Here is a 57,671-nt window from a genome sequence, read left to right on the forward strand (position 1 = left end):
CCGATCGATCCGGTCCGTGACCCCGACCTCATCGTCGTCTCGCGCTCCTTTGCCGAGCCCATCGGAGCCGCCGAGACCATCGACAAATATGTCGGTCGTCTGGTGGTGGCGCTCGTGGAGAAGCTGCAGGAGAGGGGGCTTGGCATCCGGCGTGCCGATCTCCTTGTGGAGAAAGTGGACGGCACGGCGACCGCACCGAGAAGATCGAGCCGGGCTTCGGTATCGAGAAGCTGTCGCTGGCCGCCGTCATGGCGGAGCCGCTGGAGGAGACGCAGAGTGTATCAACCCTTGTCGATGACACCGATCGCGACATCACGCCGTTGATCGACATTTTCGGCAATCGCGGTCACAGGGTCTACCGCTATGCGGCTGTTGCCAGCGACGTGCCGGAACGTAGCGTGCGCCGGATTGCGGCGGCCGCCGCCGATGTGCTGGAGACATGGACGCTGCACTGGCCGCGCCCGACGCGACTTTTGGCCCACCCCGACCCGATCGACGTCATCGCGCTGCTTCCCGACCAGCCGCCGGTGTCGTTTACCTGGCGGGGCAAGCGGAGACGCGTCAGGCGGGCGGACGGGCCGGAACGTGTGTTTGGCGAGTGGTGGAAGCGCGGTAGCGAGAGTGCGGCGGTGCGCGACTACTTCACGCTGGAGGACGAGGCCGGCGAGCGCTTCTGGGTGTTCCGCAGCGGCGACGGCGAGAACCTTGAGACCGGCTCGCACCGCTGGTTCCTGCACGGGATCTTCGCGTGAGGTACGCCGTATGAGATATGCCGAGCTCCAGGTCACCACCCACTTCTCCTTCCTGCGTGGTGCGTCTTCGGCAGAAGAGCTGTTTGCGACCGCCCATGCGCTTGGCATCGAGGCGTTGGGCATCGTTGATCGCAATTCGCTTGCTGGCATCGTGCGGGCGCTCGAGGCGTCGCGCACGACCGGCATTCGCCTCGTGGTCGGCTGCCGCCTCGATCTTACCGACGGCATGTCCGTCCTCGTTTACCCGACCGACCGCGCCGCCTATTCCCGCCTGACCCGTCTTCTGACGCGCGGCAAGGGCCGTGGCGGCAAGGGCAACTGCATCCTGTCGTTTGAGGATCTCGAACTCTATGCCGAGGGCCTCATCGCCGTGCTCGTGCCCGATCTGCCTGACGAGACCTGCGCGGTGCAGCTCCGCAAGCTGTCAGGGGTCTTCGACGACCGCGCCTATCTCGCTCTGTCGCTGCGCCGCCGGCCGAACGATCAGATGCGGCTGCATGAGCTGGAGATCCTCGCCCACCGCTACCGGGTACGCACCGTCGTCACCAATGACGTGCTGTTCCACGAGCCGCGCCGTCGGCAGCTCCAGGACATCGTCACCTGCATCCGCAACAACACCACCATCGACGAGGTCGGCTTCGAACGCGAGCGCCATGCCGACCGGTACCTCAAGCCGCCCGAGGAGATGGAGCGTCTGTTCCCGCGCCACCGAGAGGCACTCGCCCGCACGATGGAGATCGTGTCCCGCTGCACCTTCAGTCTGGAGGAATTGACCTACCAGTACCCGGAAGAGGCGATCATTCTCGGCAAGACACCGCAGGCTTCGCTCGAGCACTATGTCTGGGAGTGCATCCCCGATCGCTATCCCGAAGGTCTGCCCCCGAGCGTGCTGAAGACCGTGCGCCATGAGCTCGATCTCATCCGCACCATGCGCTACGCGCCCTACTTCCTCACCGTCTTCTCGATCGTGCGCTTTGCCCGCTCGCAAGGCATCCTCTGCCAGGGGCGGGGATCGGCCGCCAATTCCGCCGTCTGCTACATCCTCGGCATCACCTCGATCGATCCGGAGACCAACGATCTGCTGTTCGAGCGCTTCGTCAGCCAGGAGCGGGACGAGCCTCCGGATATCGACGTTGACTTCGAACATGAGCGGCGCGAAGAGGTCATCCAGTGGATCTACAGGACCTATACGCATCAGAAGGCAGCGCTCTGTTCCACCGTCACCCGCTATAGGGCCAAGGGCGCGATCCGCGATGTCGGCAAGGCGCTGGGCTTGCCGGAGGATCTGATCAAGGCGCTTTCGTCCGGCATGTGGTCGTGGTCGGAGGCGGTCAGCGAGAGGAACGTCAAGGAGCTGAACCTCAACCCGGACGATCGGCGGCTGGTGCTGACGCTGTCGCTTGCCCAACAGCTCATGGGCGCCCCGCGCCATCTCGGCCAGCATCCGGGTGGCTTCGTGCTGACGCATGATCGCCTGGATGATCTCGTGCCGATCGAGCCAGCGAGCATGGTTGACCGGCAGATCATCGAGTGGGACAAGGACGATGTCGAGGCTTTGCGGATGATGAAGGTCGACGTGCTTGCGCTCGGCATGCTCACCTGCATGTCCAAGGCCTTCGACCTCATCCGCGAGCACAAGCACGAAGATCTCGACCTCGGCAGCCTCCCTCATGAAGATGCTGCCACCTATGCGATGATCCGCAAGGCCGACACGCTCGGCACCTTCCAGATCGAAAGCCGGGCGCAGATGGCCATGCTGCCGCGGCTCAAGCCCCGGACCTTCTATGATCTCGTGGTGCAGGTGGCGATCGTGCGGCCCGGCCCCATTCAGGGCGACATGGTTCATCCCTATCTCCGTCGCCGGGAAGGCAAGGCGAAGGTGGAATATCCGACCCCTGAACTCGAATCCGTGCTCGGCAAGACACTCGGCGTGCCGCTCTTCCAGGAAAGCGCCATGCGGGTGGCGATGGTTTGCGCGGGCTTTACCGGCGGCGAGGCCGATCAGTTGCGCAAGAGCATGGCCACCTTCAAGTTCACAGGCGGTGTGAGCCGGTTCAAGGACAAGCTGGTCTCGGGCATGGTGAAGAACGGCTACTCACCGGAGTTCGCCGAGAAGACCTTCAGCCAGCTCGAAGGCTTCGGCTCCTATGGCTTCCCCGAAAGCCATGCTGCGTCCTTCGCGCTGATCGCCTATGCCTCAAACTTCGTGAAGTGCCATCATCCCGACGCCTTTTGTGCTGCCCTCCTCAACTCGCAGCCAATGGGCTTCTACGCACCGGCTCAAATCGTCGGAGACGCGCGCGCCCATGGGGTCGAGATCCGCCCGGTCTGCGTCAACCGCTCCCGCTGGGACTGCACGCTGGAGAAGATATCCGGCACCAAGATGCGAGCTGTGCGTCTCGGCATGCGCATGGTGCGGGGGCTGGCCGCAGCCGATGCCGCCCGGATCGTCGCCGCCCGGATGGACGATCCCTTCGAGAGCGTCGACGACATGTGGCGGCGATCCGATGTGCCGGCGGCCTCTCTGGTCGAGTTGGCGGAGGCCGATGCCTTCCAGCCGAGCCTGCAGCTCGAGCGCCGGGACGCGCTCTGGGCAATCAAGGCGTTGCGCGACGAGCCGCTACCGCTGTTTGCCGCCGCGACGGAGCGCGAGATGCGAGCGATTGCCGAACAGCAGGAGCCGGAGGTGGCGCTGCGCCAAATGACGGAGGGGCACAATGTGGTCCAGGACTATGGTCATGTCAGCCTGACATTGCGGGAGCATCCGGTCGCGTTCCTAAGGAACGAACTCACAAAGCGCAGCATGGTCACCTGCGAGGAAGCGATGACGGGCAGGGACGGACGCTGGGTTTACACCGCCGGTCTCGTGCTCGTCCGCCAAAAGCCGGGATCAGCCAAGGGCGTCATGTTCATCACGATCGAGGACGAGACGGGTGCTGCCAACATCGTGGTCTGGCCGAGCCTGTTCGAGAAGCGCCGGCGCGTGGTACTGGGGGCGTCCATGATGGCGATCAACGGGCGCATCCAACGGGAAGGCGAAGTCGTTCACCTCGTGGCACAGCAGCTCTTTGATCTCTCAGGCGACCTGTCAGCATTGGCGGACATGGATGCTGCGTTCAGGGTCACGTCAGGGCGTGGCGATGAGTTCGCGCATGGCTCGGTGGGTGGCGGCGATGCGCGGGACCGGCCGAAGCGAGTGCCGCAGCCGCGGGACATCTTCGTGCGCGACCTGCATATTGATACGCTGAAGGTGAAGGCGCGGAACTTCCAGTAGAGATGTCTGTTTGATCAATCGAAATGGTCCCGGTACAGATTGCTTATCCGTCGGGTCGCTGGCCGCGCGGACCTGGATATGCAACTTGGGTACGAATAACGGGTCGCCCTTTCTCCCAGGCGAGGCAAGATGCGACCACGCCACAAGGGCGGCTCTGCTATTTGATCCGAGACATTCACATTTCCACGGACCAAGCTTGCTGACCTTTGCTGTTCCCGGTAGCAGATGAATATCACTGCGCGATATAATCCGATCTTTGGAGAATGCCATGATGAACGACGATGAACAGCAACCCGAAGCGTCTCAGGTATCTGAGGATACCGCGGCCACGGAAGCTCAGCAGCCGGATGATGCAGGGCGGAAGTCCCGAAAAAGGGCCTCAAAGAAGGCTCGTACTGAGGAGCCCAAAACGCGCCAGAGCAAGCGCCACACAGCTTCGGAACGTACCGAAAAACTGCGCCGCATCGAAGAGGCCCTTGAGAAGGGTGGTGTTTCGCTGAAGGCCGCTGTTGAAGCCGTTGGGATTTCGGATCAAACCTATTACCAGTGGAAGCGGGCGGAAAAACCCGAAGGCGCCGCCTCAAACGCAACCGCTCCATTCGCCGCACCACCGTCCCTTAGCAATGAATTGGCCGACCTCATTAAGCTTGAGGAAGAAAACCAGAGACTGCGGCAAAGCCTTGGTGAAAAACTCCGTGCAGAAAACGCGGAGCTACGTCGGCGCCTTGAGTTGTACTGAGAACCGTCATGCGAAAATCCCAACCAGTATTCGTGGTGGAATATAAAGGTGGCCGTCGTCAGAAGCAGGTTCCGAAAAAATCGATTTGGGGTGACGTAGACTTCGCATTGCTTATCAGCGAGATCGAACAGGATCGTCCTCCTGCCACGAGCGCAAATGTCCTCTGTGCGGCCGCCGATGACCACAAGGCAGTCAAACAGGAGGTGTCAGAGAAGCACCTTGTTCAGCCAGAGGCCGAGGCCGAACGCCGTCCCACCTTGGTGGGAGCCAAGTCTTTGTTAGCGAGAAACAAGGCGGATAACCCTGGCGGTCGCGTTCTCGAACCAGAATGCAGACCGAGCAAGGAAATTGCCGCATCACCGGCACCACACTCGTTTTACGAGCTTGAATCAAATGCGGCTGCGTGCGCTGGGGACACTTACCCAGGTCGCGTCTCCGTGTTTGAAGATGTTGAAGGACCAGCCTTCCCGATAGAATCGATTTCGCGAAAACAACTGGCTAAGCTTGATGCTGAAAACGCAGAGCTTAAAAGGCTTTTCAAGCAAAGGCTCCTGGACCAGAATAAACGTCTCAAGGAGATGCTCGAGCGGTTTCCCAAATAGTGCCGTCAGCCGATCTCGTCTTGTGCCAGCACCGCCATTGCTGCGAAGCGATACGCGTCACCAATCGCGGCGAAGGCTATAACCAACTTTGCTTATGATGCTCGACTGGGATACCAAAAACTCACAATGCGACCGATGTCCTCGTTGGCTCGCGTATGCAACGAACGAACCTCGAACGCGGTTCAGGTCACGAGCTTTAATGCCGGCCTCCGTCGGTTCGATTTGGTTCTAGGCAATCATGGATAAATTCAGCCCTAGAAATTAAGGCACATCATCGCGACAGGAACCGTGAGACCGATGCGCGTTCGACGAGATGGCAGGCGAGTTCGATCCTGCGGGCGGGCATGGGAGAGCCCGTAATACTGTCGCGCAGGAGGTCGAGTGCGACGGAGCCGAGTTCGCGCATGGGGATATGCATGGTCGTCAACGGAGGATGGGCGAATGCTGCCTGGGGTAGATCGTCTATGCCCATGACGGAGACATCTGCCGGTACCAAGTAGCCTTGTTCCTGAAGGCCCGTCATTGCGCCGACGGCAAGACTGTCACCGGCCGCGAGAATCGCAGAGAAGTCCAGGCCATTCTCTCTAATGCGCGCGGTAATAGCTTGGGCTGCGAGATTGGGGAGCCAGTCGTCCACGAGCACCACGAGATCATCCGGACAGGCAAGGTTTCTGTGCAGAAACGCATCACGCCAACCTTCGCGGCGGCGCTCGATCGTATGGCGGCCGGGACGCATCAGGAAGAGAATGCGTTCGTGGCCAAGACCAATCAGGTGCTCGGCAGCAAGTCGCGCTGCGGACCGGTTGCAGGGGGTTACGCTTGACAGACGCATCAGCGGATCGTCCCCGTTGATCATCACGACAGGCTTGGCAAATGCGCGGGTGGCGGCGAGCATGGCTTCGTCATCGACGGTGAGGAAGAGCAGGCCCAGCACATCCGGATCGGCTCCGGCCTCGTCCAGCATCGTCTTTTCTTCAGCATGGCCGGCTACTGACCGCGTGACGATTTCCAGACCAAGCGCCTGCGCCCGGTCGCGCAGTCCTTCCAGAACGTACAGCGTAAACTGGTTGCGGACATAGTCGATCATCGCCGCACTCGACGCCGCGAGAATGACCTTCTTGCCGGCAATCGGCGTTGGGACCACGTAATTCGCCGTTCTCGCCGCCTCTAGAATGCGCTCGCGGATGTCGGCGCGCACGCCTTTCTCGCCGGATAGCGCGCGCGAGACGGTGCTGAGCGAAACACCGACCGTTTTGGCGATGTCCTCAAGCCGCACGCGGCGGCTCTTGGTTCCGCGTTTACCGGGCAGGGGCGAAATAGCCATGAGGAAGTTCTCCTTGAGACCGCATACTGCAAAAAATTTTCAGATTGCGCAAACTTTATGAGAGTGATTTCATCAGCTCACCGCTCGGGAGAAGCGGGAAGGTCGGTCGGTTTCAAACCGTCCGTGGGAGAGGAGACAACACCGTGCTGCTATCCGCAGGAGAGATCCGTTCGAAGCTCGACCTGATCGTTGCGGGCATGACCGGCCTGCGTCACGACGGTCGCTTCGATGAGCCGAATCTGGACGGCACGGCTGGTGATTACATCTCGTTCGACAGCTGGGAATGGCCGCAGGGCGTGGGGCTTTACGGTCTCGTCCGTCTCTGGCAAATCACGGGCCGCGACGATCTCAAGCTTCTCATCGAAGGATGGTATGAAAAGCGGCTTGCTGCCGGTCTGCCCCTTCTCAACGTCAATACCACCGCGCCGATGTTGGCGCTTTCCGTGCTCTGGAACGAGACTCGTGATCCGCGCTGGGAAAAGCCGCTGGACGAATGGGCAAGCCGCGTGCTTGCCGAAATGGGCCGGACGTCAGAAGGCGCCTTCGAGCATCACGTTTCCGACAAGGTCAACGACAACGAACTCTGGGACGACACGCTCTACATGGTCGCATTGTTCCTCGCCTCCTACGGGCAGGCAAGCGGCCGCAAGGAGCTGACCGATGAGGCGGCCCTTCAGTTTCTCGTCCACACCCGCTACCTTGCCGACACCAAAACCGGGCTCTGGTTCCACGGATGGACGTTTGACGGACGGCATAACTTCGCGGAGGCACGCTGGGCGCGGGGCAATGCGTGGATCACGGCCGGGATGCTGGATCTTTTCGATCTCGCCGAGATGCCGCAGCCGGTGAAGGCCTATCTGCTTGGTGTGCTCGTTTCGCAGGTGAATGCCCTTCTGCCGTTGCAGGCGCGGTCGGGCGCCTGGCGCACGCTGCTCGACGATGAAGGCTCCTACGAGGAGATCTCCGCCACGGCCGGCATCGGCTACGGCCTTCTCAAGGGCTTTCGACTGGGACTGGGTACGCCGGGCTGGAAGGAGGCCGGCCTACGTGCGGTGCAGGCGGTCCTCGACAATATCGACGAGAGCGGCACCGTGCTCAACGTGTCCTACGGAACCCGCATGGGTCACGACCTCCAATTTTACCGGGATATTCCCATCCAGCCGACAGGATACGGGCAGGCGCTCGCCATTCTCTGCCTGTCCGAGGCACTTCGGCACGTTGAAACGGGAGACCAGACGTTATGACGATGAACATTCTCTACGGAGCCGGTCCAACCGACGCGAAGAGCTACGATACTGCGCGGCTGCGGGCGGAGTTCCTGATGGAAGACTTGTTCCAGCCGGGAAAGATGCAGTTGACGTACACGCATGTCGATCGCCTGATCGTCGGCGGTGCGGTTCCCACGGGCGAGCAGATCGCGTTTGGTGCCGGCGATGAGATCGGCACGCCGTTTCTCCTGTCGGCGCGGGAAATGGGCGTTGCCAATCTTGGCGGCTCCGGCACGATCTCCGTCGACGGCGAGACCTTCGCGCTCGATAATCGCGACGTGCTCTATATCGGGCGCGGTGCGCGCGAGATCGTCGTTTCAAGTCGAGATCCGGATGCTCCGGCCCGCTTCTATATGAATTCGGTTCCGGCAGGTGCGGATCTGCCGCACCGGCTGATCAGGGCCGCGGACTCCAAGCTGCTTGCACTTGGCGATGCGAAGCGCTCCAATGTGCGACAGCTCAGGATGTACATCCATCCGGAAGTATCGCCATCCTGCCTACTGCTCATGGGCATAACGGATCTTGCCGAAGGCAGCGTCTGGAACACCATGCCGCCGCATCTTCACGAGCGGCGGATGGAGGCCTACTGCTATTTCGACCTCGCACCTGAAGACCGCGTCATTCACCTGATGGGCCGCCCGGAAGAAACCCGCCATCTCGTGGTGGCCGATCTTCAGGCGCTCATCTCGCCTGCTTGGTCCATTCATATGGGTGCGGGCACTGGTCCCTATGCTTTCGTCTGGGGCATGACCGGTGAAAATCAGGAATATAACGACGTCTCCCCCGTAGCACTGGCGGATCTGAAATGAGCGCGCAAACCCACTGGATTGAAAAGCCTCTTCAGCCGGGTGCTGCCATTTGCTATTGGCAAGTCGGCAGGACGGAAGAGGCGCGCTTCGACGTTCCCGACATGCCCATGAAGGGCGAGATGGATCCGTTCTTCTTCCTGACGAAGGTCAAGAACTTCATTCCTCATGAATATCCCTGCCGCACCATCTTCGCTGACACATATCGCGGTAACCGCCCCGATGTGCGCGGTACGTTCGTGGGTACGCGCTGGTGGCTGCCCTTTGGCTCGCCGCGCCTCGATCTCTCCGGCTTCTGGTTTCGCCCCACCCGGCTTGCCACATGGGCCAGAACGACCGTTGACGCAGACGTTGCAGGCATGGCGAACATCCGGCTGGGCACCTGCGGCGGTGCCGTTCTCTGGCTGAACGGCGAGGAAATCGGCTGGATCGCGCCCTACAGCCGCAATCTCGAGGTCAAACAGGATTTCGCCTTGCCGCTTGTCGAGGGCCGTAACGAAATCACGCTGTTCTTCGACGATCTGGCAGAGCGCGATGCCCGCTATTTCTATCAGATGGATTATCTCTCCGGTCCGGCGGCCCGTGTCTGCGTTCCTGTTCCGGTGCCCGGCTCGGTTGCCGAAAGTCTGGAGGCCGCTCTCGACGGCATGCATCTCGACCGCCCGCACTATTTCGGAGGTGACATCACCTTGTGTCTGGCAGAACCGCTCGCGCTGGATGTGGATGTGAACGTCGCCATCGAGGGCGATTTCATGTCACGCGAACGCTTCGACTTCGATTTCAAGCTGAAGGCTGGCGAAACCACGCTGCTGATCGGCCAGGCTGAAAGCGCGCCGGCCGATTTCCGGCACTTCCGCATCACGCTCGATGCTGGCGGTTTCGTGGCGGCGCGTTCGCTCGGCGTCGAAATCTGCCACGCGGAACGGCAGGGCGACGCACCGGAGGCTCTGAAAGACCGTATCACGGAAACACTGGACGCGATTTCGCAGGACTCCGAACGCGACACTGTGCGCGCTTTTGCCCGTCTCGCCAGCGGTCGGGGTGGGGTGGAGACCGACGCCATGATCGCCGAAATCCTGCCCTTGATCGAGGATTGCCACGACTGCGCCGATTTCTCGCTCGTGCCGCTGATCTGGTCGCGAACCGTCTGGGGCGCCGACATCGACGCCGGCCTCCGCGACCGCATCGACGCCGCCGTCCTCAACTATCGCTTCTGGATGGATGAGCCGGGCAATGACGTGCAGTGGTACTTCTCCGAGAACCACGCTCTGCTCTTTCACACCTGTGCCTATCTGAGTGGCGCCCTGCTGCCGGATGCGACCTTCGTGCGCTCCGGCCGCACAGGGGCGGAACAGAGTGCCGTCGGCGCTGCCCGTGTCCGCACATGGCTCGATCATTTCGAACACTGGGAAATGGCTGAGTTCAATTCAGCCCCGTATTTCCCGATCGATCTCAAAGGGCTGACGGCGCTGGCCGCGCTTTCACCGCACGACGACATTGCCAAGCGCGCCAAGGCCGGCATCGTCCGCCTCTGCGAGATCATCGCCCGCTCGGCCCATCACGGCATGGTTACTGCGGCTCAGGGGCGATCCTATGAGCACACGCTGTGCGCCGGACGCTCGCTGGAGCTTTCGGGCGTTGCCCGTCTCCTTTGGGGCCGCGGCTGGTATGGGCGACGGGTGCATGCTCTGCCGCAACTCGCCGTCTGCCTGCGCGACCACGGCTTAATCATACCGCTAGAACTGGCCGACATTGCGAACCACCACAGCGACGAGCATCAGGAGTGGCGCTTTGCGCAAGGTGAGAACGCTTTCGCCGCGCTCTACCACTACAAGAGCGCCGATTTCGCCATGGGTTCCGCAGCGCATTACCGCTGGAACGAGTGGGGCTATCAGGAGACGATCCTGCATCTGCGCATCGGAGAGACGCCCGAGGCCTCGATCTGGATCAACCATCCCGGCGAAACGATCCAGTTCGGCTACGGTCGCCCGTCCTACTGGGGCGGCTGCGGAACGATTGCCCGCACCCAGCAGTATCGCGGTCTCGCCATTCTGGAGTTCACGGTCAATGAGGAGCAACCGGGCTTCACGCACGCCTGGTTTCCCGTCGCAGAATTCGACGAATCCGCCATCTCCGGCCACATCGCTCTGGCGCGATCCGGCTTCGGCGCGGTGATGCTGAAAGCGGCATCGCCCCTCTTTCCCGTGACCGAGGGTCCCTCGGCCGGGCTCGAGCTTCGGCAGTACGGTATGAAAACTCGATGGATCGTACGCGTCTGCAGTGCCGCAGATCTCAGGACCGTAGAGACGAGATTTGCAGCGCTCGAAGCCAGCGAAGAGGGCGAGGGCACCATTGTGATCGAAGATCCCGATTACGGCACCGTGCATTTTCATGCAGACGGCAGCGTCGAAGCGGAAGGCCGCCGCCTTGCCCGATCGGACTATACCGTCAAGGGAGAGGCGACGATGCTTTCGGTATCCGAAACCGCATCCTAGACGGCGTCATCACGGACGGGTGGAGGCCCGTCTTTACAAGGAGGAGGATATGCGCATGACAATGAGATCGCTTCTGGCGGGCGCCACGCTCGCCCTTTTAACCTCGACCGCAGCTCACGCCGGCGACGTGCGGATCATGTGGTATTCGGACGGGATCGAAGGCGAGGTTCTCGCCGATCTGATCAGCCGTTTCAGGACTGAGAACCCTGACATCAACGTAATCATCGACAACGTCGCCTATGGTGTGGTCAAGGAGCAGCTGCCCATTCAGCTCGAAGCCGGCAACGGGCCAGACATCGCCCGCGTGACCGCGCTGAAGGACCTCAGTCGCCACTGGCTGGACTTGCGCCCTCTCGTTGCCGACGCGGCGTATTGGGACACGAACTTCGGCGCGCAGGCGGACTGGATGCGCCCCGACGGCTCGAACCAGATCTCCGGCTTCATGACGCAGATTACGCTGACGGGCGGTTTTGCCAACAAGACCTTGTTCGAGCAGGCAGGTGTCGACCTTCCCGGTAAGGACGCGACCTGGGACGACTGGGCTGAGGCGTCGCGGAAAGTCGCCGAAAGCCAGAAGATTCCCTTTGCCATGGCGCTCGACCGCTCCGGCCACCGCATTTCCGCGCCGAACATTGCCTATGGCGCCAACTATATCGGCGAGGACGGCAAGCCAGCGCCACTCGACAAGGGCGCCAAGGACTTCATCGGCAAGTTCGTCGGATGGGCGGAAGACGGCACCATCAGCAAGGATGTCTGGGTCTCTGCTGCCGGGCAGACCTATCGCGCCGCGGCGGACGACTTCATCAACGCTCAACTTGCCTTCTATTATTCCGGATCCTGGCAGGTTCCGAACTTCTCAACCAAGATCGGTAACGGCTTCGACTGGGTTGCGAAGGGCAGCCCTTGCGGCCCGGCCTCCTGCACCGGCATGCCGGGCGGCGCAGGGCTGGTGGCGATCAAGTACACCAAGAACCCGAAAGACGTCGCCAAGGTGATGGACTACCTCGCGAGCGAAGCGGTCGTGAAGGACTTCTCCGAGCGCACGCTGTTCATTCCCGCCCACAAAGGCGTGATCGACAAGGGCGATCTGGCTTTCAAGACGCAGGATCCTCAGGTCAAGGCGGCCCTCGACATCTTCGTGAACGCGACGAAGACGACGTCCGAACAAGCCTTGAAGATGCCGGGGTGGCGCTGGTCCGATACGGTCTATGGCGCGCTGGTCGCCCGTATCGGACAGGCGATTGCCGGCGAATTGCCAGTCGGTGATGCGTTCGCCCGCATCGACGCCGACGTGGCGACCAAGGTCAAGGACGCCGCGCTCTGACGCTTGTGATCGAGAAACGCGAAGGGCCGGAGCAGCATGCTCGGGCTCTCCGGCACAAAAAGGCGCACAGGAGAGACCCGTGACCGTATCCAACGCCAATAAGCCAACCCTGCCGGAGCGTCTGGGCACCATCGTCAAGACACCCGTCGGCGTTGTGATGGGGCTGATCGATGCACCCATGCGCGCCTTGCAGAGACTGACCGGCCTTAGTGGCATGGCGCTGTTCTTCCTTGCGCCAAACATGCTGATCTTCGGGATCTTCGTTCTCCTGCCGCTCGGCATCAACGTCGCCTATTCCATGACGGGCGGATCCGCACTCTTCCTACCGGAGCGCACCTATGTCGGCGGCGACCAGTATGCGCGCCTTTTCGACTGCAGCAACTATCTCGATGCCCTGACCTGCCAGGAAGATGCGTTCTGGACTGCCGTCGGTAACACCTTCTGGTTCGTGGTGTTGCAGGTCACGTTCATGATTTTGGCAGCCCTCGTCACCGCGCTGATCCTCAACCGCAACCTTGCCGCCCGGTCCTTCTGGCGAGCAGTCTTCTTCTTCCCGGTGCTGTTGTCGCCCGTCGTCGTCGGTCTCATCTGGCGCTGGATCCTACAGCGGCAGGGTCTGCTGAACTTCATTCTATACCCCTTCGGCATGGAGCCCTACAACTGGCTGACGGATCGCGACTGGTCGTTCATGGCTGCGGTCGGCGTTTCGCTCTGGGCGCATATGGGCTTCTACACCTTAATCCTGCTGGCAGGCCTTCAGGCCATCCCGAAGGACCTCTATGAAGCATCCGCCATGGACGGCACTCGGCCGGCACGCGTCTTCTGGCGCATAACCCTTCCATTGCTGGCGCCCAACCTCGTCGTCGTCATCGTCCTGGCGCTCATCCGCGCGGTGCAGGTTTTCGACGAGGTCTACATTCTCACAGGCGGTGGGCCCGGAACGAGCACGCTGTTCTTGACCCAGTACATCTACGAAACCGGCTTCGTTTCACAGCCGAGAAATCCGGGCCTCGCCGCTGCTGCTTCCATTCTAATGGGGCTCGTGCTGGTGGTGCTGACGCTGTTGCAGCTCGGGCTCGGCAAGCGTGGCGAGAACAAGGGGAAACGCAGATGAGCCGCGCCGCAAGCTTCATTTTCCGCCGCAGGGGTAGCCAGATGCACGGCCGGGGGTGGCACTGGACCGATATCGTCACATGGCTGTGGCTGATCGGCGGGCTGATCGTGATGTTCGGCCCCGCTCTCTGGCTGGTCTTTTCGTCCTTCAAGACCCCGGCCGCGCTTGCCGAGTTCCCACCTTCCATTCTTCCTTACGCCAGCCAGCAGGTGACGGTCGCCGGCCATGACCAGCCGCTGACGCTTTACGACGCGAAAATGCCGGACGGCACCACGAAACGCATGGCCGAGATCCGCCGTATCGGGCTTTTCAGCCAGATGATTGATCCCGCAGACCCCGGCGCGCCGCCCGTCCGAGTCAATATCGACGACCGCCAACCGGTGCGTGAACTGTCCTTCGCCACCGAAAACTACACCGAGCCGTTCGTCCACTTCGACTTCTTCCGTTACCTGTGGAATTCCGTCTTCGTCACGGTGATGGCAACGGTCATCACCCTCGTCGTCAATTCCATGGCAGCATTCGCGCTCTCGAAATACGAGTTCCGGGGCCGCAGCTTCGCCATGCTCATCATTCTCGCGACGCTGATGGTGCCGCTGTCGGTTATCATGGTGCCGCTCTACTCGATCATCTCGTCGCTCGGGCTGTTCAACAATCTCTGGGGCGTGATCCTGCCGACGGTGGCGACGCCCACGGGCGTGTTCATCCTGCGCCAGTACATGCTGACCATTCCGGACGAGCTTCTGGATGCCGCGCGCATGGACAAGGCCTCGGAGTGGCAGATCTATTGGCGCATCGTCCTGCCGCTGACGGCCCCGGCGCTGGCGGTTCTCGCCATCTTTTCGGTCGTCTGGCGCTGGAACGACTTTCTCTGGCCGCTGATCGTACTGTCGCGCAAGGAGCTTTATACGCTTCAGGTTGGCCTCAGCATCTATTCCGGCGAGCTAAACGTGCAGTGGCACTTCATCCTCGCCATGACGGTGGTCACCATGATCCCGGTCGTGCTCGTCTTCATCTTCCTGCAGCGCTTCATCACCACCGGCATAGCCGGCTCCGGGCTCAAGTAAGGAAACGCCAATGGGCCAGATCAAACTCTCCAACGTCAAGAAGTCGTTCGGCGCGATCGACGTGCTGCATGGCATCGACCTCGACATCGGGGACGGCGAGCTCGTCGTCTTCGTCGGACCGTCCGGCTGCGGAAAATCCACGCTCCTGCGAGCTATCGCCGGACTGGAAAAAATTACGAGCGGCGATATCGAGATCGATGGCCGCAACGTCAATAGCGTGACGGCAGCCGATCGCGGGCTCGCCATGGTCTTTCAATCCTACGCGCTCTACCCGCATATGAGCGTGCGGCAGAACCTTGCCTTCGGTCTGGAGAACGCGCGGATGCCCAAGGCGGAGATCGACAAACGGATCATTGAAGCAGCGCGCATGCTGGAGATCGAACCCTATCTCAAGCGTCGGCCCGGCCAGCTCTCCGGGGGGCAGCGCCAACGTGTCGCTATCGGCCGGGCGATCGTTCGCAGTCCGGTCGGGTTTCTGCTCGATGAACCTCTGTCCAACCTCGACGCTGAACTCCGCGTTTCGACCCGTGCAGAACTCGCCGCGCTTCATGCGCGGCTGAAAGCCACGATGATCTACGTGACCCATGATCAGGTGGAGGCGATGACGCTTGCCGATCGCATCGTCGTGCTCCGTTCCGGACGCATCGAGCAGGTCGGCACGCCTCTGGAGCTCTACAACACACCCGGAAATCGCTTCGTCGCCGGTTTCATCGGCGCCCCGCACATGAACTTTCTGCAAACCACAGTAGAGAATGCTCGCCCCGGACATGCCGTGCTGTCTCTACCCGACGGTTCTCGCCTGGAGGTCGAAGCAGGTCGGCAGGTTCTACAGCAGGGCGCAGACTTGACGCTCGGTGTTCGCCCGCAACATCTCACGCTCGGTGAGGGCGATCGGTCCCTGCGGGCGACTGTCCGCATGATCGAGGCGCTCGGTTCCGAGACTGTTTTGCACGCCGAGCATGCAGGGCAAAAGCTTCTTGTGGTCCTGCCCGGCCAGCACCGCTTCTCACCGGGCTCGGAGATCGACCTCTCGCTTGATGCCGCACCGCTTCACCTGTTCGACGAAAAGGGGCTTCGCCTTGAAACATCTGTTTGACCTCACCGGCAAGACCGCGCTCGTGACCGGCGCACGAACGGGCCTCGGCCAAGGTCTCGCCCTTGCGCTGGCGGAAGCCGGGGCCGACATCGCTACCATCGGCTCCTCGCCGATGCCGGATACGGAGCAGTTGATCAAGGCAACCGGCAGGCGGTTTCATGCACAGCACATCGATCTATCCAAGCCGTTCGACGCGCAGGCCGTTCTAGACGCCTCGATTTCGGCCATGGGCGGTATCGATATCCTCGTCAACAACGCCGGGATCATCCGCCGGGCCGATATCGTCGATGTTCTGGAGGAGGATTGGGACGCCGTGATCGACGTCAACCTCAAAGCCGTGTTCCTCCTCTCGCAGGCAGCGGCACGCCACATGATTGCGACCGGTCGCGCCGGCCGTATCGTGAACATTGCCTCCATGCTCAGTTTTCAGGGTGGCGTGCGCGTGCCGGCCTATGCCGCCTCCAAACACGGCGTCGCCGGGCTGACCAAAGCCATGGCCAACGAACTCGCGCCGAAGGGCATTACGGTGAACGCGATCGCGCCCGGCTATATGGAAACCGACAATACCGAAGCCTTGCGCAATGACCCTGACAGGCACTCTCAGATCTCGGCGCGCATTCCCGCCGGCAGATGGGGCACCACTGCCGACCTCGCTACCGCCATCCTCTTCTTCACTTCTTCTCACTCTTCCTATGTCACAGGGACAGTCTTACCGGTGGATGGCGGCTGGATGGTGCGATAGTGAAAGATACTAAGCTGAATTAGGCCGACATCATGAGATAGAACGTCCTGGTCCCCGACAGCTGTTTAACAGGCGGGCGAGCGCGTCCACGGACCCTAAGGTTAACTCCATCTCCGGAGCAGCAGTAAAAAAGATATCTTGCACTATAAAGCCCACTGCCGACATGTCCATCATGCCCCGGTCTCCGAGACCGACGTGCGCTTTGGAAGCCTCACAAGCGCAGTTGCGCTGCCGTACTCAGCCTTCCCTCCGCGCCGCTTGCTTCAGTGGCTATCGTCAAAGGACCTGCAAGATTCACGCACGCCTGCACACTTTTCAAGTGCTGAGCCCTTTCAGTTCCGGCATGTCTTTGTGCTGGTAGCTGCTGTTGTCTTCACTCTTACGCGCTGGTGACACGCCAAATAATATCCCCAACATCGTCGGCCATCAGCACCGCACCGTCTGCTGCCAACACCACCCCGACCGGGCGGCCATATGAGTGTTTTTCGTCGGCAGACAGGAAATCGGTGAGGATTTCGCGCGGCAAGCCTGTGGGGTTACCATTCTCAAAGGCAACGAAGGCCAGCTTGTACCCTGACAGTTTAGAGCGGTTCCAAGACCCGTGCTGGCCGATCGCCATGCCGGCAGGAAAGCCTGGGAGCGTTCCCTCAGGCAGCCAGCAAAGCCCGAGCGAGGCCGTGTGCCCGCCAAGCGCGTAGTCTGGCTGTAGCGCCGAGGCTACCTTGGCTGCGTCCTGCGGCACCCGATCGTCCACCACGCGATCCCAATAACAAAACGGCCAACCGTAAAATCCGCCGTCCCGCACCGACGTCAAATAGTCAGGTGGTGTCTCGTCCCCCAACCCGTCGCGCTCGTTAACGACCGTCCAAAGCATACCGCTGTCAGGCTCGAAGGCCATGCCCACCGGATTGCGCAGGCCACCGGCGAAGATGCGGGATTGACCGGACGCAAGATCGTATTCGTGAATGCAGGCGCGGTTTTCTTCGACTGCCATGCCCCCGTCTGCAATATTGGTCAGAGAGCCCACAGCAATATAGAGCTTGGTACCGTCCCTGCTGGCGATAAGATTTCGCGTCCAGTGCCCGCCCGGCACCAGATCCATCAATTTCGTGGCAGGCTCCGTTATGCTGGTCGCACCAGCCTTGTACTGATAGGCCAGAAGCGCGTCACTTGCTCCGACATAAACCATTTCTCCGACTACTACGATCCCAAAGGGCTGCCGGACACTCTCAATATAGGTATACCTTTCCTCAGCCACACCATCGCCATCCGCGTCTCGCAGAAGCGTTACACGATTGGCGCTATCCCCTGAAGCACCTGCCCGCTGCATCGTGGCCGACATGGCATGTTCGAACAGGCCGCGTGGTTTTTCCCGCTCTCCCATCGACTCGGCGACTAGAACATCACCATTGGGCAACACATGCATATTGCGTGGATGCACCAGTCCCCGCGCAAAAGCGTTGACCTTCAGCCCCGCTGCGGCTGACGGCTTGTGATCGCCTTGCCAGCCCTTCGCCGTCGGCATTTTCAAAGTAGGCACCTTACCCTGAGGCTTGCCTCCCGGAATCACTGGTGCTGTACCAAAAGCTGGCTCCCGCATGTCATCTCCCGAATGACGGATAGCGACCGCGACCTGCCCGACCAAGGCAACAATGCGGGCGAGGGGAGACGTTTTAGCCATGGGATACCTTTAACAATCGGGAGGTAATAGGGAACATCAACGGCACAGCTAAAGCTTTTGCTCGATGAGCACTAGTTGAAAACATAATGCCCGCTATCGACCTCGATATACGAACGCGGGCTGAGCAGCTAGACTTTCTGCCTCTGCCCGATCTACCAAATAGGATCGAAGCGGCGAGCGCACGCAAACTGGATCGGTGGCAGCTGCATCACCTAACAACGCCATCGCCTGACAGCGGCAGCCGCCAAAATCGATCTCCTTGCGCTCGCAGGTCCGACAGAGGTCCGGCATCCAGCTGTCGCCACGATACGCGTTGAAGGCACTGCCGCTGTACCAGATATCTGCAAGCGGCCGGTCGCGGGCATTGTCGAACTGCAGGGAAGGGATGGTCTCGGCAGCATGGCAGGGCAGAACGCGACCGGATGGGGTGACATTAAGGCCCGTGCGGCCCCAGCCGCCCATACAGGCTTTCGGGTAGGTCGCATGGTGGTCGGCACCGACATAGTCGATCACGATAATGCCTTCGAGACGTTTGCGGGCTTCCTCGACAAAGGCGTTGGTTTTCAGAAACTGCTCGCGTGTCGGCATGAGCGCTTCGCGGTTTTTGTCGGCCCACCCGTGGAACTGAACGGTTGCGATCTCGATGCGACGGGCATCAAGTCTAACTGCCAGATCCAACATGTCGCCGAGCTCGTCCATGTTTTGCTTATGGCAGACTGCGTTAACCGTTAGCGGAATACCGGCCGCATGCGTCCATTCAGCTACCGCGATCTTGCGCTGGTACCCGCCCTTGTAGCCCCCGACCCGATCAGCCAACACCGGCGTGGCGCCTTGGATCGACAGCTGCAAATGGTCAAGTCCGGCAGCAGCGAGGTCCGCGATGCGGGCTTCAGTGAGCCCGATGCCAGAGGTGATCAGGTTAGTATAAAGACCAGCATCGGCGGCACCAGCCGTCAGCTCGGTCAGGTCACGACGGGATGCGGGTTCGCCGCCGGACAGATGTAAATGCAGCACACCCATTGCTGAAGCTTGGCGAAAGATATCGATCCATTCGGCTGTTGAAAGCTCAGTTGTGGGGTTTTCCAACTCCAGCGGGTTTGAGCAATAAGGACAGGCCAGCGGACAGCGGTGCGTCAGTTCGGCGAGCATGGCAATCGGTGGCGGAACCTGCAAGTGTTGTGAGACCGCCGTGTCCAAAGGCCCGACGTTGACATGTTCGGTCAAGATTTCAGCTCCAGCATACGCCGCTTTGAAAACTCGTCTATAAACGCGATTACGTCGCCGATGATCTGTTCCTTTGGAGCCTCGAACTGCAACGCGAACTCTTCAGCAATCGCATCTAAATTGCGTTCGCCATCAAGAGCCTTGACGATCATCACAGCGATCTCGTCCAGCGCTAGCGCTCGTTCCGGCGCTAGCAGAACGGTCTGACCGCGCACCGGATCTTCGCGCAACCGGACGCCGCGGGCCAGCTTCGCGACCGTCTGGGCCGTGACGGTGACAGTAACCGGGTCGTTCATAAGGCTGTCCGCTCCAACATGGATTCCATCGAGTTAGTTTGCCCGAGATCGCCTGTCACTCCGTCCTTACCATTCCATCCGCCAGGGGGGATAAGGCATGGTGAGACATAGGCGTGATGCAGCGCATCGAGTTGTGACCAGAGTACGTCTGTCTTAAAAGTAAGTGCCGCGGCTGCCGCATCCTGCTTCTCCGCGGAGTCGGCATGATCAAGCACGTAGTTGAGGCCAAACGCGACATCCACTGGTGCTTCTTTGAGTCGCTTGCGAAAATAGGATAGTGCCTCATCATCCGCGAACGCATAATGTTCTAGCAGACCAGCAATGCGGTTCTTGTGGATGGCAGGTGCGAAAAGCTCGGTCAGTGAGGCTGCAATTGCGTCAAGCAAAGGCATGTCGCGGACAAATCGGACGTAGGCATCACAGGCAAAACGTGTCCCTGGCAGAACACCTCTGTTCGAGGCAACGAAGTCGGGATCGAGACCCACCGCTTCGGCAAGCTTTAGCCAGCGACGAATGCCCCCTCCATCCTCGGACCCGCCGTCGTGATCTTCAATGCGCTTTCGCCAAGCTCGGCGGATGGATAGGTCTTCGCAGCGCGACATGAAGGCCGCGTCTTTCAGGGGGATCCTGCTCTGATAGTAAAAGCGATTAATGACCCAAGCGCGAACCTGAGTTATGTTGCACTTGCCCGCGTGCAACATCGCATGAAAAGGATGATTATCGTGATAGCGAGCCGTGCCGATGGCCCGCAAGCGGGCCTCAAAGGCGGCTCTGTCTTGCGTTTTAGTCAAGTATAATCTCCATGCCGTCTCGACCTACCAAAAATCCGGCCGCCTCGACTAACCTTCTCTCCGGGCCTCGACGCCAGATTGGGTTGGTGTTGTTGATGTGCACGTAAACCAGTTGGCTTATTTCCAGAGCAGCTAAAGCTTCCAAGCTGCCCCCCTCACCGGAAATCGGCATATGGCCCATCCTCAGCGCGGTCTTAGTACCGGCGCCGACGCGGATCATCTCATCGTCAGTAAACATCGTGCCATCGAAAAATACCAGGTCTGCACCCCGCACGCGTTCGGCGAGCCACATCGGAAGGGTTGCGCATCCTGGTATATAGTACGCGCGCTTGTCGCGGATCGCGAACTCAATACCGACCGTCTGCTCTCCTTCTACACCCAGCTCCGGTTCTCCCTCTTCCATGTAGAGGGCAACTTTTCCCGGCACTGCAAATATTCTTGCTTCCAGGCCGTCCAGCGGCGAGAAGGCATCGTTGATGCGGATTACCTTTCGCGATACGAAGAGTGGGTTAAGGACCCGAAAGACCGGATTTTGTACCAAGACGGTCTCGATCGCGGAGGTCGTGAAAAGATCAAACCGTTGGCTTTCACGTATCGTTAGTAGGCCGCCGATGTGATCGACGTCGCCGTTGGTGATGACAACACTTTTGATTGGGCTGTCGCGAAGCTCTCGAGGATGAAGTTGCGGGGTCTGCTGGATCTGTTGCCTGATGTCCGGAGAGGCGTTGAAGATCGCCCAGTTTTGCCCGTCAACACTAACGGCAAGGGACGATTGGGTCTGAGGGCGAAGGCCGGACGAAGGGCGGCGGGCGGCGGAACAATTGGAACAATTACAATTCCATTGTGGCAGACCGCCGCCAGCAGCAGAGCCAAGCACGAGAAACCGAATGCCGGTCATCGAGCCGTGCTTTTGCAACTAGAACAGCACTGGCCCAGGACCATCTGCTTCTGCGTAGCGATTGATCTCCATTCCGCAGCTGACTTCAACGAATTTTGGTGCAGTCCATTTCATGAGAGTACTCCATATGCTTGCGAGATCTTTAAGACCTCGATTTGGAAATAGGAGCGGGGCCAGAGGTGTCAACGGCTCGCTCTCCTGTTGGAACGATAGGCAGAGGTCGTAGCCTCTGTGGTTGAACCCGAAAGCCCGAGATCTGCCCAATCTAAGCGCTGAAACAGCAACGTCACAAATGCGTGACTAAAGCATTCGACAGAACAACCTGCTGATCAAAGCTCCAGCTCGACAAACGAAGAATTCGGCGGAGAGGCAAAAATTTGCGAGAAAAGTTCTACTGCTCACAACGGGGCTGATTGGAGCAGCGGCGTTTAATGTCGTCAAGGCGATACTTGACTACTTAATTTTGATCGTCGTATCGGCAGCTCCGGCATAAGCCGGTTGGATTAAGCTATCGTTCACTGCCATCCACCATTCAAGTTATTTACCCCAAATTACCTTTTTTGAAGCGGAGATCTATTAATGATCTAACGATACGAGATAGTCATCTACGTGATTGAAAGAGACGAACGAGAGCAAAAACACGGCGTTAATCTTTCTGTCTTCCAGGATTGGCTTGGGTGAATCCAATGTTGTGAAGCTGAGCAAAACTTTTATTTGGCAATTCTCAGAGAATAATGGCTACCGTATCTTAATAGTTCATCGGTTAATCTGCCCGCCTTCCGACGAGCGCCAATGGGACTGCTATTAAAACGAATATCCCGCTCCACAGAAAAACAGTCCCGACCTCTCCACCAGTCGCGAGCAAACCGAGGGCGGGACTGGCGACGCCGATCGCGAGATCAGGAAATGCGGAATAGGCTGCCATTGCCAGCCCTTTGTTATGTTGGCCCGCACGCCGGACCGCCTCTGCTCCGAACGCCGGATAGACCATTGCCCATCCTGCACCCGTCATTGCCGCCCCGATGGCAGCAAGCCATGGCGCACCCGCCATCCAGAGCAGCAACTGACCCGCCGCACAGACGACGGTGAAAAGCGCACCGACCTTTATTCCGCCGATCTGGTCTACAAGCTGGCCCAGTGTCAGCCGCGCAGCGATCAGCGCCACTGCAAAGGCGGTGACGGGAAGCCACGCCATGCCCCAATCTCTTGCAGAAAAGAGAAGAACGGCAAAAGAGATCAGTGCCGAGAAGCCTACGCCATTAAATGCGGCACCCAGTCCAGGAAGCCAGATGAGCGAAAGCATCTTCGTCATCGATCCCTTGTTGCGAGATCCATCGACGCGGTTTGGAAACCTGCTGACGACAATCATGGAAGCGAAGGGCATCATGACTGTGGCAATCGCAATCCAGAAAAAGCCGGCTCGTTCGAAGATGAAGGTGCCGATCGGCGCGCCGAGCGCGAATGCCGCGAACATGGCTGTGCCCACCCAGGCAATCACGCGGCCGGTATCCTTGGGTCCGGACGAAGAAAGCCCCAGTGCCATGCCTCCCGTAATGATAAAGCTTTCAGCGCCGCCGATGATGGCACGGCCGACAAGAAGCAGCGAGATCGCGATCTTCGGATTGGCAATCGAGGCAAAGGCGCAAACATAAAACAGGCCACCCACGGCAACTGACGCCAGACCCAGCCAGATGGCCTGTCGGCCGCCTCTGGTATCGGCATAGGCTCCGGCATAAAAGCGTGAGAGCAGTGATGCCGCGAATTGCGTGCCTGTAACAAGGCCAACCGTGAAGGTGTCAAATCCCAATTGATCCTGCACGAAATGGGGAAGAACTGGTAGTGCGATGCCGATGATAAGGAATCCCGTAAGAATAACGGACATCAACGGAAAAATCATTCGAACGAAATTTACCGGATCTTCAACCGGCTCGTTGTCGGCGGTGCTCACGGTGGTGCCTTTTCTACAGTCGCCTCCCGTATGATCACGGTAGCAGGAGATACATCACAGATCGTTGAAGCTTGATTATAGCGAATGCAATCGCGCCGCATTATCCTGTATAATATGCATAAACATATGTTGGAGGCGCATGAATGCTGCGTGAAAACGTCAACGATCTTTTGGCTTTTATCGTCGTTGCACGGGAACGCAGCTTTACGAGAGCAGCTGCCCAGCTAGGCATGTCGCAGTCGGGCTTGAGTCACGCCATCCGCGGGCTCGAAGAGCGCCTTGGTCTAAGGCTGCTAACTCGCACGACACGAAGCGTAGCGCCGACCGCAGAGGGCGAGCAGCTCCTGGAAACGATCGTTCCCCGGTTCGAGGAGGTCGAGATGCAGCTGTCCTCGCTAACCGACCACCGCGATAGGCCAGCCGGGATCATTCGCATCACTGCAGAAGATTATGCCATCGATGCAATCATATGGCCGAAGATTCGAGATGCGTTGGCAGACTTTCCAGACGTAAAAGTCGAGTTCATGATCGACTATGGCCTAACGGATATCGTGGCTGAACGTTTCGATGCGGGCGTTCGACTGGGTGAGATTGTCTCACAGGGGATGATTTCGGTTCCTATTAGCGGCGACCAGCGCATGATCGTCATTGCGTCCCCCTCATACCTTGAAAAACGGGGCACACCCCGTGTTCCTCAGGACCTGACCGGTCATAACTGCATCAATCTGCGCCTTCCCACACACGGTGGTCTTTATTCCTGGGAATTCGAAAAGGCTGGGGAGGAACTCCGCGTCAGGGTCGACGGGCAGATGACATTCAATGGTATCGGCCAAATCTGCAGGGCTGCGGTCGACGGTTATGGTCTCGGCTTTGTTCCCGACGGACTTGCAATCCCGCATATTGAAAAGGGCCGACTGGTGCAGGTCCTAGGTGACTGGTGCCCGCCATATACCGGCTACCATCTTTTCTATCCTAATAAGCGACAGTCCTCTGCGGCGTTCAAGCTTGTCGTCGACGCCTTGCGTTACAGACGATGACAGATGGCGTAGGGATCGGCAGACATCGCATGCCTGCCGGAACAGAATTCACTCCGCCGCTTAGCTCTTTCGCTTGTCGAACACGTCCTTAACGATCGGTACGGCGGAGAAAACATTCGGCCAGCCGGCGTAGAATTCCAAATGCGTTAGCATCTCAGAGGTCTCCGCCTGGGTCAGCCCCGCGTCTATTGCTCGTCCAAGATGATAGGTGACTTGGGCAACCTGCCCGGAAGAAATGAGCGAGGTCACTGTGATGAGGCTTCGGTCGCGCGGCGTAAGGCCAGGGCGCAGCCACAAGTCCTTGAACAGCACGCCATTGGTGAATTCGACAACGCCGGGCGTAACCGGACCGACATTCTGCTCGACGCCGGCTGCGCGCTGGGCATCGGCCGCAGCCGCCGTTTTATCATAAACAATCGGAGCAGGCGTTGCTTCCGGCAGCTGATCTGCGCCAATGCTGCGTGCAGCAAATACATCGCCGGTGACTGCGACGGCGGCCATGGCATTGGCCCAGCCGGAATAAAACGCGAGATGCGTGATGATTTCGGAAATCTCCGCAGGCTTCACGCCATTATCGAGGGCGAGATTGACGTGAAATGGCATCTCGATCGGCTGGTTTCTGGCAATCAAAGCAGCCAGCGTGATGACGCTGCGATCACGCGGTGAAAGGCCAGGCCGTTTCCAAAGGTTACCGAGAACCGTTTCCGTGGTGTATTTTTACAGCGCCGGAGATACGGAACGAACCTGTTCGAGCGTCACTGAAGGAGCAGCGAGGGTATATCTCTTATCCTCAGCCAGGGCAGGGCCGGTTGCAAGCGACATGGTAAGAGCTGTAGCGGCCAATTTCTTCATTTTAGATCCTCTCCGTAATGGTGCATAGCGCGGGGATAACGAAGGGAAGGTAAGAAATGCGATAACAATTATAATGGTCCCCCTCACCATAGGACTTATGAATCCCGGACATCCGTTTAATTTGCGCCTCCTGGCATAGCATTGCTCCGCCAAGAGGTATGGTTTGAGCCTACTGTGGCAACGCGAATGCCACGACGTAATCACCCATCTTTTTGCTCGCCCCTGTCCCACCGGCGCTGATGAGAACGAACTGGCGACCGCTCTGCGGCGACACATAGGTCATAGGAGTGGTTTCCCCCCCGACCGGCAATCGTCCTTTCCACAGTTCCCGACCGGTGCGAACGTCGATCGCACGCAAATAATAGTCTTGGGTGCCTGCCATAAAGATGATGCCGCTGGAGGTCGTCACAGGTCCGCCGCGCGTCGGCATACCGATCGGAATAGGCAGATGTGTCGGGATGTTAAGCGGGCCGAGATCTTCAGCCGTGCCCATCGGCATCTGCCAGGCGATCTTGCGCGTGGCGAGATCGATGGCTGTCAAGGTACCAAATGGCGGTGCCTGGCATGGTGTTCCGAGAACCGATACGAACGTGGCCTGCTCAATACCCCACGGCGTGCCTGCTTGCCTGCCGCCTGCGCCCTCCGACCCCGGTCCACTGTGTGTAGCGTCGAACTCGGCCCGGGGAACAAGACGACTGGTGACGCCAGTGCGGATATCGTTGACGATGAGATAGCCGAGATTTTCCGCGATTGAAACAGAACCCCAGTTCATGCCACCGAACCAGCCGGGAAAGTGGAGAGTGGTTTTGTCACTTGGGGGTGTGAACGGGCCTTCATATCGAGCCTTTCTGAATGCGATGCGGCAGGCAAGCTGATCGAGCGGCGTCATTCCCCACATACGCGCCTCGGTCAGATGTTCCACGCCGATGGTAGGCATGCCCAATGAGAACGGCTGTGTCGGCGAGGTGCGATCATCGGCGACGCCGCCTTGAGGAACGGGCCGTTCTTGAACGTCGGCGATCGGAGTTCCGGTCCGTCGATCAAGCATGAAAATTTGGCCGGTCTTCGTTGTCTGAATCAAGGCTGGAATAGTCCCGCCATTTCCGTCCGGGACATCGTAAAGTGCTGGCTGCGACGGGACGTCGAAGTCCCAGATGTCGTGATGCACCGTCTGGAACCGCCACCGTTCGCGACCCGTTGCCAGATCCAGTGCTACGATGGATGAAGAGTATCGCTCGTCTGCCTCCGTGCGATGACCACCCCAGAAATCTGGTGTCGCATTGCCGGTCGGCAGATACACAAGTCCCAGCGCATCATCGTAGGCCGGTGTCGACCAGACATTGGGTGTCCCGCGTGAGTAATCCTCGCCCGCTGGGGGCAGTCCGGTTATGTTGGGGTTACCAAGATCCCAGGCCCATACGAGTGCTCCACTAAGCACGTCGAAGGCGCGCACGACGCCCGATGGTTCGCCAACCTCTGCATTGTCCCATACAAGTCCTCCCACGATAATTAGATTTCGGGCAATTGTGGGTGCAGCAGTGGGGAAGTAGAAGCCTGGCTTTATGTTGCCCATGCGGGCGCCAAGATTGACAACGCCGTTATCGCCGAAGTCGGCGCATGGCGCGCCTGTCGATGCGTCGAGTGCCACGATGCGCGCATCCACTGTAGTGGAAATTATCCGCCGAGTGCAAAGTGCCGCGTTGCTCGATGCTTCGGCGGAAACGAGTGTTCCGGCTGATGATGAATCGTGGTATCCGACGCCGCGGCAGCGTGGGCGGTTGTTTCCTGTTGCCTTGGCGTTGAACCGCCAGCGTTCCTGCCCACTTTCCGGGTCTAGCGCAAAAATGGCGTTTGATTGGGTGCAGCCATAGAGCAGGCCGTTCACAAACAGTGGCGTGGTGACAAAACCTTCGCCCTTGCTCGGGTCCGGGACTTCACCCGTTCGGTAGGTCCAGGCGACTTGCAGGCCGGATACATTGTCCGGAGTAATTTGATCAATTGGCGCATAGCGCGTGCCGGAAGGGGTTCGGCCCCAATGGGGCCAATCGGCGCCCGCGATCGGACCGACGGCGGCGCCAGGAACGGGCTGCGGGGCATTGTCCGTGGTGACGATTGGATGAGGCTGGAAAGCCGAATATGTGCACGCAGCCAGTGCAACCAGGATAACAGCTGCCAACCCGTAAGAGGACGCTTTGAGACTTCGAGCCCTATTGCGAGGCAAGGCGGGTGTCACCAGAAGGACAGGCAGCGCGATGACTGCCGGCGCAACCAGCCTTGACACGAGCGGCCAAAAGTCGAGACCGACTTCCCATATCGCCCAAGCGATCGTGGCGGCAAATGCAAGAAGGAAAACCGCAGCGCCTGACGGGCGGCGTCGGGCAATGAGGTAGCCGGAGACAACGAGTGCTGCACCGGCGGGAGCGAAATACCACGATCCTCCAAGAGTGATCAGGTACAGGCCGCCAATCGCCATGAACAGGCCGATTGCGATGATGAGAGCGCCGAGGCCGGCAAGCACTAGCGTTCCTGCCCGCGTTGAAGCTGAGTGCGAAATTGGTTCTCTCCCTGTCTTGAAAGGCGTCTGAGTGCGTTTGAGAGACGCGGTGGCCACACGAGATCAAGCTAGCACGGGATTTGCAGTCCGACTATTTCCTCATTCATGAATAGACATATAAGTGGCATGCATGAATTGACGCTATCAGCTTCGAGATCGGGGCGGGGCTTGTTCGTTAACAAACGTGGTCTGTAAGCGCTCCCGGAACGGAGAGAGGCAGGCGAGATCAATTTGGGGTGCGCCGGTTGGAGAATGTTGAACTCAGGAGGCGAGCTTAGTTCTAACAAGGCCTGTGCTCCAGCGGCTGACAGGCTAAAGATTGCTCGGTTTGAGGATTGCACGGATAAGTTGTTAGTTACTCAATAGGAGGGCAAGCGTCTCTCTTGACCTCCTATCCACTCGATACATTCTCAAAATCGAACACTGTCTGCGTTGCGAGGGCCGCCGCTCCGCGTGCCCAGGCGCTCGGGAGCCAATCAGGGACCAGTGTTGGCTTTGAGAAGAACGTCAGAGCTTCCATCTGCCTGCGGATAGGTCCAAGTAGGGCTTCGCCGAATGAAACAGCCTCGCCCCCAACGACGATGACGTCTGGGTCGAATAGATTGACAACATCTGCGAGATGGCGGCCGATCCGAGTGCCCGCATCATCGAGAATTGTCAAAGCGGTTCCATTGCAGATTTCCACCGCTTTAACGAAGCCCTGCCATGTAATCGACTGTCCCGTAAGCCGGGTCCACTCATCCAGCATGAACGATTCTGCGGCATGCGCCATAAGGCAGCCATGCCGACCGCATTCGCAGAGGCGCCCGTTCGGCACGGAAATGGTATGTCCAAGTTTGCCAGCAGCGCTTCGGCTTCCATGGTAGATCTTGCCGTCGATAACGAGCGAGCAGCCGATCCCGGCGCCAATGGCGAGAGCTGCGAAATTGCGATGCTGACGCCCCACTCCGAACAGACGTTGTGCGACGGCGAAGGCATTCACGTCGTCATCAATCCACACCGGCGCATGGACCCGTTCAGCGAGCATCTCTGCGAAAGGAAGATTGCGCCAGCCAAAGCGGGGGCTCTGCAAACATGTCCCGGTAGCAGGGTCGATCTCGCCAGGAATTGATACACCGATTCCAATAAGTGCATTGTTCTCGCGGCCGGCCCGCTTCAGAAGAAGCGGGATAGTCGAGGCTATCGTTTCAATGATCGCCTCAGGAGCAGGGTCTGAGATGTCGACATCAAAGGCAATTAGCGGAGTGGTCGCAAGGTCGGTCAATACGCATTCGATGTGATGCCGGTGCAGTTTGAAGCCGACAGTGAGGTGTGCTTCGTAGTTGATATCGAGCGGCGTCGGTCGGCGCCCTGTGGTACCCGCAACAGAATCACGCTCGATAACAAGTGTTTCCTCGATCAAGTCTGCAATGACGAAGGTCACGGCCGCAGCACTCAATCCCGTCAGGCTGGCCAACTCCACACGCGACAACGGCCCCTGTCGGCGAAGCAGGCTGAGGATGAGACGCCTGTTAATGGCTCTGGACGTAGTGGGGCCGCCGCGCATAGATCACCTTATTTAATTTTGTAAATTAACTATTGATCGATTCTGGAGGATAAGCTAGCTTTTCATTGTTGGCAATCGTGGGAGGGAGGCTTGACCAAATGTCTAAGCCTCGTTTCGGTTGGCAATTTGGGAGAAACAAAGTCCCTAAACGCGACCGCAGCTGATGATCGCGCTGTTGGACTTAGCTCTGGGAGGAGATACCATGCCTGATAACAAGACTGCACTTAGTTTCGCTACATCTCGGCGAACCCTGATGCTCGGGGCTGGCGGCCTAATGGCGAGCGCCGCCCTGCTTGGCAGCCCTGCCTTGGCGCAATCGAAACAACTGACCATTATTTCAAATATTGCTAACGCTCCACAGCGTGAGGTCCTTCAGCGGCTCGCGGGCGAGTTCGAAAAAGCGAGTGGGACCAAGGTCGTCATCAACAATATGGACCACGAGGCGCACAAGACCGCCATTCGAAGCTATCTGGTCGTCGGTGCGCCCGACATCTGCTTCTGGTTTTCGGGCAACCGCATGAAGTCCTTCGTCAAGCGGGACCTTTTTGACGATATCTCCGACCTCTTCGAGCGTGAGAAGTACAAGGATGTGCTGGGCGCGTCGGCCGGCGCGGTCACGGTAGACGGCAAGCAATACGGTCTGCCACTCGGCGGTCTCTTGTGGGGCCTGTTCTACCGCAAGGATGTGTTTGCGCAGAAGGGCTGGACCCCGCCAGTGACCTTCGAGGATCTTCTGTCACTCGGCGAAAAGTCGAAGTCCGCAGGCATGATCCCGGTCAGCATTGGGACCAAGGAGATGTGGCCGGCGGCCGGCTGGTTCGATCACATGAACTTGCGCATCAACGGCCTCGAAAAGCACATGGCCCTGATGGATGGCACGATGGCCTATACGGATCCCGCTCTGACACCTGTCTTCGACAAGTGGGAGGCCCTGATCAAGGCGGGACTGTTCACGCCGAACCACACCTCTTCGGGATGGGAGCAGGCTGCGGCCGCACTGGCACAGAAAAAGGCGGCAATGATGGATCTCGCAGGCTTCGTCAAATACGGTTTTCCCGCCGAGGAGCAGGCACAGATCGCGTTTGCGCCTTTTCCGGAAATCACGCCCGGTCTGCCGCGCTACGAGGACTTCGCGTTGAATTCCATTCACATTCCGAAGAACGGCAAGAACAAAGAGGGTGCGCGAGAGTTCCTGGCCTACCTGTACAAGCCCGAGAACCTCGCAGCCTATCTTGCGCCGGAAGGCGCCGTGCCGCCGCGCAGCGATTGCCCGCCGAGCACCGATCCTCTGGTGAACGCTGCGATGGAAAGCCTGAAATCGGTCAAGGGCTCTTCCCAGTATTACGACCGCGACACGGATCCGGACATGGCTCAGGAAGGCCTGAAGGGTTTCCAGGAGTTCATGGTGAAGCCTGAGAGGCGCGAGCAGATCCTTGTTCGTCTCGAAGCAACGCGCAAGCGCGTCTTCAAGGCCTAGCCGAACCGCGGTCGTCATCCTTCCTGGCGCCGCACTTCGGGCGAAGGGGCAAACCTCTTCGCCCTATCCGTCCTGCGTGCTTGAGGATCCTCAAGCCGTTGTTGTTCTCGTAGTGAGGCAGATGTGATGTCCCGACTCTGGCGACGCCATAGCAACTGGCTGGCACCAACCCTCTTCATTCTTCCAGGTATCGTCCTTTTCGCAGTCGTTATCATATTCGCGTCGCTCCAGACGATCTGGGTCTCCTTCCACGAATGGGATGGTGTTGGGGCCATGGTCTGGGTGGGGCTCGACAATTATCGGCAATTGATCGACGATCCGCAGTTCATCGTCTCGCTGAAGAACAATGTCATTTGGCTCGTGATGTTCATGGCCGCGCCGCCGCTCGGGCTTGCGCTGGCGCTGATGCTCAATCAGCCGATCGCCGGCATGCGGATTGTGAAGTCTCTATTCTTTATACCCCTGGTGCTCGCCTCCGTCACGGTTGGCGTCGTTTTTACCTGGGTCTATGATCCCTCGTTTGGCCTTCTGGCGCTCATCTTCACGGCCTTCGGTGCAACGGCGCCGGCCCTGCTGTCGGACGAAAACTTCGTCACTGTTGCGGTCGTCATCGCCGCCCTCTGGCCGCAGATCGCCTTTTGCCTCGTCCTGTTCCTGGCGGGTCTCAACAACCTGAACGAGGAGTTGATCGGGGCAGGGCGGGTGGATGGGGCCCGCGGCTTTGCCATGCTCTGGAACGTCATCCTGCCGCAGCTGCGGGAGGTGAGCTTCATCGCGCTTGCCGTCACCGTCATCGGAGCGCTGCGCTCGTTCGACATGGTTGCGGTGATGACATCCGGCGGCCCGTTCGGTTCCTCCACCGTGCTGGCCTACCAGATGTACGAACAGTCGATCTTCTCCTACCGCTTCGGCTACGGCGCGGCGATCGCAACCGTCCTGTTCGTGATCATGGCCGGTTTCATCGTTTGGTATCTGCACACTTTGCTCAAGGTGGAAGAAGGAAACGCCTGATGTATCCTCGCCCCATCCCGGCCACAGCACCTGCGCGCCGCGGCCTCTATATCGGCCTTGTCTCACTCGTCCTCCTCCTCTGGCTACTGCCGCTCTTCACCGTCATGATAACGTCGCTGCGCTCCTTCGAAGAGGTCATGGCCGGCAATTACTGGGGCTGGCCGGAGAGCTTCAACCTTATCGAGAACTACACGGCGGTCTTCACCCAGACCGCCATGGCCCGCTATTTTGTCAACAGCCTCGTCATCACGCTGCCATCGGTGGTGGGCGTACTCGTTCTGTCCACGCTCACTGGCTACGTATTGTCGCGTCACCGGTTTCCAGGCGCGAACCTCATCTTCGCGCTCTTCGTCGGCGGCAATTTCCTGCCGGCGCAGATCATGATGATCCCGGTACGCGATCTCATGGTGGCGCTCGGCCTCTACGATACCTATGCTGCGCTGATCGTCTTTCATGTCGCCTTTCAGACGGGGTTCGCGACGCTGTTCATGCGCAACTTTATCGCCGCGCTGCCGGACGAGCTTTTCCAGGCGGCGCGATCGGAAGGCGCGTCACCCGGTCAGACCCTTGTCCACGTCGTTCTGCCGCTGGTGCGCCCCGCGCTTGCGGCACTTGCGATCCTCACCTTCACCTTCGTCTGGAACGACTATTTCTGGGCGATCGTGCTGACCCAGAGCGATGCGGTGAAGCCGGTGACGGCGGGTCTGAGCAACCTGCGCGGCGAATATGTCTCAGCCTGGAACCTCGTCTCCGCAGCGACCGTCATTGTCGCGGTACCCCCAGTCCTCATGTTTTTTCTCATGCAACGCCACTTCATCGCCGGACTGACCGTCGGCGCGGTGAAGGGGTGAGCAGACAACCCAAAGGATGGCTCTGCGATGGCGAGCGTTGAACTCCAGAACATTGAAAAGCACTACGCCGGCTATCACGCTTTGCGCGACATCAATCTGACCATTGAGGACGGCGAGTTCGCCGTCATGGTCGGCCCGTCCGGCTGCGGAAAGTCGACACTCCTGAAGACGATCGCGGGTCTAGAGAGCATCTCCTCCGGGCGCCTCCTTATCAAGAACCGCGACGTCACGGCGGAGGAGCCGGGCGACCGCGGCATTGCCATGGTGTTTCAATCCTACGCTCTTTATCCGCATATGACCGTAGCGGAGAACATGGGCTTCGGGCTTCGCATGGCTAAGCGGCCAAAGACAGAGATCGATGCCGCTGTTGCCCGCGCCGCTGCTATCCTACGCTTGGAGGAGCAGCTCGACAAGCGGCCGCGACAGCTCTCCGGAGGCCAGCGCCAGCGCGTGGCGATCGGCCGGGCGATAACGCGCTCGCCAGACGTGTTCCTCTTCGACGAGCCGCTCTCCAATCTCGATGCGGCGCTGCGCACACAGATGCGGGTCGAGCTCTCGACGCTGCATGCCCGATTGGGTGCGACTATGATCTATGTGACGCACGACCAGGTCGAGGCGATGACCATGGCCAGCCGCATCGTGGTGCTGAACAAGGGTCAAATCGAGCAGGTCGGGGCGCCGCTGGCGCTTTACAACAATCCGGTCAATCTGTTCGTCGCCGGTTTCCTCGGTGCGCCGCGAATGAACTTCGTGGAAGGGATTGTTCGGACGGCCGACGGTCGCGGGGCCGTCATCGAATTTCAGTGTGGCATGTCGATCACATTCAGCGACCTCGCTAGTCCGGTTCGCAGCGGCGATCATGTCACCGTCGGTATCCGTCCGGAGAAGCTCAGGATCGATAACATCAGGTCCGGCACGACCTTCCCGGCCGAGGTTCGGCTCATTGAACATCTCGGTCGCGAGACCATTGTCTATGCCGATGCCGGAAGCCTGACCACAAGCAATTCGGATAGTGGAACCGGCGCTTTCACCATTCAGATCGGAGATATCGTGCCATTCCGGCCTGGTGCCCCGCTGGTTCTCGGCTTCGACGTGCACGATGCCTACCTGTTTTCTACCGATGGTCAAACGGTATCCGCGCTGAAACCGGTCACCGGTCTCTGACGCATCCTCACTCCGAGCTTTTACGAAGGATGATCTCCATGAAGCGCACTTCCGCTGCTCCGCTTTCCGTCTGGCGACCGCTCAACCTTGATCACTTCCTTTTGGGCGTCCCACATTATCCCGAGCATATCGATGAAGCGCTTTGGCAGAGCGACGCGGAGAGGATGGCGGCCGCCGGATTTAACGTCGTCCGTCTAGGCGAGTTCGCCTGGCATCTGTTCGAGCCATCGGAGGGCATCTTCGATTTCGACCTCTTCGACCGGGCGATCCAGGTGCTGGGTGCGGCCGGTATTCAGACGATCTTCTGCACCCCGACGGCGACACCGCCGCGCTGGTTGACGGTGGCTTATCCTGAAGTGCTGCGCGTCGATGAACACGATCGTGTTGCCACGCACGGGTCGCGCCAGCATGCCGACACAAACAGCGCGGTCTATCGCTCGCACAGCAAGCGCATCACGCAGGCGCTAGCCGATCATTACCGGGACAATCCGCATGTCATCGGCTGGCAGACTGACAACGAGCTGAACACCACGGTCTCGACCTCCTACTCGCACGAGACGCAGGTGGCGTTCCGTGCGTATCTTGAGCGCCGCTACGGCAGCATCGACGCGCTGAACTTTGCCTGGGGCGGGAATTTCTGGGCGACGGCCTATGACGGGTTCGACCAAATCACCGCGCCTCGCGCCGCCAATCCGGGTTTCCCAAGCCCCGGTCATGTCCAGGATTACCACCGCTTCCTGGCCGATGCGACCGCGGGGTTTCAGCATGATCAGGTCGAGATCCTGCGTGCGGTCAATCCCAATTGGTTCGTCTTTCACAATCTCGGTCGCCTGGAAGATATCGACTTCCGCGGCTCGTTCGGGCAAGATCTCGACTTTATCGGCTTCGATATCTATCCCATGCTGTATGACGAGATGCGGCGCACTGGTGGTCATGCGGCGACGCAGGCGCTCCATCTCGACGTCTGCCGGGCCTTCAGCGGCAACTTCATCGTGCCAGAACAGGCATCCGGTTTCGGCAGTCAGCCGGGCTTCTCCACGATGACCCCAGAGCCTGGCGAGATGCGGCGGATGGCGCTCAGTTCCGTTGCGCGCGGGGCGGATGGTCTTTTGTTCTTCCGCTGGAGACCGGCGCATTTCGGCGCCGAAATCTACTGGATGGGTATCATCGACCATGATGACGTTCCCCGTCGTCGTTACCATGAGGCTGCGCAGTTTGCCGGAGACATCGCCCGGATCAAGGAAGACCTTCTCGGCACCACAGTCCGCATGGACGTCGCCATCGCGGGTGCTGATTTCGACAATCAGGAAGCGTACAAGACCTATCCGATGGGCCTGCCGAGCCCGCTCGAGGACGGGACGCGGCTGCACCGCTATTGCTACGACAATGGCATCGCCTGTGGTTTCATTCACCCGGCTGACGATCTCTCGCGCATCAAGCTCCTCTACATCCCACACTGGGTCATGTGGAAAAGCGAGTGGGATGCAAATGTCGAGGCCTTCGTGCGCAACGGCGGCACGCTGGTGGTCGGCGCGATGACCGGAACGAGGGACGAAAACAATCATATCCCGCGCACCCTTGCACCGGGACCAGGCCTCTCGGCCCTCTGCGGCGTCCGCGTCGAAGAATTCGGACGCGTCGCGGAACCCGGCGCCGACGGTCTCTTCGGCATGCCGGGCCCGGAATTCGGGCTTAACGTTCCGGCTCGGCGTCTGCCCGCTAGCTCGTCGCAGCGTGGTTATCGGTTGGCGATCGGCAACGCCGAATATGACGCTGCGCATCTCTACGAACTTTTCGAGACCGACAGGGATGTCGAAACGCTTGGTCAGTGGAGCAGCCGCTTCCTCGGCGGGCGGACTGCTGTTTCCCGCCGCAGCGTGGGAAGCGGCCAGGCGATCTATGTCGGCACCTACCTGACCGACGCTCTGGTCGGGGCGCTCGCCGAACATCTCTTCGGAAACGCCGGCATCCATCCTCTAGTGCCGAACTTGCCGACAACCGTTGAGGTCGCGCTTCGCGAAGCAGACGACCGCAAGCTCCTGTTTCTCATGAATGCGGACGGAGAAACCGTGAATGTCACTGATATTCCAGAGGGCATAGATCTCTTGTCGGGGAGCCCCGTCTCGGGGCATCTGGCGCTTGGCCCCTACGGTTGCGCGGTGATCCGGCTCGATGACTGACCAACTTGCGTTCTGGGGGCTGGTACGTGCTGGGCTTCAGCCCTGCCATTTTCTAGCTTTCTATTGCAGGAGATGGTGGCCGCACAACCAAACACAGGTTCAGTGAGCTGCAGTGGTGGTTCTGCCATTGTCGACGAGGCATAGGGTAAGAGCTTGGGCGGTTGGTCATGTACAATCCAAGCAAGCCGTATTGAGTTCGAATCCGTTCAAGGTGATGAGAGGCCCCTAAAATGGCCTCCCATCTTACGAAGTTCAACCAGACGAGCGCCGTCATTCGTTAGCGGCGAAGTCGGTCGAGAACGACATGGCGCGCCACTCGGAGAAGATGGCGGCGACCGTGCCGCTACCGAGCGACAGGCGGACCGGCGGATTGGGGGCGTCAGTGAAGGCGATCAGAACCTCTGCCAGCCTTTGAGGATCGCCATGTTGGTTATGGCTGAGACTGGCAGCCACGATGTGCATCTTGCCCACTGTTTCTGCATAATCGCAAATGACGTTACCACTGACCGACAAAGACGAGCTTTCGAGGAAGTCGGTGCGGAAATAGCCCGGCTCTACGACGGTGACGTGGATGCCAATCGGCGCGAGCTCGTCATTCAGGGCTTTGCTCCACCCCTTGAGGGCAATTTTCGTCGAGGAGTAGACGCCGAAGCCGGCCACGCCGCGATAGCCGCCGATCGATGAGATGTTCAGGATGCGGCCGGAGCGCGCCTGGGGCATGAAGGGCAGCACGGCGCGGGTCACGTTGCGGAGGCCAAAGACATTGGTGCGGTAAAACGGCCTCCACCTGAGCCACGGTTGCTTCTTCTACGGCACCCATCAATCCGAACCCAGTATTGTGGATCAGGATATCCCTGTAGAGACCAGACGAACCTGGAAGGCGTGAACATCCTTAAGATCAAGCCGATCCGGTGACCGACCGAAATAGCGGCTGAACTTCTGGACGGCGTTGATGTAGGATCGCTGGGTTGCCGGAGACAGATTGCGGACCGTCATGTCCTCGATCGTCCGGCGGCGAAAATGGCTAAGCTCAGCCATCTGGACTTCCTGTCTGAAGGGTGGGTTGCAGCCCACCATCCAATCAGTCAGGAGGCTCCGTTCAAAGCCCGCCCAAAATCGCCGCGATAGCGGCTTAGTTCAATCCTGAACGTCGATCCGGCCTAGGCCTTGGGAGTTTAGCCGCGCAAGCAAGATCATCGAGTTTCAGCCGACTGGGTCTCGGTCGCTGGATGACCATGAGCTGATGGTCGAGGCAGCACTGTCGGGCGTGGGAGTGGCTTATGTCTGGGAGGAACGCGCGCGCCCTAATATCGAGAATGGCAGCCTGATCGAATGCTTGGCATCTTCAAATGCGCCGGAGGACTGGCTTTATCTGTGCTATTCGACGCGAAAATTCCCGTCGGCTGGATTGCGAGCTGTCATCGATGCGCTGCGCGTTTAAACGGAGGGTGCACCGAGGTGATCCAGATCCTTTTAAGCCCAGGGGTTCGTTTGCGCGATCCTCTAGCTTTACCGTTAGAAGCATGTAGGAGGTCAAGCGTTGGCCTTATTGACTGACGCTCTTCCACTTGGTGAAGTATCGCTCCATCATCTCTGCTTCAGACATAGGCTTGCTATAAAGATACCCCTGCATGATATCGCAGCCATACAAGCTCGCGGCGCCGGCCTGCAATTCTGTTTCGACGCCTTCTACGGTTACCGATATGCCCATTGCGCGGGCAAGGGCGATGGTCGCCTGTAGGACGGCCGCCGCATCCTGTTCGGTATCCAAGGCCGCGACCAGCGACTTGTCCACCTTCACCCGATCGAACGCAAAGCGGCGCAACATCCCAATGCTGGCAAAGCCCGTTCCAAAGTCATCAAGGGCGACACCGACACCGAGCCCTTTCAGTGCTGTGATTGCTTTCAGCGCCTGCTCTGGATGACTGATCAGAACGCCCTCTGTGATTTCAAGGGTCAACCGGCCGGGGTCGGTTCCGGCTTTTGTTAGAATCGCTTCAACCTCGTTGGCGAAACCGTTATCCTGCAGCTGGACCGGCGAAACATTTACGCAGACGCCCACGTCAGGCCAGGCGGTCGCTGCTTGGATGGCCTTTCGCAGCACCTGCAGGCCCAGCATGTCGATGAGCCCGGCCTTCTCTGCGATGGGTATGAAGACATCCGGGGGAACCCGACCGAGCGGCGAGCTGCTCCAGCGCGCTAAGGCTTCGACGCCGCAAATCGTCTGGTCGATGGTCCGGACAAGAGGCTGGTAGAAGACCTCGATCCCCTCGGTCTCCAATGTCTTTCGGAGATACTGTTCTATCATCATGTCATCGCGCCGGCTCTGTTCGAGCGCGCTGTCGAAGGTGACGATGCGGCCGCGTCCAAGGTTTTTGGCGCTATAGAGCGCAATGTCTGCCGCTCGCATGAGGCTGTCCATGCTGATATCAGTCAGCCGTGCCGATGCCCGACCGATGCTGCCGGCGACTTGGATTTGCCGGCTCCCTAGGTGAAAGATATCGCAAGCAGCCGACAGAGCCAACTCGGCGACATCTTCCGTAACGCTTGCATCGAGACCAGTGGTCACGACAATCGCGAATTCGTCGCCGCCGAGCCGGGCCAGCAAAGCCGTCGGCGGCAAGTCTTTTTGCAGTCGTCTGGCAACATCGGCAATGAGCTCGTCGCCGACCGCGTGTCCCCAGGCATCGTTGACGCGCTTGAAGCCGTCGAGATCCAGCAGACAGAGTTCGACGTTCCCCTCGTGCGGGTTGCGGGTCAGCTTTGCGAGATGTTCCAACAGCGCCCGCCGGTTCCACAGGCCGGTCAATGGGTCTTTAAGTGCCGCATGCCTCGCCGCCGCCTCGTCCTGCCGGAGCTTTCGAACGGCCACCCATCCCGCAACGGCAATGCCGGTGAGAAAGATCACCAGAATGGCTGCGCCGACAGCAAGCTGCGTCTTGACCGTGAGGAAGCTGCGGCTGCCTGGCAGCTTCGAGGGCCAGCTGAGATAGGAGATGGAATTGCCTTCGATGTCGGTCAGCGGCACATTCAGCATATTGTCTGCCCGCGCCAGGCTGAGGGTCAGCCTCTCGATTCGGAAACTCTGCGAGAGGTCGCCTATTACCTGCGTCGTCAGATGCCGAGCCATGACGAGCGTGTAGAGATTGCGCTCCTCAATCCGCGTGCTGCTGCTGCTCGGCCGGATCTTGGCGGCGGCCATCAGCGCTACGCCGCTCTTTGACCGCACGGCATAGACCGGAATGATGCCGGCCTGTTCGCCCAGTTGATCCGCATTGCGCACGATCGTTGTGAAATGATCGCCGAAGAACTGCTCCGGCGGCTCGGTTAGCTCTTTGCCGTCCTTGTAGGCCACGATGACGTTACCGCGCGCGTTCGTGACGACAGCGGTGTCATAGGCCGGATTCTCCAAACTCGTATTTGCCCAGTTCTGGGTGATCCAGTACTTCCGGTTGATGGAATTGAGCTGCTTGTAAGCACCGTCCCAGGTAGCGTTGTCATGGAGAATGCCAAAAAGCTGGGTGCGAAGCGCATCCACGGCCGCGGTCGTCGCGTCCAACGCTCGCTCGTCGTCAATTCGGTTGGCTGTGTCCTTCATGGCATTGACGGAACGAAAAACGATGCCTGCAAAGATGCTGGCCACGAGAATGAAGAGGAGTGCCACGATCAGGACCGCTCTTCGCCGTCGCCGATTGTCAGTATGGGGCAGTGCCATTGTCTTCTCCTCCACCTCCGGCAGCCTTGCTGCTGGGAGTTCCTCGGAGATAGAATAGTCGCAAGGCAGTCAAGATTTCATGACCAGTGCACGCGTACGTTCCGCGTTCTTTCTCCATGTCGTACGGCCAACTCACTAAGATGCCACCGCGCGCTGCCACAGCCGAAAATATCGCTGGCCACACCAACGGGAAGGACAGTGCCGCAGCGGCCCGCGTTACGATTAATGGATGTGTAATATCATGCAGTAGCGTCTATTTTGAGCATGATGATCACTGCCCAGACGTACACTGACGTTTGAAATCCCACGTACGATCAGACAACTCCTTCGATCGAAAATGCGTTCTTCAGGCTCAATGCCATGCTCAGAAAGATCGGCGAGCGCCCGGTGACTGGCCTTCGGGACCTCATCGGCATGCCGGTCGATATAGTCAGCCTCGCGAATGCGCCAGCTACTTCAGTTCGTGCGATTATGATTCAGTCTGATCAAAAATCTCTGAAATATATTTCATGGTATGATTTATATTGACGCGTAATGCCTTTTGCGCTTATCTCCCTCTACCGGACTTCGAGGAGGAACTCCGGTCTTCATGGGATCATCGGCCGCTGATGAGGCGCTGCCGGGTATTTGGAAGGGGCTTCGGCCTCGGGGGAGGAATCTTGCGCACATTTCTAGGCACGACCGCTTTGGCGGTCCTTGCGTCCACACTTTTCGCTGGCGTTACCGCTGCTGAAACGGAAAATCCTTTCCGCTGCAAGCCCGGTGAAAGATATGTCATGAACGTCATGGTCTCGGGCGTTGAATATTGGTTCCCGGTCTACGAAATGTTCAAGCAGGCAGGCCAGCAGCTCGGCTGCGACACTGCTTATACCGGCACGCCGGAATATGACGTCAACAAGCAGATCGCCACCTTCGATCAGGCGCTGGCCCAGAACCCGGCCGGTATCCTCGTCCATCCGATGAATTCCGACCCGTTCATTGAGCCGATCAACCGGGCGATCGACCAGGGCACGGCCGTCGTGACCTTCGCAGCCGATGCGCCGCTCTCCAAGCGTATCTCGTTCATCACCTCGGACAATACTCGCGAAGGCACCTATGCTGCTGACGCGATTGCCAAGAAAATGGGTGGCAAGGGCGAATATGCGGTTCTGGAAAACCCGGGTCAGGACAACCACGACAAGCGCATCGCCGCCTTTATCGCCCGAATGACTGAAAAATACCCGGACATGAAGCTGGTCGGCCGTGCGGCTTCCAACCAGGATCCGACCAAGGCCTATCAGGCGCTTTCGAGCCTCGTCCAGGCAAATCCGAACCTCGGCGCCGTCTTCATGCCGGAAGCCAACTCGGCCATTGGCGCATCGCAAGCCAACAAGGAAAACGGCGGCAAGATCCTCGTCATGTGCGCCGACGTCAACGCCAACATTCTCGATATGATCAAGGCGGGCGAAGTGTTCGGCTCGATCAACCCGAACCAGGGCATGCAGGGTTACATGGGTTTCATGCTGCTGTGGCTTGCCAAGCATCCGGAACTCATCGATCCGATGAACGACGCCAAGCGTGTCGGCTTCAATCCAATGAGTATTCCGTTCGTTGACAACGGCCTGTCGATCGTCACGGCTGACAATGCCGAAGACTTCTACTGGGACAAGTACCTAAAGCGGCGGGGCACGAAGGGCATCGAGGAGTAAGTCCTTTGTGCTGGCCGTCCGGGACATGATGCCCCGGACAGCCACTGCAAACTTAGAGGAGGAGGAGACTATCATGGCGCCGGTCCCGGTTCTGGAAATTCGCAACGTCAGCAAGCACTTCGGTGCGGTGAGGGCTTTGACGGACGTAAGCTTCAGCCTGGAAAAAGGGGAGGTTCATGCGCTTTGCGGCGAAAATGGCGCGGGCAAGTCAACGCTGATGAATATCATTGCCGGCGTTCTGCAACCGACCGGAGGCGACGTGCTCGTCGACGGCGCGCCGGTCAAGGTGACGTCGCCGGCCGTGGCGCAATCGCTTGGGCTTGGGCTCGTGCATCAGGAAATCGCGCTCTGCCCCGATGCGACGGTAGCCGAGAATATGTTCATGGCCTCCACCAACCGCCGCCGCTCTCCTTTCATGAATTATGGCAGGCTGGAGCGCGATGCGCAGACCGTGATGAACCGGCTGGCGCCGATCGACGTGCGCCGCAAGGTCGCCGAACTGCCCATTTCCAGCCAGCAACTGGTCGAGATCGCCAAGGCGCTGACGCTCGATTGCCGCGTCCTGATCTTCGACGAGCCGACAGCGGCCCTAACGGAATCAGAAACCCTGGTCCTGTTCGGGATTATTCGTGATCTGAAGGCGCAGGGGATTTCGATCATCTATATCAGCCATCGCATGGCCGAGATTTTCAGCCTCTGCGACCGGGTAACCGTGTTTCGCGACGGGCGCTATGTCTCGACGGAGAATGTCGCCGATCTGATACCGGACGATTTAGTGCGCCGCATGGTTGGGCGTGAGATCACCCAGCTCTATCCGGAAAAGCAGGCGCTGAGCGAGCGGATGGACAAGACCATTCTGAGCGTGCTCGGTCTCGGCGACGGCAGCCGCTTCCAGGATGTCAGCTTCGAATTGCGCCAGGGCGAAATCCTCGGTGTCGGTGGGCTGATCGGCTCGGGCCGCACGGAAATTGCCGAAGGCATCTGCGGATTGCGATCGGTGATGCACGGCGAAGTGCAACTGCATGGACAGGCCTTGCGGATAAAATCCTATGCGCAGGCCGTCAAGGCGGGTGTCGTCTATCTGTCGGAAGACCGCAAGGGGTCCGGCATTTTTCTGGACTTGTCCATCGCCCAGAACATTGCCGTTCTCGACCTTAAGTCGCTGACAGGGCCGCTCGGCCTGTTGAACGCCAAAGCGGAGGCCGATCGCGCCCGGGATCTCACCCGCCGGCTTGGGGTACGGATGGGCGGCATCGGTATGCCGGTCTCGTCGCTCTCAGGCGGCAATCAGCAGAAGGTCGCGATTGCCAAGCAGCTGGCGGTCAATCCCAAGGTCATCCTGATGGACGAGCCGACGCGCGGCATCGATGTCGGCGCCAAATCGGAGATCCACCGGCTATTGCGCGACCTCGCGCGCTCCGGCATCGGCATCGTTGTGATCTCGTCTGAATTGCCGGAATTGCTCGGCCTCTGCGACCGGGTGGTGGTGATCCGCGAGGGCACGGTCGCCGGCGCGGTCGAGGCAGAGACGATGACGGAAGAAGCGATCATGCGCCTTGCATCGGGTGTCGGTGGCCACAACACTTCAAAGGCATCAGAGCATGCTGCGTAAAGAACAAGCAGGGGCAGGAGACAAGGTCATGGCGGACGCTACGTTAACAACGGCACATCGCGCACGCGCGCCCGGCTGGAAACGGCTGGGGACAATGCGCGAGGCGGGACTGATCGCAATTATCATGGCGCTCTGCATCGCCATGAGCGTCGCTTCGCCGCATTTCCTGACGCTCGGCAACTTCCGGGCCATGCTGATGTCGTTCTCGGTCGAAGGCATTGTCGTTGTCGGCATGACCATCCTGTTGATCGTCGGCGGCATCGACCTGTCGGTCGGCTCGGTCGTCTGCTTTTCTATGGTGCTGTCGGGTTCGCTGTTTTTGATGGGGCTCGACCCCTGGAGCGCCTCGTTGATCGGCATCATCGCCAGCGGCCTGATCGGCTGCGTCATGGGCTTCTTCGTAACGGTGGTGGGCCTGAACCATTTCATCACGTCGCTGGCGGCGATGGTGATTGTGCGCGGCATCTGCCTAATCATCACCAAAGGCACGCCGCTGTCGCTGTTCACTTTGCCGCCTTCGTTCAAGGCGGTCGGGCAGGGCACATTCTCCGGTGTTCCCTATGTGATCCTGATCTTCGTCACCATCGTCGTGCTGTTCGATTTTCTGCTTCGCCGGGCAACGGCCTTCCGCAAGGTGTTCTATACCGGCAGCAACGAAAAGGCGGCGCTCTATTCCGGCATCAAGACCAACCAAGTGAAATTCTGGGTGACGGTTCTCTGCGCGACACTGTCTGGTGTTGCCGGCGTCGTCTACATGTCCCGTTTCGGTGCCGCGACCCCGACCTTCGGCGTCGGCATGGAACTCAACATCATTGCAGCGGCGGTGATCGGCGGGGCTTCGTTGAATGGTGGCTCGGGTACGATTCTCGGTGCGATCCTTGGCATCGCTCTGCTTTCGGTCGTTACCAGTTCTCTGATCCTTCTCGACGTCTCCGTCTATTGGCAAGACATGATCAAAGGTTGCATTCTGCTCGCTGCCGTCTCAATCGACCATTTTCTGCACAAACGGAAGGCTGCCTGATATGCCGATAGCCAAACTCAAGCCAGCCAATGCGCCGCGCGAGGAAATCGTCATCGCTCGGCAGATGCACCAGGCGCTGGTCCTACACTTCCTCGAAGGACTGACGCAGGCGCAGATCGCCGATCAGCTCGGCATCTCGCACGCCACTGTCAACCGGCTGATCAAGCGTGGCCGCCAGCTCGGCCTCGTCGAGATCAAGATCAAGTCTCCGGTCGAGCCGTTGGTCGATATGGAAGAACAGCTTCTGGCGCTCGGCGGCATTAGCCGCGCTGTCGTGGTTCCGACCGTGTCCGACAATCCCCAGACAGCGCTTCAGGCGGTCGGCGAAGCAGCGGCCAGGCTGTTGCTTGGAGAGATCATCGACGGCGATACGATCTGCGTCACTGGGGGCAAGGGCGTCAGCGCCGTAGTTGCCGGCATGCATGCGCCGCGCCGCTTCGATATCGAAGTGATCCCGGCGACAGGCTGCGTCCAGGGCAAGCACTATACCGACGTGAACCATGTTTCGACATTGATGGCCGACCGGCTCGGCGGCCGCTCTTATCAGATCCATGCGCCGCTGTTTGCCGATAGTGCGGCCGAGCGCGACATGCTGATCAACATGCGATCCGTCGCCGACGTGTTCAAACGGGCGCGCGAGGCACAGATCGCGGTGGTCGGCATCGGTTCGATCCTGTCGGATGACTCTAGCTATTACGACCTGCATCCGTCTTCGAGCACCGACCGCGCGGCGATCGAGCGCTCCGGCGCATCCTGCGAGCTGCTGGCGCATCTGCTCGATAACCAGGGTCAGGTCTGCGACTACAGTCTCAACCGGTCGCTTGTGTCGCTGACATTGCCGGAATTCGCTTCGATCCGCACCAAGATTGGTGTGGCGAGCGGGCCGAACAAGGCGGGGCCGATCCTCAGTGTTCTCCGAGGCAATCATCTTGATACGCTGGTGACCGACGAAGCGACGGGTGCGCGGGTACTTGCACTGGCGAATGGCGAAGGAAAATGGGCATGAGCGAGCAGCAGTTGACACGTGAGATCGGCAAGACCGGCGTTTCCGCCTCCGCGGTTGGGCTGGGCACCTGGGCGATCGGTGGCTGGATGTGGGGCGGAACGGATGAAAGCGAATCCATTGCCGCGATCCACGCTTCGCTTGATGCTGGTGTAACGCTGATTGATACCGCGCCGGCATATGGCCTTGGGCGCTCCGAGGAGATCGTCGGTAAGGCCTTGGCCGGCCGCCGCGACAAGGCTGTCATTGCCACGAAGTGCGGCCTTGTCTGGCATACGCAGAAGGGACGGCATTTCTTCGATCAGGATGGCAAGCCGGTCCACCGCTATCTCGGTCGCGATGCGATCCTGCACGAAGTCGAGGAAAGCCTGAGACGGCTCGGAACCGACCATATCGATCTTTACATCACCCATTGGCAGGATCCGACGACGCCGGTCGAGGAGACGATGCGGGCGCTGGAAGATCTGCGCACATCCGGCAAGATCCGTGCTCTTGGGGCCAGCAATGTCAGCAAGGACGTTCTCAACGCCTATCTTGCGGTGGGTGGTCTCGATGCGATTCAGGAGAGGTTTAGCATGATCGATCGCGAGATCGAGGTGGATTTGCTGCCGCTGACCCAGGCCAACGAAATGGCGACGCTGAGCTATTCGTCGCTGGCACTGGGGCTTCTGTCCGGCACCATAGGCCCGGACCGGATGTTTTCGGGCGACGACCAGCGCAAGGACAATCCGCGCTTTTCGGTCGGCAACCGTGAGAAGGCAAGGGCGCTTGCTAATGCCATCCGTCATGTTGCGGAAAAACACGGCGCCAGCATCGCTCAGACGGTCATTGCCTGGACGCTGGCACAGCCGGGCGTGAGCTTCGCCCTTTGCGGGGCCCGTAATCCGGCACAGGCTATCGACAATGCACGGGCTGGAACCATCCGGCTGGATGCGACCGATCTGGCCGCGGTCGATACGGCCATAGCGGCGAAACTGACTGACATGGACAAGTAGCGGATCGCCATCATGAAACGTGAAGAGACATTGAACGGGCTCCGCCAGAGCCCGAAGGTGGACGTGTGTGTCATCGGCGGCGGCATAAACGGCATCAGCGTCTTTAGGGAGCTGGCGCTGCAGGGGCTGAACGTGCTGCTCGTAGAAAAGCATGATTACTGCTCGGGCGCCAGTTCGGCCCTCTCGCGCATGGTGCATGGCGGGCTTCGCTACCTGGAAAACGGTGAATTCAAGCTGGTGCAGGAATCGCTGGTCGAGCGCGACCGGCTGCTGCGCAACGCGCCGCATTATGTCGCGCCGCTGCCGACGACGGTGCCGGTCTTCGACATTATTTCCGGTCTCGGCAATGGCATCGTCCGGTTCTTAGGCCTCAGTCGCCGTCCAAGCCGCCGGGGTGCGATCGCCATCAAGGCGGGCCTCAGCATCTACGATTTCCTGACGCGCAAACGGGCGACGATGCCGCGCCACCAGTTTCGCGGGCGGCGCGCGACCCTCGCAAAATGGCCGGCACTGCATCCCGGTATCAAAAGTTCCGCCACCTATTTCGACGCCTGGGTCAGCCATCCCGAGCGGCTTGGCATCGAACTGCTGCAGGATGGGCTTTCGGACAAGTTCGGCGCCGCGGCGCTGAACTATGCGCAGCTGCGCCGCATGGAGGATGGTCAGTACCGTGTCGAGGACCAGATCGGCGGCGCGTCCGTGGCCGTGGAACCCGCATTGATCATCAATGCCACCGGAGGCTGGATCGATATCGCCAACCAGAGCCTGTTTTCGCCGGACGCGCGGTCGGTCCCTCTGATGGGCGGGACCAAGGGCTCGCATCTGATCATCGACAATAATACGCTGCGCGAGGCGCTTGCCGATCACATGATCTATTACGAGAACAAGGACGGGCGGATCTGTATCCTGTTTCCCTATCTCGGCAAGGTCCTGGTCGGCTCCACCGACATTCGCGTCGACGATCCGGAAACCGTGCGCTGCGAGGCGGATGAGCGCGACTACATCCTGCAATCGCTCGCCTTTGTGTTGCCGGAGATCACCATCCGCCGGGAGGATATTGTCTTCCAGTTTGCCGGCGTGCGGCCGCTTCCGGCCAGCACCGACAGCTTTACCGGCCGCATTCCGCGCGACCATTTCTGCACGGTTGTGGAACCCAGGGACGGTGGTCCACCGGTGCTGTGCATGATCGGCGGCAAGTGGACGACGTTCCGCTCGTTCGGCGAAATGGCAGCCGACATGGCATTGGAACGGCTTGGCCGTCGCCGTCACGTGTCAACCACCGACAGGCCGATCGGCGGCGGGCGGGCGTTTCCGGCCAATGCGCCGGCTTGGCTTGCGAGCGTCGCTACGAAGAGTGGCATTTCCGGCGCGCGCATGGCGGAGTTGTTTTCCCGTTACGGCACGGACTCTGAGGCGGTCGCTGGTTTTATCGCGGCAGCACCGGATCAGGCGATGCCGCATGCCGGTTACTCGATGCGCGAACTGCAGTTCCTGATCCGCGATGAATCGGTCGAGCATCTCGACGATCTTTTGCTGCGCAGAACGACGCTGGCCGTTTCGGGCGAACTCTCGCTCGACATGATGAATGCAGTGCTCGAACTCCTGGCACAGGAAAAGCACTGGACATCGGCGCAGCGCGCCGGCGAGCGCGACCGTTTTCTCACCCTTCTCACCGGGCGCCACGGCGTCGATCACGATACGCTTTCCGCAAGGAACGAACCAAGGAGTACACAATGCGATACAACAGCAAAGTCCGGATGAACCGGCTGTTTGGCAACGGCCGCTGCCTAGATGTGGCGATCGATCACGGCGTCTGCAATGAACCGACCTTCCTCAATGGACTTGAGGATATCCAGGCCGTAGTGGACGTGCTGGTTTCTGCAGCACCGGATGCGATCCAGATGAATTACGGCCAGGCGGACCTGTTGCAGGATGTTCCCGGCAAGAACAAACCGGCGCTGGTGATGCGCATCGACATGGGCAATCCCTATAACCGGATCCGCCACCGCGACATGTGGGCGGTGTTGCAGAACGAGGCCGAGCCGCTGATTGGCGCGCTTGAGATGGATGCGGCCTGCGTCGTCGTCAACCTGTTCATGCTGCCGGATGAGCCGGACCTGTTTCGCCAATGCGTGCAGAACATTTCGCGCGTCAGGGCCGATTGCGACAAATATGGCATGCCCCTGATGATCGAGCCGCTTGTAATGCAGCCGGTCACGGAGAAGGGCGGTTACATGGTCGATGGCGATGCCGACAAGATCGTCACGCTGGCGCGTCTGGCGCGCGAAATGGGTGCCGATATCATCAAGGCTGACCCAACCGATAATGCCGAGGATTTCCACCGGGTGGTGGAAGCGGCGCGCTGCCCGGTTCTGGTGCGCGGCGGCGGCAAGGAAGACTTAAGCGCGGTGTTCGACAAATCTGCGGCCCTGATGCGTCAGGGCGCAATGGGCATGGTCTATGGGCGCAACATCTACCAGCATGCCAATCCGAGCGCCGTGGTGCGCGGTCTGATGGCGATCATCCATGAGAATGCAAGCGGCGAACAGGCATTTGCGCGTTATGAGCAGGGCTGATCGAAGCACGTTCCTTTTCCCTAACGGGGAGAAGTGCCGAGCGTAAGCGAGGCGATGGGGCGGCAAATTCAGAGCCTGCCGCTTCTTCATCCGGCCCTGCGGGCCACCTTCTTCCCGCCGGGGAGAAGAGGAAATCAGCACTGGGCTTTCTGTCCCAACCGCGCAAAACTGACAGAGCCTTGGGAGGGGTTCAGAATGAAAGAATATCTTTTGGGCCTCGACGCCGGAAACACCGTTATCAAGGCGGTGATTTTCGACCGGGCGGGCAACGAAATCGCGGCAGCGTCCGAAGAAGGACATAGCCGCATGCCAAGCCCAGGGCATGTAGAGCGGGGTCTGGACGAACTCTGGACCAATGCAAGGCAGGTTATTCGCGCCTGCATCGAAAAAGCCAAGATACAGCCGGAGGCGATCGCTGCGATCGGCTGCGCCGGGCATGGCAACGGTCTCTACGCGCTCGATCGCGATGGGGCTCCGCTGCTCGGCATCCAGTCGCTCGATACGCGGACATCCGGACTGGTCGACGAATGGCGGGAAAGAGGCGTGGGCGAGCGCACCCAACCGATTGCTCGCCAGCGTCCGTGGCCATCCCAGACACCGACACTGCTTGCCTGGCTGAAGCGCTACAAACCGGAGCAGTTCAACCGGATCGGCACGGTGTTCTTTTCCAAGGATTTCATCGTCAACCGCCTGACTGGCGAGCGTGTCAGCGAGGTATCGGACATGTCGGGCGCCGGCCTGCTCGATCTTTCCACGCGCCGCTACGATCAGACACTGATGGAGGCCTATGGCCTTGGCGATTGTATGGACCTTCTGCCGCCGCTCATCGAAAGCGATGATATTGCCGGCACGGTGACGGAGGAGGTTGCCGCGCAGACCGGGCTTGCTGCGGGCACGCCCGTGGTCGGCGGGCTGTTCGACGTCGTCGCCTCCGCACTCGGCTCGGGCGTGACGCGCACCGGCAGCGCCTCGGTCATCGCCGGCACCTGGAGCATCAACCAGGTGATCATCGACGGTCCCGATCTCGACGGACCGGTGTTCATGTCCTCGACCTTCGATCGCAGCCGCTACATGGCGATGGAGAATAGCGCCACTTCGGCAGCCAATCTCGAATGGCTGGTCAGGGAATTCTTCGAAGGCGAGCATGCAGAAGGTGTTTCGCCGTTTGATGCAGCTTGCGCACTGGCCGGGGCAATCGAGCCCATGGCAGACGATCCGCTCTACCATCCGTATCTCTACGGCGCTCAGCAGGATGGCCACGCGCGTGCCGGCTATTACGGCATTGCCGGCTGGCACACCAAGGGGCATCTCGTTCGTGCGCTTCTCGAAGGCGTCGCCTTCGGCCACCGCGCCCATATAGAGACGATCCGCAAGGCGGGCGCGGTGTTCAACGAGGCGGTGCTTTCGGGTGGCGGATCGCGCAGCCTTATCTGGCCGCAGATTTTTGCCGATGTGCTCGGCGTACCCGTGACGGTCGCCCGCTCGCGCGAAACCGGCGCGCTGGGGGCAGCGATTGCGGCCGGAACCGGCGTTGGTATCTTCGCTGATTTCGGCGCCGGTGCGGTAGCGATGGTGCAGACGGAGAGGCATTATCGTCCGGACGTCGCGCTTGAGGCTCACTATGCCCAGCGCTACGCTCTTTATAACGATATCGCCGAGGCGATGGCACCGCTGTGGCGGCGTCTGACAGCGGTGCAGCCTGTTGTTGCTAGAGTAGCGGCGTGAAAATGCGTGTGAATGATGCAGCGATCAATGCGGGGCTTTATGATTTTATCGTCGTTGGCGCGGGCTCGGCGGGCTGCGTTCTCGCCAACCGGCTTTCGGCCGATCCGAAGAACCGCGTGCTTTTGCTCGAAGCGGGCGGCAGCGACCGGTATCATTGGGTGCATGTGCCGATCGGTTACCTCTACTGCATGGGCAATCCTCGCACCGACTGGATGATGAAGACGGCGGCAGAAGCAGGGTTGAACGGCCGATCTCTGCCTTATCCGCGTGGGAAAGTGCTCGGTGGCTGCTCGTCGATCAACGGCATGATCTATATGCGCGGGCAGGCTGCCGATTACGACGGCTGGCGGCAGGCGGGCAATTCCGGCTGGGGCTGGGACGAAGTTCTGCCTTATTTTTTGAAATCCGAGGACAATTATCGTGGAAAGTGTTTGATGCACGGCGCCGGCGGGGAGTGGCGGGTGGAAAAACAGCGGCTGTCCTGGCCGATCCTCGACGCATTTCGCGATGCGGCCGAAGAACTCGGTATCCGCAAGACGGACGATTTCAACGGTGGTGACAATGAAGGATCGGGCTATTTCGAGGTCAACCAGCGCGGCGGGTTGCGCTGGAATACCACCAAGGCCTTCCTGCGCCCGGCGATGAAGCGCGCCAATCTACGCGTGCTGACCGGGGCTGAGACCGAACTGCTGGAGTTTGACGGCCGGATGGTGACCGGCGTGCGCTTCCGGCTGAACGGACGGGCCCATGTCGCCCACGCCAGCCGTGAGGTCGTGCTGTCTGCAGGCGCAATTAACTCGCCGAAAATCCTGGAACTATCAGGGGTCGGCCGTCCGGATGTGTTGTCCCGGGCCGGAATCGAACCAACTCATGATCTTCCTGGCGTCGGCGAAAATCTGCAGGATCATCTCCAGATCCGCACGGTCTTTCGCATCGAGGGCGCAAAGACCCTGAACCAGCTCTATCACAACCTGTTCACCCGGGCGGGCATGGGGCTTGAATATATGCTGCGCCGGTCCGGTCCCCTGTCGATGGCGCCGAGCCAGCTCGGGATCTTTGCCAAGAGCGATCCGGCGGTGGCGGCTGCCGATCTCGAATATCACGTGCAGCCTTTAAGCACCGAACGGCTCGGCGAGCCGCTGCACCGGTATCCCGCCGTGACCGTTTCCGTCTGCAACCTGCGGCCGGAGAGTCGCGGAACGGTGCATGTCACCGGACCGGTGCTGGCCGTGGCCCCGGAGATCCGGCCGAACTATCTTTCGACCGCAGGCGACCGGATCGTTGCGACCAATTCGATCCGTCACGTTCGCCGCCTGATGGCGGCCGGTGCGATCCGGAAATACCGGCCGCAGGAAATGCTGCCAGGCACGCAGTATCAGAGCGACGAAGACCTGATCCGCCGTGTCGGCGACATCGCCACGACGATCTTCCATCCCGTCGGCACCTGCAAGATGGGCATCGACACGATGGCCGTCGTCGATCCGCAGTTGCGGGTGCACGGGCTTTCGAGATTGCGGGTGGTTGATGCCTCGATCATGCCGGCGATCGTCTCAGGCAATACCAATTCGCCTGTGATCATGATCGCGGAGAAGGCGGCAAATCTAATTTTAAGTGGATGCTGAGAGCCAACTCAAACCGTTACCTTGTGCTTTTAATCAGGTGTCAATTTCCACCATGCAATATATCGAGGTTTATCCTGAGTTGTGCGTGCGTGGACTTGGATATACTGATTGCATACGCGAGTATCTACAAATCATCAGACCTTCTACGCGACGTAAAACCCAGAAGCGAGGGGCATGCAAAGTTTGCCGCATTTCGGTCTCGGCTGAAGCTCTACTTCAAGCCAAGATCGGGCGACTAAAGCCTTGGAAGAAGGGGGTCAGGCAGCATTTTTTTCGTGGTCCTGAGCGAACTCAAGCCAAGCCTCAAGCTCTGGAGCTGCAAGCGGTTTTGCGAATAGATATCCTTGACCTTCGTCGCATGACATGCGCGTCAGAATCTCCAGTACCGTGGCGGTCTCGATTCCTTCCGCCACGACACGGTATCCAAGGTCGTGCGACAAGGTGATCATAGAACGGACCAAGCATTGTCCACGCTCATTGTTCTCCAAATCCCGAATGAACGATTGATCAATCTTAACGATTTTGGTCGGAAGTATTTGAAGGTAGGAGAGGCAGCTGTATCCAGTACCAAAATCGTCAATAGACAAAGTGATTCCAGCGTCACGCAATGCCTCGAGCGTCCTCAGTGCCGTCAGTGTGTCTTTCATGATTGCACTTTCGGTGACCTCGAGTTCGAGAAGTGCCGGCGGGACTCCAGAGCGCAACAGTGCCGCGATGACATGTTCGGCGAACGCGCCATCATCGATATTGGCAGCTGAGACATTCACAGACACCAGGAAAGAAAAGCCGCTATTGATCCACGCACGCAACTGCTTGAGCGCGGCGTTTAGAACCCAGAGGGTCAGGTCGCGCACATGCAGGGAGCGCTCGATGATGGGGATGAACTCACCAGGAGAAATAGTCCCGAGTTCCGGATGCAGCCAGCGCAAAAGGACCTCAACACCAACACATCGCCCGCTAATCAGGTCGATGCGTGGCTGAAACACCAGGGACAACTGATCGTCAGAGCGCAGGGCCACCGTAATGTCCTGCAAGATTTTGAAATGACGGCGATGCTTTTCATCCAACTCAATCGAAAAGAGGCTGGCATGAGTGTTGCCGTGGCGGGCGTCCTGAGCTGCACTGTTCAAGGCCTGCAATAGCTCAGCAGCCCCGATGCAGCCCGGCACGAAGGGGACCACGCCAGCAACAGGGGCCGTCCGGAAGTGGAGATTCGTAGCCTCCCGCAAACTCGACAGGAGATCAGGAAGGTCGGCAAGCGCGTCTTCTTCCCGCGAACCCCTAGCGGCCAAATATGCGAACTGCGTGTTCGAGACATTATAGATCGTCCTCTGATGACCAATCTTCTCCATGAGCAGACAGGCCGCTGCCTGTACGTAGGCGTCCAGATGTCCTGGCTCAATGACCCGCGCGAGACCGCCGATTTGTGACGTTTCCGCAAGATCGATAAGGATGACCAGTCGAACATCCACCCCCTGCTCGTCCTTCGCAAGATCGACGATGTCGTCGTAGAACTGTTTTCGGTTCGGTAGCCCGCTGACAGGATCAATTCGGCGGTAGGCGTGTTGGAGCTCAATCTGGGCCATGACCATTTCGGCTAAGTCGGTGAGCGCGCGAATTTCACTATCTGTAACATCTCGCGGCTCGGTACCGAGGACACAGAGTGCGCCCACGCCGAACCCCTTCTGCGTAACCAATGGCGCCCCCGCATAGAAGCGAATCCCGCTTTGTCCTAAATGGCTCTCGCGGTAACGCGCGTCTGCCGCCATGTCTTTGATGATAAGAACATTCGTGGTTTCGGCAACCTCCGCGCAAGGCGCAAGATGTCCTGGAATCGATTGATGCTGAACGCCAACGCGGGACTTAAACCACTGACGGTCGACGTCGGTCAACGATACGGCTGCAATCGGCAGATCGAAGATATGACGCGCTATCCTTGTGATCCGGTCAAAGCTCTCGCAATATGGGGCGTGGAGAAGGTTAATATTCTTTAAATAGCCATTATTTTCGACGTAACATTCATTTCGATTGTTTGTATTGACGTTACGCGTAGTCATAGTGAGGGCCTTTTCTGATTCTATTTAAATAATTCGTCAATATTGCCGAACATAAAGACTTAAACCATGTCTAAAACTATCAGCAATTCTTATTAAATTTGGATTTAAATAAAAATATGGAAAAGGCAATTTTATATAATGAGTTTCTGAAGATATTGTTTGGTACTTATTGGAAGTATTATCATAATTGAATAATAAATATAAATTACAATTATTGATGGGCTTTTCATTAGTCGGATTTATCCTGGCCGCGTTCTCTGCGGACTGGGGCTTCTTGTGTGTAATGTCGGTCGCCGTTTTCACAACCTTGATCGGCCGACCATGGTGGAAAGCGGTATTGTAGGGTGCCTCAATCCAAACCTCTCTGCCGCCTTTGCCGATCCGCTTGTACGCGCCGCAGTCGAACTCGCCTCTTCCGAGGTTCCCCAAGATACTGACAGCCCAAAGTTGCTAACTCGCTCGGGTCGACAAACAGGCGATGATGGCGCCGGATATCTCGAGAGGGCGCAACCGAGTTTGGGAAAAATTGGCGTTTGCCGTGGTGGTCGTTCCGCGAGTTTCAACACAACCATTGCCTAGAGACGTTAATGAGCATCAAGGACTGCGCTCGCTCCAAAAAATACAAATCAAACATCCAAGTCTCCTGTTCTACTGTACCGCTGAATGCCGCCCATCCATCCAAGAGTTCTCGTAGGGACCGTGCCTCTCACCCTAAAAGTCGGGTAAAACATTTACGATACGTAAAACATCGCGCTCGATAAGCGAGATATGCGTGACTATGTCCTTTCATGCGTTCTATTGACGCTACTCACGGGATAGTTGTCATCGGCGGAACACATCGCCCGGTCTCTCGCCAAACTCTGCCTTGAAGAGGCGAGCAAATTCTCCAGGGGACAGAAAACCCCATCTACGTGCGATATCGCCGATACTTGGCCGGTCGCCAGCTCGAAGGTCGTCGTAAGCCCGCTTAAGGCGAGTCTTGCGGATGTAAAGACTGGGTGTTGTTTCAAAGCGCTCACGGAATGTCAGCTGGAGCGATCGGATACTCATTCCGCAGGCGACCGCAACGTCCGTGGGCGTGATCGGCAAATGGGCATTTGCGTTGATAAAGTCCACCGCACGGCGGACAACCCGTGGCAACTCGACGGAACCACGTCGTAAGACTTCAGAATACGAGTGATTGGCACTGTACAGGATCGTGTTGATCAGAGCGTCGTGAAGGTTGGCGACGGCCAAGGAATTGCCAACCAAGCCCCCATGATCTGAAAGCCCGTTGTACAGGGCATCACATATGCCTTCGCATGAGAGGTGGAGGGCCGGGGACGTTGCGCCAGCCGAAAATTTGATGCGGTTTAGGTCTCCGTCGCCGAGCCGATCTGAGACCGCTCTTGTAAGTGTGTCGGCGTCTATTAGCACGCCCTTCTGCGAAGACATGGCTGACATGGATTTCCTGTCCGCATCGCGACGGTCTAGAAAAAGGGTGGCCTCCGCGTTGGTATCCGAAAACGTGGAAAGCGCATTCAAGTTTAGGGTCCTGCGTTGAATTGAAAAGACAAAATCATCAAGGTCGCCATCATACCGAGCAAGATAGCCTGTCATCGTCGAGGCTCTATAGATGCGCACCTTGTCAGTTTCCAGGAAGCGTCCTTGCATATGGAATTTGCGCGTTTCTGACGGTTCCACAAGAACAAGGCTGGCCATGCGTCCAAGGACATCTCTTGCCTCATCCAGATCGAAATATTCCATACGCAGCATACGTTTCTCCCTAATGTTACTAACATAACATAGGCGTTTGATTTGTATTACAATTGTCGCGATGTCAGTTTATGGAAAATTCTTTTCTAAATTAGGGTGAAATGACATATGCGAGGCTCGGATACTGCACTTGATTCATCATTGGAAACCAGACAGCAGAGAGCAGTGACAGCGACGGCCCGGAGGATTGCAGTTCTTTTCTAAAATGCGCGGCGGTTCAGGTCTGCCGGACCACCCAGGTCTTTGCTACTTATGACGAACGGCATTGTGGCCGCGTCGTAGCCGACATCCAGCGGCGGGCTCTGTCTATCGGCTACGGGTTGGTACCTACAGCTTGAGATTTTTATCTTGGGAAGCGGCCGCATATTCCGCTAGGGCCTGCTGATCTCGGGTCTTGATCGGAACAAAGCGCATGCTTGGTCGACCCGCCGCCTCACATATCGCCTCTGCGTCTGCCGCGTCGGTCTTATTCTGTTTAACGTAGGGTTTGACATATTGCGGCGGAATGAGCCGAACGTCGTGCCTCAACCTCACCAGCTCCCGAGCTCAGTAATGAGCGCTTGAGCATACTTCCATCGCAATCGAACAAGGCGGCAGCTTAGCAAAAAACGCCAACAATTCGCTGCGTCCAAGGCGACGGCGAAGAACAGTTTGGCCGGCAGCATCGACGCCGTGAGCTTGAAAGACTGTTTTTGCGAGATCGAGACCAACAGTAACAACAGGCATGGGATGACTCCTTCTTGGCTAAAAAAACAGCTGCCATCTTCGCTGAGGGAAAGGGAGCGGTCCATGCCATCAAATGGGCTGTTCAACGTGCCCGCTACATGACACTGGAGACTATCGGGTAAATGAGCGATGATTCACTCATCAGCTTGTCAGCAGTGGCGCGATGATACTCTTCCGGCCCTTCGGAATGAGCCGTGGTCGTATAAGCTACACCACCTAAGCAGCGCGTCAGAAACGGTAGCCTACGCCGAAGCCCGCCGAGGTAGTATCGAGACTGGTTTTAGCGTTGACGCCCTGGTTCTCGATCGTCTGAGTAGGAGGAAAGATCTGTTTGACTTCGAAGTTGGCAAACCACTTGTCATTTACTTGATAGTCGAAACCCGCTTTGACTATCGGAGCATATGAGGCAGACACGTTAAAATCCTGAACAACCCCCCCGGCTGGCTTTTCACCAAGATACCACGTTGCGAGCATCCCTGCACCAACGTAGGGCTTGAACCGTCCTTCCGTATTAAGATGGTATTGAACCGCCAGCGACAACGGCAAGCTCCAGACAGAGCCAACGTTGATGTCGCCGTAAACTGTGTCCTTTAATTTGATTTTGGTGTTCAGCGCTCCTGTCTGCCCGGTGATTGACCAATGCTCGCTCAGAAAGAGACTGACATCGATGTCCGGTAAGATCATCACCGGCACATCAACATGTCCACCAATGAGATCAACGGTCGAATTCTGGTTGTAGGGCACAATAGCGGATATTCGCCCACGGATTATCACATCGCCTGTCTCAAACGTGCGTGCGGTGACCCGATCATCTGCGATGGCTATCTGAGCACCGAACGTGAAGGAAAGCGCAATACTTCCGAAGAATCTTAGTCGCCCGAGTGAATGATGTTCGTTAAGTATCACATTTATAGACAAATCAAAGCGCCCCGATGGAGATGTTGTAAATCATATCCCCATGGAGCTTCTTAAACCTTAACGCGTAAGCTTAGAACGTCGGCGTAGATGAATTCGGGTGTCATTTACACGGAGTTTCGTGCTGCTGGGAGGTCAGGGAGACCCACAA

42 protein-coding genes and 5 pseudogenes (1 of these 47 running past the window's edge) are annotated in these 57,671 nt (G+C 59.0%); 29 read left to right on the forward strand and 18 right to left on the reverse strand.

What is annotated here, in order from left to right; translation table 11 throughout:
* The 4 genes and pseudogenes from C8J33_RS21890 to C8J33_RS21905 all read left to right on the forward strand — a co-directional run.
* Nucleotides 1-752, forward strand: a pseudogene (locus tag C8J33_RS21890) (DUF6504 family protein); the annotation flags it as partial.
* A gap of 10 nt (nt 753-762) precedes the next feature.
* The gene (locus C8J33_RS21895) at nt 763-4,026 is read left to right on the forward strand and encodes an error-prone DNA polymerase (RefSeq protein ID WP_132665342.1); all 3,264 of its coding nucleotides are present in this window, start codon (nt 763-765) and stop codon (nt 4,024-4,026) included.
* Nucleotides 4,027-4,294: 268 nt separating this feature from the next.
* Nucleotides 4,295-4,765 carry a transposase gene (locus tag C8J33_RS21900; protein WP_110730839.1) on the forward strand — a complete coding sequence of 157 codons (471 nt, stop codon included), beginning with the start codon at nt 4,295-4,297 and terminating at the stop codon, nt 4,763-4,765.
* 8 nt (nt 4,766-4,773) lie between these two features.
* Nucleotides 4,774-5,367: a hypothetical protein gene (locus C8J33_RS21905; protein WP_110802824.1), complete on the forward strand. Its 594-nt coding sequence runs from the start codon at nt 4,774-4,776 to the stop codon at nt 5,365-5,367.
* A 271-nt stretch (nt 5,368-5,638) separates the two neighbouring features.
* On the opposite strand, the gene C8J33_RS21910 is transcribed toward C8J33_RS21905, so the two are convergent.
* The gene (locus tag C8J33_RS21910) at nt 5,639-6,691 is read right to left on the reverse strand and encodes a LacI family DNA-binding transcriptional regulator (RefSeq protein ID WP_110802825.1); all 1,053 of its coding nucleotides are present in this window, start codon (nt 6,689-6,691) and stop codon (nt 5,639-5,641) included.
* A 197-nt stretch (nt 6,692-6,888) separates the two neighbouring features.
* Here C8J33_RS21910 and C8J33_RS21915 point away from each other — a divergent pair, with 197 nt between their 5' ends.
* From C8J33_RS21915 to kduD, 8 genes are all read left to right on the forward strand, one after another.
* A complete protein-coding gene (locus C8J33_RS21915; protein WP_165910786.1) occupies nt 6,889-7,935 on the forward strand; it encodes a glycoside hydrolase family 88 protein in 1,047 nt (348 codons plus the stop codon).
* On the forward strand, nt 7,932-8,768 hold the full coding sequence (kduI, locus tag C8J33_RS21920) for a 5-dehydro-4-deoxy-D-glucuronate isomerase (RefSeq protein WP_110730835.1): 837 nt from the start codon (nt 7,932-7,934) through the stop codon (nt 8,766-8,768). The genes C8J33_RS21915 and kduI overlap by 4 nt, the downstream gene beginning before the upstream one ends.
* Nucleotides 8,765-11,260 (forward strand): hypothetical protein, encoded by a 2,496-nt coding sequence (locus C8J33_RS21925; protein ID WP_132665343.1) that lies wholly within the window; start codon nt 8,765-8,767, stop codon nt 11,258-11,260. Before kduI ends, C8J33_RS21925 begins: the two co-directional genes overlap by 4 nt.
* Nucleotides 11,261-11,315: 55 nt before the next feature.
* Nucleotides 11,316-12,584 (forward strand): ABC transporter substrate-binding protein, encoded by a 1,269-nt coding sequence (locus C8J33_RS21930; RefSeq protein ID WP_132665344.1) that lies wholly within the window; start codon nt 11,316-11,318, stop codon nt 12,582-12,584.
* Nucleotides 12,585-12,741: 157 nt separating this feature from the next.
* Nucleotides 12,742-13,698 carry a carbohydrate ABC transporter permease gene (locus C8J33_RS21935; RefSeq protein ID WP_110730845.1) on the forward strand — a complete coding sequence of 319 codons (957 nt, stop codon included), beginning with the start codon at nt 12,742-12,744 and terminating at the stop codon, nt 13,696-13,698.
* Nucleotides 13,695-14,762, forward strand: coding sequence for a carbohydrate ABC transporter permease (locus tag C8J33_RS21940; RefSeq protein WP_110730833.1), 1,068 nt, complete (start codon nt 13,695-13,697; stop codon nt 14,760-14,762). Before C8J33_RS21935 ends, C8J33_RS21940 begins: the two co-directional genes overlap by 4 nt.
* A 10-nt stretch (nt 14,763-14,772) precedes the next feature.
* Complete coding sequence (locus C8J33_RS21945) at nt 14,773-15,858, forward strand: ABC transporter ATP-binding protein (protein WP_132665345.1); 1,086 nt, start codon at nt 14,773-14,775, stop codon at nt 15,856-15,858.
* On the forward strand, nt 15,842-16,600 hold the full coding sequence (gene kduD / locus C8J33_RS21950) for a 2-dehydro-3-deoxy-D-gluconate 5-dehydrogenase KduD (protein ID WP_165910781.1): 759 nt from the start codon (nt 15,842-15,844) through the stop codon (nt 16,598-16,600). Before C8J33_RS21945 ends, kduD begins: the two co-directional genes overlap by 17 nt.
* A gap of 379 nt (nt 16,601-16,979) precedes the next feature.
* On the opposite strand, the gene C8J33_RS21955 is transcribed toward kduD, so the two are convergent.
* The 7 genes from C8J33_RS21955 to C8J33_RS21985 form a co-directional block, all read right to left on the reverse strand.
* On the reverse strand, nt 16,980-18,281 hold the full coding sequence (locus tag C8J33_RS21955; protein ID WP_132665346.1) for a PQQ-dependent sugar dehydrogenase: 1,302 nt from the start codon (nt 18,279-18,281) through the stop codon (nt 16,980-16,982).
* A gap of 93 nt (nt 18,282-18,374) precedes the next feature.
* The gene (gene pqqE / locus C8J33_RS21960) at nt 18,375-19,505 is read right to left on the reverse strand and encodes a pyrroloquinoline quinone biosynthesis protein PqqE (RefSeq protein WP_132665347.1); all 1,131 of its coding nucleotides are present in this window, start codon (nt 19,503-19,505) and stop codon (nt 18,375-18,377) included.
* Complete coding sequence (gene pqqD / locus C8J33_RS21965; protein WP_110730829.1) at nt 19,502-19,801, reverse strand: pyrroloquinoline quinone biosynthesis peptide chaperone PqqD; 300 nt, start codon at nt 19,799-19,801, stop codon at nt 19,502-19,504. Before pqqD ends, pqqE begins: the two co-directional genes overlap by 4 nt.
* Complete coding sequence (gene pqqC, locus C8J33_RS21970) at nt 19,798-20,592, reverse strand: pyrroloquinoline-quinone synthase PqqC (RefSeq protein ID WP_132665348.1); 795 nt, start codon at nt 20,590-20,592, stop codon at nt 19,798-19,800. Before pqqC ends, pqqD begins: the two co-directional genes overlap by 4 nt.
* Entirely contained in the window at nt 20,585-21,490 is a 906-nt protein-coding gene (gene pqqB, locus C8J33_RS21975; RefSeq protein ID WP_132665349.1) for a pyrroloquinoline quinone biosynthesis protein PqqB, read from the reverse strand. Before pqqB ends, pqqC begins: the two co-directional genes overlap by 8 nt.
* Before the next feature lie 18 nt (nt 21,491-21,508).
* Nucleotides 21,509-21,604, reverse strand: coding sequence for a pyrroloquinoline quinone precursor peptide PqqA (pqqA, locus tag C8J33_RS21980; RefSeq protein ID WP_110730827.1), 96 nt, complete (start codon nt 21,602-21,604; stop codon nt 21,509-21,511).
* A gap of 649 nt (nt 21,605-22,253) precedes the next feature.
* A complete protein-coding gene (locus tag C8J33_RS21985) occupies nt 22,254-23,438 on the reverse strand; it encodes an arabinose transporter (RefSeq protein WP_207904050.1) in 1,185 nt (394 codons plus the stop codon).
* A 143-nt stretch (nt 23,439-23,581) separates the two neighbouring features.
* Here C8J33_RS21985 and C8J33_RS21990 point away from each other — a divergent pair, with 143 nt between their 5' ends.
* Complete coding sequence (locus tag C8J33_RS21990; RefSeq protein ID WP_110802835.1) at nt 23,582-24,475, forward strand: LysR family transcriptional regulator; 894 nt, start codon at nt 23,582-23,584, stop codon at nt 24,473-24,475.
* A gap of 60 nt (nt 24,476-24,535) precedes the next feature.
* On the opposite strand, the pseudogene C8J33_RS21995 reads toward C8J33_RS21990, so the two are convergent.
* The 3 genes and pseudogenes from C8J33_RS21995 to C8J33_RS22005 form a co-directional block, all read right to left on the reverse strand.
* Nucleotides 24,536-25,327: pseudogene (locus C8J33_RS21995) on the reverse strand (carboxymuconolactone decarboxylase family protein).
* Nucleotides 25,328-25,496: 169 nt separating this feature from the next.
* Entirely contained in the window at nt 25,497-27,845 is a 2,349-nt protein-coding gene (locus C8J33_RS22000; protein ID WP_207904051.1) for a membrane-bound PQQ-dependent dehydrogenase, glucose/quinate/shikimate family, read from the reverse strand.
* Nucleotides 27,846-28,272: 427 nt separating this feature from the next.
* On the reverse strand, nt 28,273-29,427 hold the full coding sequence (locus tag C8J33_RS22005) for an ROK family protein (RefSeq protein ID WP_110802836.1): 1,155 nt from the start codon (nt 29,425-29,427) through the stop codon (nt 28,273-28,275).
* Between the two features lie 202 nt (nt 29,428-29,629).
* Between C8J33_RS22005 and C8J33_RS22010 the strand changes: the two genes are divergently transcribed.
* The 5 genes from C8J33_RS22010 (at nt 29,630) to C8J33_RS22030 (ending at nt 36,110) form a co-directional block, all read left to right on the forward strand.
* On the forward strand, nt 29,630-30,904 hold the full coding sequence (locus tag C8J33_RS22010) for an ABC transporter substrate-binding protein (protein ID WP_132665350.1): 1,275 nt from the start codon (nt 29,630-29,632) through the stop codon (nt 30,902-30,904).
* Between the two features lie 126 nt (nt 30,905-31,030).
* Nucleotides 31,031-31,915, forward strand: coding sequence for a carbohydrate ABC transporter permease (locus tag C8J33_RS22015; protein ID WP_110802838.1), 885 nt, complete (start codon nt 31,031-31,033; stop codon nt 31,913-31,915).
* Entirely contained in the window at nt 31,915-32,766 is an 852-nt protein-coding gene (locus C8J33_RS22020; RefSeq protein ID WP_132665351.1) for a carbohydrate ABC transporter permease, read from the forward strand. The genes C8J33_RS22015 and C8J33_RS22020 overlap by 1 nt, the downstream gene beginning before the upstream one ends.
* 27 nt (nt 32,767-32,793) lie before the next feature.
* The gene (locus tag C8J33_RS22025; RefSeq protein ID WP_110730819.1) at nt 32,794-33,930 is read left to right on the forward strand and encodes an ABC transporter ATP-binding protein; all 1,137 of its coding nucleotides are present in this window, start codon (nt 32,794-32,796) and stop codon (nt 33,928-33,930) included.
* Between the two features lie 38 nt (nt 33,931-33,968).
* Complete coding sequence (locus C8J33_RS22030) at nt 33,969-36,110, forward strand: beta-galactosidase (protein WP_110802840.1); 2,142 nt, start codon at nt 33,969-33,971, stop codon at nt 36,108-36,110.
* Nucleotides 36,111-36,380: 270 nt separating this feature from the next.
* Here C8J33_RS22030 and C8J33_RS22035 read toward each other — a convergent pair.
* Together C8J33_RS22035 and C8J33_RS22040 are read right to left on the reverse strand one after the other, a co-directional pair.
* Nucleotides 36,381-36,963, reverse strand: a pseudogene (locus tag C8J33_RS22035) (SDR family NAD(P)-dependent oxidoreductase); the annotation flags it as partial.
* A pseudogene (locus tag C8J33_RS22040) lies at nt 36,957-37,148 on the reverse strand (phage integrase N-terminal SAM-like domain-containing protein); the annotation flags it as partial. The pseudogenes C8J33_RS22040 and C8J33_RS22035, both read right to left, overlap by 7 nt.
* Nucleotides 37,149-37,263: 115 nt before the next feature.
* Between C8J33_RS22040 and C8J33_RS22045 the strand changes: the two are divergent.
* Nucleotides 37,264-37,551, forward strand: a complete 288-nt coding sequence (locus C8J33_RS22045; RefSeq protein WP_281024624.1) for a LysR substrate-binding domain-containing protein — start codon at nt 37,264-37,266, stop codon at nt 37,549-37,551.
* 105 nt (nt 37,552-37,656) lie between these two features.
* On the opposite strand, the gene C8J33_RS22050 is transcribed toward C8J33_RS22045, so the two are convergent.
* On the reverse strand, nt 37,657-39,825 hold the full coding sequence (locus C8J33_RS22050; RefSeq protein ID WP_132665352.1) for a bifunctional diguanylate cyclase/phosphodiesterase: 2,169 nt from the start codon (nt 39,823-39,825) through the stop codon (nt 37,657-37,659).
* A gap of 659 nt (nt 39,826-40,484) precedes the next feature.
* Between C8J33_RS22050 and C8J33_RS22055 the strand changes: the two genes are divergently transcribed.
* From C8J33_RS22055 to C8J33_RS22095, 9 genes are all read left to right on the forward strand, one after another.
* Complete coding sequence (locus tag C8J33_RS22055) at nt 40,485-41,513, forward strand: substrate-binding domain-containing protein (RefSeq protein ID WP_110802842.1); 1,029 nt, start codon at nt 40,485-40,487, stop codon at nt 41,511-41,513.
* A 73-nt stretch (nt 41,514-41,586) separates the two neighbouring features.
* On the forward strand, nt 41,587-43,125 hold the full coding sequence (locus C8J33_RS22060; protein ID WP_132665353.1) for a sugar ABC transporter ATP-binding protein: 1,539 nt from the start codon (nt 41,587-41,589) through the stop codon (nt 43,123-43,125).
* 28 nt (nt 43,126-43,153) lie between these two features.
* Nucleotides 43,154-44,146, forward strand: coding sequence for an ABC transporter permease (locus C8J33_RS22065; protein ID WP_110802844.1), 993 nt, complete (start codon nt 43,154-43,156; stop codon nt 44,144-44,146).
* 1 nt (nt 44,147) lies between these two features.
* A complete protein-coding gene (locus tag C8J33_RS22070) occupies nt 44,148-45,152 on the forward strand; it encodes a sugar-binding transcriptional regulator (protein ID WP_110802845.1) in 1,005 nt (334 codons plus the stop codon).
* Nucleotides 45,149-46,144, forward strand: a complete 996-nt coding sequence (locus C8J33_RS22075) for an aldo/keto reductase (RefSeq protein ID WP_132665354.1) — start codon at nt 45,149-45,151, stop codon at nt 46,142-46,144. The genes C8J33_RS22070 and C8J33_RS22075 overlap by 4 nt, the downstream gene beginning before the upstream one ends.
* A gap of 12 nt (nt 46,145-46,156) precedes the next feature.
* A complete protein-coding gene (locus C8J33_RS22080; protein ID WP_110730811.1) occupies nt 46,157-47,905 on the forward strand; it encodes a glycerol-3-phosphate dehydrogenase/oxidase in 1,749 nt (582 codons plus the stop codon).
* Entirely contained in the window at nt 47,878-48,720 is an 843-nt protein-coding gene (locus C8J33_RS22085; protein WP_132665355.1) for a class I fructose-bisphosphate aldolase, read from the forward strand. The genes C8J33_RS22080 and C8J33_RS22085 overlap by 28 nt, the downstream gene beginning before the upstream one ends.
* 195 nt (nt 48,721-48,915) lie before the next feature.
* Complete coding sequence (locus tag C8J33_RS22090; protein ID WP_132665356.1) at nt 48,916-50,445, forward strand: FGGY-family carbohydrate kinase; 1,530 nt, start codon at nt 48,916-48,918, stop codon at nt 50,443-50,445.
* 2 nt (nt 50,446-50,447) lie between these two features.
* Nucleotides 50,448-52,067: a GMC family oxidoreductase gene (locus tag C8J33_RS22095; RefSeq protein ID WP_422038865.1), complete on the forward strand. Its 1,620-nt coding sequence runs from the start codon at nt 50,448-50,450 to the stop codon at nt 52,065-52,067.
* 257 nt (nt 52,068-52,324) lie between these two features.
* Here C8J33_RS22095 and C8J33_RS22100 read toward each other — a convergent pair whose 3' ends face one another.
* The 4 genes and pseudogenes from C8J33_RS22100 to C8J33_RS22115 all read right to left on the reverse strand — a co-directional run bounded on the left by C8J33_RS22100 (nt 52,325) and on the right by C8J33_RS22115 (nt 57,523).
* Complete coding sequence (locus C8J33_RS22100; RefSeq protein WP_132665358.1) at nt 52,325-54,124, reverse strand: putative bifunctional diguanylate cyclase/phosphodiesterase; 1,800 nt, start codon at nt 54,122-54,124, stop codon at nt 52,325-52,327.
* Nucleotides 54,125-54,946: 822 nt separating this feature from the next.
* Nucleotides 54,947-55,879 (reverse strand): helix-turn-helix transcriptional regulator, encoded by a 933-nt coding sequence (locus tag C8J33_RS22105; RefSeq protein ID WP_132665359.1) that lies wholly within the window; start codon nt 55,877-55,879, stop codon nt 54,947-54,949.
* A 372-nt stretch (nt 55,880-56,251) separates the two neighbouring features.
* Nucleotides 56,252-56,605 (reverse strand): annotated as a pseudogene (locus tag C8J33_RS27615) (IS110 family transposase); the annotation flags it as partial.
* 228 nt (nt 56,606-56,833) lie between these two features.
* Nucleotides 56,834-57,523, reverse strand: coding sequence for an OmpW family outer membrane protein (locus tag C8J33_RS22115; RefSeq protein ID WP_110730805.1), 690 nt, complete (start codon nt 57,521-57,523; stop codon nt 56,834-56,836).
* Between the two features lie 147 nt (nt 57,524-57,670).
* Between C8J33_RS22115 and C8J33_RS22120 the strand changes: the two genes are divergently transcribed.
* Nucleotide 57,671 carries a 1-nt sliver of a GGDEF domain-containing protein gene (locus C8J33_RS22120; protein ID WP_110802854.1) on the forward strand. The gene runs 1,214 nt beyond the window's last position, so just 1 of its 1,215 coding nucleotides falls inside the window; only part of the start codon is in view: it crosses the right edge, with 1 base visible at nt 57,671; its stop codon lies beyond the right edge, outside the window.

The sequence above is a fragment of the Rhizobium sp. PP-CC-3G-465 genome, assembly GCF_004343445.1.
Lineage (GTDB): Bacteria > Pseudomonadota > Alphaproteobacteria > Rhizobiales > Rhizobiaceae > Ferranicluibacter > Ferranicluibacter rubi.

Coding starts and splice junctions, on each gene's coding strand:
- C8J33_RS21895 (WP_132665342.1), top strand. CDS start 763: ATGAGATATGCCGAGCTCCAGGTCACCACCCACTTCTCCTTCCTGCGT.
- C8J33_RS21900 (WP_110730839.1), top strand. CDS start 4,295: ATGATGAACGACGATGAACAGCAACCCGAAGCGTCTCAGGTATCTGAG.
- C8J33_RS21905 (WP_110802824.1), top strand. CDS start 4,774: ATGCGAAAATCCCAACCAGTATTCGTGGTGGAATATAAAGGTGGCCGT.
- C8J33_RS21910 (WP_110802825.1), bottom strand. CDS start 6,691: ATGGCTATTTCGCCCCTGCCCGGTAAACGCGGAACCAAGAGCCGCCGC.
- C8J33_RS21915 (WP_165910786.1), top strand. CDS start 6,889: ATGACCGGCCTGCGTCACGACGGTCGCTTCGATGAGCCGAATCTGGAC.
- kduI (WP_110730835.1), top strand. CDS start 7,932: ATGACGATGAACATTCTCTACGGAGCCGGTCCAACCGACGCGAAGAGC.
- C8J33_RS21925 (WP_132665343.1), top strand. CDS start 8,765: ATGAGCGCGCAAACCCACTGGATTGAAAAGCCTCTTCAGCCGGGTGCT.
- C8J33_RS21930 (WP_132665344.1), top strand. CDS start 11,316: ATGACAATGAGATCGCTTCTGGCGGGCGCCACGCTCGCCCTTTTAACC.
- C8J33_RS21935 (WP_110730845.1), top strand. CDS start 12,742: ATGGGGCTGATCGATGCACCCATGCGCGCCTTGCAGAGACTGACCGGC.
- C8J33_RS21940 (WP_110730833.1), top strand. CDS start 13,695: ATGAGCCGCGCCGCAAGCTTCATTTTCCGCCGCAGGGGTAGCCAGATG.
- C8J33_RS21945 (WP_132665345.1), top strand. CDS start 14,773: ATGGGCCAGATCAAACTCTCCAACGTCAAGAAGTCGTTCGGCGCGATC.
- C8J33_RS21955 (WP_132665346.1), bottom strand. CDS start 18,281: ATGGCTAAAACGTCTCCCCTCGCCCGCATTGTTGCCTTGGTCGGGCAG.
- pqqD (WP_110730829.1), bottom strand. CDS start 19,801: ATGAACGACCCGGTTACTGTCACCGTCACGGCCCAGACGGTCGCGAAG.
- pqqB (WP_132665349.1), bottom strand. CDS start 21,490: ATGACCGGCATTCGGTTTCTCGTGCTTGGCTCTGCTGCTGGCGGCGGT.
- pqqA (WP_110730827.1), bottom strand. CDS start 21,604: ATGAAATGGACTGCACCAAAATTCGTTGAAGTCAGCTGCGGAATGGAG.
- C8J33_RS21990 (WP_110802835.1), top strand. CDS start 23,582: ATGCTGCGTGAAAACGTCAACGATCTTTTGGCTTTTATCGTCGTTGCA.
- C8J33_RS22005 (WP_110802836.1), bottom strand. CDS start 29,427: ATGCGCGGCGGCCCCACTACGTCCAGAGCCATTAACAGGCGTCTCATC.
- C8J33_RS22010 (WP_132665350.1), top strand. CDS start 29,630: ATGCCTGATAACAAGACTGCACTTAGTTTCGCTACATCTCGGCGAACC.
- C8J33_RS22015 (WP_110802838.1), top strand. CDS start 31,031: ATGTCCCGACTCTGGCGACGCCATAGCAACTGGCTGGCACCAACCCTC.
- C8J33_RS22020 (WP_132665351.1), top strand. CDS start 31,915: ATGTATCCTCGCCCCATCCCGGCCACAGCACCTGCGCGCCGCGGCCTC.
- C8J33_RS22025 (WP_110730819.1), top strand. CDS start 32,794: ATGGCGAGCGTTGAACTCCAGAACATTGAAAAGCACTACGCCGGCTAT.
- C8J33_RS22030 (WP_110802840.1), top strand. CDS start 33,969: ATGAAGCGCACTTCCGCTGCTCCGCTTTCCGTCTGGCGACCGCTCAAC.
- C8J33_RS22050 (WP_132665352.1), bottom strand. CDS start 39,825: ATGGCACTGCCCCATACTGACAATCGGCGACGGCGAAGAGCGGTCCTG.
- C8J33_RS22060 (WP_132665353.1), top strand. CDS start 41,587: ATGGCGCCGGTCCCGGTTCTGGAAATTCGCAACGTCAGCAAGCACTTC.
- C8J33_RS22065 (WP_110802844.1), top strand. CDS start 43,154: ATGGCGGACGCTACGTTAACAACGGCACATCGCGCACGCGCGCCCGGC.
- C8J33_RS22070 (WP_110802845.1), top strand. CDS start 44,148: ATGCCGATAGCCAAACTCAAGCCAGCCAATGCGCCGCGCGAGGAAATC.
- C8J33_RS22075 (WP_132665354.1), top strand. CDS start 45,149: ATGAGCGAGCAGCAGTTGACACGTGAGATCGGCAAGACCGGCGTTTCC.
- C8J33_RS22080 (WP_110730811.1), top strand. CDS start 46,157: ATGAAACGTGAAGAGACATTGAACGGGCTCCGCCAGAGCCCGAAGGTG.
- C8J33_RS22085 (WP_132665355.1), top strand. CDS start 47,878: ATGCGATACAACAGCAAAGTCCGGATGAACCGGCTGTTTGGCAACGGC.
- C8J33_RS22090 (WP_132665356.1), top strand. CDS start 48,916: ATGAAAGAATATCTTTTGGGCCTCGACGCCGGAAACACCGTTATCAAG.
- C8J33_RS22095 (WP_422038865.1), top strand. CDS start 50,448: ATGCGTGTGAATGATGCAGCGATCAATGCGGGGCTTTATGATTTTATC.
- C8J33_RS22100 (WP_132665358.1), bottom strand. CDS start 54,124: ATGACTACGCGTAACGTCAATACAAACAATCGAAATGAATGTTACGTC.
- C8J33_RS22105 (WP_132665359.1), bottom strand. CDS start 55,879: ATGCTGCGTATGGAATATTTCGATCTGGATGAGGCAAGAGATGTCCTT.